Source organism: Pseudomonas gregormendelii (assembly GCF_017114825.1).
GTDB classification, from domain to species: Bacteria; Pseudomonadota; Gammaproteobacteria; order Pseudomonadales; family Pseudomonadaceae; genus Aquipseudomonas; species Aquipseudomonas gregormendelii.
This window is the reverse complement of the sequence record NZ_JADEVO010000036.1, coordinates 1-56,718: the sequence shown is the minus strand read 5'-3', so window position 1 is coordinate 56,718 and position 56,718 is coordinate 1. Positions and strand designations below refer to the sequence as shown.

Here is a 56,718-nt window from a genome sequence, read left to right as displayed (position 1 = left end):
CCGACGATTGCGGCCAATCTTGGCCAGGTCCAGGTCAATGTTGCCGCTCAGGTCCCCGGAAAACGAGACCATGGCATGAGGCCGCTCGCAGTACTCATCCAGGGTCAGCGCGCCTGGCCGTTTGTCTGCACGCAGCACTTTGCAGGGAATATCGCGCAGGGTCTTGCGCTTGGCGTTGGCCGGCAGATCAGTGGTGTAGCTCACCCCGACGGAGATCTCACCTGAAGCCAGCAGCGCCGGCATCAACAGGTAATTCGCCCGGCGTACCACCACGATGATGCCTGGCGCCTCCTCGCGAAGGCGCGTCAGCAGTGAAGGAAACAAGCCGAACTCGGCATCGTCTGACAGCCCGATGCGAAACACATCGCAGCTGCTCGCCGGATCGAACTCCTTGGCTCGGCTGACTGCGCCAGAGATGGTGTCCATCGCCGGTTGCAACTCCTTGAGAATCGCGAGTGCGCGGGCAGTGGGTTCCATGCTCCGGCCGTTGCGCAGCAACAACGGATCGTCAAACAGGTCACGCAACCGTCCCAGTGCGGCACTCACTGCCGGCTGTCCCATGAACAGTTTTTCAGCGACGCGAGTCAGGTTCTTTTCGAACATCAAGGCCTCGAAAATCACCAGCAGGTTCATATCGACTCGGCGCAGATCGTTACGGTTCATGGGTCACGATTCCCTGAAGGGTGAACTCTCGATTGTGGCTGATTTTTTTCCAGGCTGCCTGGTGTTAGCACGCAATTAACAACGATTAACTCGCCACGCAGAGCCTCCCGTCCAAGAATGCGGTGTACCAACCCGGATATTGCTTATGGCTCAATCTCAGCAAACTATCGCCTGCGCGCCCATCGTCGAACCGCGCAAGAAGAATACTGGCGGCCTGATCCCGTGGCGTGAAAGCCTGGCCAAGCAGTTGATCCTCGACCGTTTGAGCGAGACCGTCGAAGTCGCCGACCTGGCGCGTGCATGCGCCCTGTCGCGCAGCCATTTCTCCCGCGCGTTCAAGTGCAGCACCGGTCTATCACCCCAGGACTGGATTCGCCAGCAACGCCTCGCCCGCGCCAAGCAACTGATCCAGAGCACCGACATGACACTGACGCAAATCAGCCTGGAATGCGGCTTCTGCGACCAGGCGCATTTTTGCCATATCTTCACCCGCAGCGAGGGCATCAATCCGTTCGCGTGGCGATGCCGGATGGTGCGTTCCCTGACCAACCTCAAGCCTGGATCAATGCCGGTCTGTCAGGGTTGAGCCGCTCGTTGCGAGTCTCGGTCACGCCATAGAGTGTCCGAATCGAATCGCGATGGCGTCGAGTTAAACGCCGTTAATTCTGCACCGCAAAGCGCACTCGCCCGGCGTACCGTTGCGTTGACGCGCAAACCTCTGGAATATGCTCGCAAACTGCGTACCAGACGCACGCAAGCAGGAGTGAGCGCGTGACCCTTTCCCCCGAACTGGCCATCCATTTCGGCCCCTACCGGATCTACCCCGGCCAGCGCCTGGTGCTGGAGGGCGACCAGCCGTTGCGGCTGGGCCGACGCGCCCTGGATATCCTGTTGATCCTGCTGCAACACGCCGGCAACGTGGTCAGCAAGCAGGTGTTGATCGCCGGGGTGTGGCCCGACAGCGTGGTGGAAGACATCAACCTGCGGGTCCATATGGCTGCGTTGCGCAAAGCCCTGGGCGACGGCCAGACCGGGCAGCGCTACATCATCACGGTTGCGCAGCGTGGCTATAGCTTTGTCGCGCCCTATTCGATGCAGGCCTTCGAGCAACATCCGGCGCCTGCCGCAGTCGAACGCAGCCGCCACAACCTGCCCGTGCGGCGCACCCGCCTGATCGGTCGCCAAGCTCTGGTCGAGCGCCTGGTGACACAACTGTCGCGCCAGCGTTTTATCACCCTCGTCGGCCCCGGCGGCATCGGCAAGACCACCGTCGCCCTGCGCGTCGCCGAGCAATTGATCGGGCAATACCGCGATGGCATTCGCCTGCTGGACCTGGCGCCGATAAACGACCCTTCGATGATCACCACGCACCTGGCCACCCTGCTCGACCTGTCCGTGCACGACACCGAGCCAATGGGCAGCCTGGTGAACTTCCTGAGCGAGCGGCAGATGCTGTTGGTGATCGACAACTGCGAACACCTGGTCGACGCCGTTGCCCTGCTCTGCGAAAACATTCTGCGTGGTGCGCCCAACGTGCACATCCTGGCCACCAGCCGCGAGGGCCTGCGGGCCGAGGGCGAGTTCGTGCAGCGCCTGGAGTCGCTGGACTGCCCGCCGCCCTCCACGGTGCTGGACCGCGCCCAGGCGCTGAGCTTTTCCGCGCTGCAACTGTTCGTCGAACGGGCCATGGCCAGCCACGACAGTTTCGAGCTGCACGATGCGCAATTGCCGGTGCTGGTCGAAATTTGCCAACGACTCGACGGCATCCCGCTGGCTATTGAACTGGCAGCGGCGCAGGTTGGCCGCTTTGGCTTGAGCGGCCTGCTGACCCAGCTGCAGGGCAGTTTTCGCCTGCTGGCCCACGGCAGTGACCTGACCCTGGCCCGCCATCAGACCTTGCGCGCCACCCTGGACTGGAGCTTTGAACTGTTAAGCCCCTGCGAGCAGGTGTGCCTGCGCCGACTCGGCGTATTTCGCGGCGGCTTCACCATGGCCTCAGCCGCAGCGGTGATCGTGGGCGAACACATCGAGCCAGATGAAGTGTTTGCTTCGATCACCCAACTGGTGGCCAAGTCATTGCTCAACGTGGAAGTCGGCGACGAAGAGGTGTTCTACCGCCTGCTCGATCTCACCCGCGGCTATGCCCAGGAAAAACTCGAACAGGCCGGTGATCTGCTGGACACCCGTGCCCGGCACGGCGCACGGTGCCTGGCCCTGATGCAACAGGCCCGGACCGACTGGGAGTTGATTCCGACCAGCCGGTGGATCGAGCGCTATGCCCGCAGCGTGGCGGACATCCGCTGCGCCCTCGATTGGGGGTTGCATGCCACCGGCCGCCAGGCGCTGGCGATCAGCCTGGCGGCGGCTTCCACGCCGCTGTGGCAGGAGCTGTCACTGCTCAAGGAACACGGCGCCTACGTGCGCAAGGCGCTGGCATTGCTCGACGCAGATCCGCAGCCCTGCCCGCAACTGAAGATGAGCCTCAACCTTGCACTCGGCAGTTCCTGCTATCACACCCAGGGCGGCACTGCCGAGACCATCGAAGCGTTCGTCAGCGCCAGGAACCTGGCCAGGGCGAGCAATGACGTGGCCGGGGAATTGCGCGCGGTGTCGGGGTACATGGCGGTCAATCTCAGTTGTGGCAATTATCAAAGCGCGCTGGAACAGAGCCAGCAATTCGAGCGCCTCGGCCGCCACGGTGACCCGCTGCTGGACTTGAGCGCGCACCGCCTGCGGGTGCTCGCCCTGCACTTCGTGGGCAATCAGCGCATGGCCCGGGTCAACGCCGAAGAGGTGATCCAGCGCATGGCACAGAGCGGGCACCTCAACCGTTTCACTCATGGTTTTGGCGTGCAATACGATCAGAGCGTGGCGGCGCTGACGATTCTGGCGCGCATCCTCTGGGTCCAGGGTCAACCCGAAGAGGCGTGGCGCACGGCCCGGCAGGCGCTGGACGTGGCGCTGCAGATCAATCACGGCACGTCCATCTGCTACACCCTGGCGCTCGCCGGCTGCCTGATCGCGCATTACAACGGCGATACCTGCAGCGCCCGTGAACTGTTGCAACTGCTGCTGCAGCAAGCGCAGAAACACTCGGTGCTACTGTTCTACAACTGGGCGCGCGAGTATGCGCAGGTGATCGCCCCCGACACAGCACCGACTGGCGCGCCGACAGGTTCCGGGTTGATCCGGGAGATTATGCTCACGCTGGATGCCGCGCTGATCGATGAAGCACTGGTGCTGCGGGCGGAGACCGGGATGGCCGGTTGGTGTACGGCGGAAATCATGCGCGCCCGGGCCGGTGCCTTGCTGGTGGGCAATGATTCAGACGAAGCGGCGCACGAGGTCGAGGCGCTACTGATCAGGGCGCTGAATGTGGCGAGAAACCAGGGCGCCCTGGCCTGGGAACTGCGCAGCGCCACCGCCCTGGCGCAACTCTGGCAGCGTCTGGGACGACCGCTGCAGGCGCAGGAACTGCTCGCGCCCGTTTACGCGCGTTTCACCGAGGGCTTCGCCACACCGGACCTGCAAAAAGCGCGACGTCTACTCGACAACCTCCAGCACGCTTGACTCACGCCGGGCGCGGCGGATGTGATGGCCGTAGCGCACCTCGAACAAGCGCAGGCAACCGCTGTGCGCAAGCTTCTCCAGCGCATAGCTGCGAGTAGTGTGCAGCAAGCGATACCGCGCGCTGCCGTTGACCTGTTCCAGCGACAGCAGCGATTTGGCCACCAGCCCCTCCAGCAGCGTCAGCAATTGCGCGGGACGCAGCACCGCGCAGCTGATCACGCCGATGGCCGCCTCGAGGGTGAACGACATCTTGAACACGGCCAGGCGCTGCAGCACCGTCTGCTCGCGGTTGCTGAGCTTGTCGTAGCTCCAGTCCAGAGCCGCCTTGAGGGTCTGATGGCGCGGCACCGCAGTACGCCGGCCCTGGGTCAACAGCTGGAAGCAATTGTCGAGCTGGGCCTGCAATCCCACCAACGCCAAGGCATCGATTTGCGCCGCAGCGAGTTCAATGGCCAGGGGCAAACCATCCAGGCGGCGACAGATTTCACGCAAGGCCTTGAGGTCTTGTTCGCGCAGGGCAAAACCTTGCTGACGCGCCCGCGCCCGGCTGACAAACAACTGCACCGCCGAATAGCCCATCACCTGCTCGACGCTGTGCAGCGCGGACACCGGTGGAACGACCAGTGGTGCCACGCGCTGGACGGTTTCACCGGCGGCCTTCAGGGGTTCGCGACTGGTGACCAGGATCGATAACCGTGGTGCGCCCAGTAGCAGCGCCTCGACCAGGTGACGACAGCGTTCGAGCACGTGCTCGCAGTTATCCAGCACCAGCAGGGCATGCCGCGCCTTTAGCGCCTCGAGGGTCGAGCCAACTTCCAGACCAAGGCTTCGCAGCACATGATCGACCACTCGCGTCGGATCATCGAGGGTGGAAAAATCCACCCGCCACACGCCGTCCCGATAGTGCTGCAACAACAGCTCGGCCACCCGCAGCGCGACCGTGGTCTTGCCAATGCCGCCGGGGCCGACCAGCGTCAGCTGACGCCGGACCGGCAACTGCCGCACCAGGCTGCCGACCACCGAGTCCCGGCCGGTTACCGGGGTCAGCCGGGCGGGCAAGTTGTGCTGGGGTGGCAGGCAAGTTTCAAGGGCAACTAGCGTGCTCGCCGGCCCCTGCACCACTGGCGCGACAAAACAGTAGCCCTTCTGGGGAACATTGATGATGTAGCTCAGGCCGTTCTGCCCATCGCCCAGGGCCCGGCGCAAGGCGGCAATGTGCACCCGCAGGTTGATTTCCTCGACCACCGAAGTGGGCCACACCCGGGCGATCAACTGCTCTTTGCTCACCACTGTGCCCGCTTGCTCGACCAGTAGCTGCAGGAGGTCCAGGGCGCGACCGCCCATGCGCAGCGCCACCTCGCCGTCCAGGATCAGGCGTTGTTGCAGGTAGAAGGCATAGGGCCCGAAGTGCAGCACCGTATCGCTGTGCAAATCTCTGAGACTGTTCATGCCGTTTACATGCTGAAACCCGACCCTGCGGATTCCCGCATCTCCAGTGCAATTAGTTCTCATCTATCTTGGCAGGCATTGGTGACAGCACAACTGCGGCAATGGGAGTGTCACGGCCATCCGGGTGCGCGGGACGGACAATCAGCCTCAGCTGAACTGCTCGCGGTACTGAGTGGGGGTCAGGCCGAGCTTTTCACTGAACAGAAACCGCATGTGCCGCACGCTGCCGAAACCACTTTTGAAGGCGATGGTCTTGAGTGGCAAGTCACTGGTTTCCAACAGGTTTCTCGCGTGATCGATGCGCGCACGCTGAAGGAATTCCATGGGCGTCATGCCCACTTCCCGGGCGAACACCCTGGCGAAATGCCGCGGGCTCATGGCCGCCAGGCTGGCCATGCCATCAATGCTGAAAGGCTGGTCGAGGTGTTCCAGCACATGGTTCTGCACCCGGGTGATGGCCGTTTCCTGCGGCGCCACGGCGGCCATCAAAGGACTGAATTGTGCCTGCCCACCCTGGCGCTTCATCACCACCAGCAACACCTTGGCCACGTCCTGGGCGACTTTCTTGCCGTGGTCGGCGGCAACCACCGAAAGCGCCAGGTCGATACCGGCCGTCACGCCACCGGAGGTGATGAGATTGCGGTCCTGCACGTAGATCTGATCGGTCTCGACCGTCGCCTTGGGGAAGCCCTTGATCAGCCGCTCGGTGTAGTGCCAGTGGGTGGTCACCCGATAGCCGTCGAGCAGGCCCGCATGGCCAAGCACGAAGGCACCTGTACAGATCGAGCCGTACTGGCCGGCCCGGGCTGTCGCGGCCGGCAGCCAGGCGAGTAACGAGGGGTGCCTTTCGTTGTAGGCGCCGGGGCCGCCGGGGACCAGCAGCAGGTCATAGCTGTCAAAGGCCTGGTCGATGTGCAGATCGGCGCTGAGGCTGACGCCGTTGGACGCACGCAGCGGGCCGGGTTCGGTGCCGATGGTGGTGAGTACGTAGGCGTGCTCGGCTGCCAGATAACGATTGGCGATGGAAAACACCTCCATGGGGCCGGCCATGTCGAGCAGGAGGAAATCGGGGAACAGCACCATTGCCACGGTTTTCATGGGATCAATATCACTGGAGTCATGGAAAGACACACCTTCCCCTGTAGGAGCGAAGCTTGCTCGCGATAGCGGAGTGTGATTGTCGAATGCACTGGCCGGACACCGCTATCGCGAGCAAGCTTTGCTCCCACAGAGTTGGGTCTAGGATGGTAGGCATTATGACCAGGTTCAGCCTGGATGTCGGGCGGGAAAAGGTGATCATCTGCACATTACTGTCAACCTGGAAGCGACAGTATTTCAATTTTCACCTACTTATTGCATCGAGCAGTAACCATTAACCTTCTCCTCACTCGGACGAATCACCGTCCCTCCAGGAGAATTCATCATGCTGACCCTTCGCAAAGCCACTGATCGCGGCATGGCCAATCACGGTTGGTTGAAGTCGTTCCATACCTTTTCGTTTGCCAGCTACCGCAACCCGAAAGAGCAGGGATTTTCCGACCTGCTGGTGATCAACGATGACCGCGTGGCGGCCGGGAAAGGTTTCGGCCAGCACCCGCACCGCGACATGGAGATTTTCTCCTATGTGCTCGAAGGCGCACTGGAGCACAAGGACACTCTGGGCACCGGCTCGGTGATTCGTCCCGGGGACGTGCAATTGATGAGCGCGGGCAGTGGTGTTGCACACAGTGAGTACAACCACTCAAGTACCCGCCCGGTGCACTTTCTGCAAATCTGGATCGTGCCCGATGTCGCCGGGGCCAAACCACGCTACCAACAGGAGCACTTCAGTACCCAGAAAAAACGCGGGCGCCTGCAGCTGATCATTTCGCCGGACGGTAGCAACGGCTCGCTGAAGGTGCACCAGGATGCGCGGGTGTACGCGGCACTGATCGACGGCGAGGAAAGCGCCACCCTGGAGCTTGCAGCCAACCGCTATGCCTATGTGCATGTGGCGAGCGGCAGTGTCGAGCTTAATGGCCTGCGGTTGCAGGAAGGCGATGGGGTGCGGGTGCGTAATGAGCAGGTGTTGATGTTGAGCAATGGTGTAGATGCTGAGGTGCTGGTGTTTGATTTGCGGGCGCAGGAGTTGCCGGAGATGCCGTGACGGCAATAGGGTTAAAAGATCGCAGCCTCGTTTCTCTCGACAGCTCCTACAGTAAAACCGTGAAAAAAATGGTCTTATCCATTACATCCTTAAAAACAGGCCACTGCCATGCCCCTGCCACAGACCATGACCCTCATTGAAATCACCCAGCCTGGCGGCCCCGAAGTGTTGCAGCCGCGTCAGGAAGCGCTGCCTGTGGCGGCCTCCGGCGAAGTGCTGATCCGTGTTCACGCCGCCGGGGTCAACCGTCCCGATGTCATTCAACGCACGGGCAAGTACCCGATGAAGCCTGGCATGAGTCCGATTCCCGGCCTGGAAGTGGCGGGAGAAGTGGTCGCGATCGGCGCAGGGGTCAACGAGTTCATCGTCGGTGACAGGGTCTGCGCCCTGACCAATGGCGGCGGCTATGCCCAATATTGTGTGGCGCCGGCCAGCCAGACCCTGCCTATTCCCGACGGCATGGACTGGATTCACGCGGCCGCCGTTCCGGAAACGTTTTTCACGGTGTGGGCCAACCTGTTCGACATCGGCGGCGCCAGCAAGGGCCAGCGTGCGCTAATTCATGGCGGCACCAGCGGGATCGGTACCACCGCCCTCATGCTGTGTCGCGAGTTCGGGGTCAAGGCGTTCGCCACGGCGGGTAGCGAGGACAAATGCGCGGCGATACGCCAGCTGGGCGCCGAGGCGATCAACTATCGTGACCAGGACTTCGTCCAGGTCATTCAGGACAAGACTGCCGGCAAAGGCGTGAATGTGATTCTCGATATCATGGGCGGCTCGTACCTGAACCAGAACATCGCGGCACTGGGCATGGACGGTCGCCTGGTGATGCTGGGTTTCCTGGGAGGCGCCAAAGCCAACGAAGTCGACCTGATGGCGATCCTCGGCAAGCGCGCAACCATCACCGGCTCGCTGATGCGTTCGCGCACCGGCGAGGAAAAGGCCTCGATTGCCGAACAGTTGCGCGAGTACGTCTGGCCGGTAATGTCCGCCGGGCGGTGCGTGCCGATGATCGACAAGGTCTTCGCACTGGCCGACGCATCTCAGGCGCATGCACGGATGGAGGCTGGTGATCACATTGGCAAGATCGTGTTGCAGGTGGCTTGATATTCCAATAGCGCATCAATCCACGTTCCCCTGCAGCAGCAAGTTCGCTCCTGCAGGGATGTGTGGGCAGTTGACGGCTGTCGATATTTTTCCCGCCTGCGCCACGCATCTGTTAAAACCCGAACTTCAGTTTTTTTGATGGTAAACGACCGTTATGCGCTCTTCCCTCCTCCCCCTGCTGCGCCGCCGTTGGCTCTCGCTGATGTGCATGGCTGTGCTGATTGTCGGCTTGCCGGTGGGTTGCGGGGTGCTCCAGCACAAGGAGCGCGAGTTGCTGTTTCGCATCGAACCGGGGACCGCCGGTTGGTACCGGGGCCTGCCCAAGGACGTTCAGGAGTTTGACATCAAGCCCTCCGGTTTCAAGGCCGGGCAATCCCTGCATGCCTGGTGGTGGCCGGCGGCGCGCCGCGATGCGCCGTCAATCCTTTACCTGCACGGTGTGCGCTGGAACCTGACCGGCCAGGCGTTTCGCATCGAGCAATTGCGCGCCATGGGCTATTCGGTGCTGGCCATCGACTACCGCGGCTTTGGCCAGAGCAAGGGCGACCTGCCTTCTGAAGCCAGTGTCTACGAAGATGCACGTGCGGCCTGGGAGCGGTTTGCGGCGATGCAGCCCGACGCCAGCAAACGCCTGATCTACGGGCATTCCCTGGGTGGTGCGGTGGCCGTTGACCTGGCTGCCGACCTGGCTGCCCAGGCAAAAAAGAACCGCGCCCCGGTGCCCGTGCGTGGCCTGGTGATCGAGTCCACCTTCACGTCACTGGGGGATGCGGTCGCCCAGGTGGCCGATAACAATTTGCCGGTGAAGTGGTTGCCGGTGCGCTGGCTGCTGTCGCAGAAATTCGATTCAATCGACAAGATCGTCGACATCGACATGCCGTTGCTGGTGGTTCACGGCCTGGCCGACCCTTTCATGCCGTCGCGCTTCAGCCAGCAGCTGTTCAACGCCGCCAATGAACCCAAGCGCCTGCTGCTGATCCCCGGTGGCACGCATAACAACAGCATGAGCCTGGGCGGTGCGCAGTACCGCCAGGCGCTGGAAAGCCTGATGAAAACCACTCCAGGGCAGGTGGCCGGCCCTGCCGTCGGCCGGGCTGCACACGATTCCTGAGGCTCAGCGGTAACCCTGGGCCTGCAGCTGGAAGAGCTGCGCATAGCGTCCTTCGGCCGCCACCAGGCTGGTGTGATCGCCGCGTTCGAGTATCCGCCCCTGTTCGAGCACGATGATGTGGTCGGCATTGCGCACGCTTGAAAACCGGTGGGAAATCAGCAGGGTCATGCGCCCTTCGGTGTGTTCGCTGAAGTGCTGGAACACCGCTGCTTCCGCCGCAGGGTCGAGTGCCGAGGTCGGCTCGTCGAGGATCAGGATATCGGCGTCGCGGCGCATGTAGGCGCGGGACAAGGCGATTTTCTGCCACTGCCCGCCGGACAGTTCCTGCCCCCCGGCAAACCAGCGCCCCAGTTGCGTCGCATAACCGCGGTCCAGCTGTTCGATGAACGGCGCGGCCATGCCTTCAGTGGCGGCTGCCTGCCAACGCGGTTCATCGTTGAAGGCCCGGGTATCGCCCACCCCGATGTTTTCTCCCACGGTGAACTGGTAGCGGATGTAGTCCTGGAAAATGACCCCGATGCGCCGTCGCAGTGCCTGTTCTTCCCACGCTTGCAGATCGCTGCCGTCGAGCAGGATGCGCCCCTGGTCCGGGCGATACAGACGGGTCAGCAGCTTGATCAGCGTGGTCTTGCCTGAACCGTTTTCCCCTACCAGCGCGACGCTGTGGCCCGGCACCAGGTGCAGGTCGATGCCTTCCAGGGCCGCGCGACTCGCCCCGGGATAGCGAAAACCGACATTCTCGAAGCGCAAGCCATCGCCAGGCGCCTCGCCCTCGGTCAAATGACCACTGTCGGCCACCACCGGTTCGCCCAGGTATTCGTAAAGGCTCGACAGGTACAGGCCGTCCTCGTAAAGGCCACTGATGGCGCTGAGGCTGCTGCTCACCGCCGACTGCCCCTGCTTGAACAACACCAGGTACATGGTCATCTGGCCCAGGGTGATGCTGCCGTGAACGGTGTCGACCACCACCCAGGCGTAGGCCAGGTAAAACGCCGCGGTACCCAACAATCCAAGGACAAAACCCCAGCCATCCCGGCGCAGAGTCAGGCGCCGGTCCTCGGCGTAAAGACGGGCGAACGTGTCGCGATAGCGCTGCAACAACAGGGGCGCGAAGCCGAACAGCTTGACCTCCTTGATGTAAGCCTCGTGGGACAGCAGGGTCTCAATGTAATTCTGCTGGCGACTTTCCGGTGCGCGACGGGTGAATAACCGGAAAGCATCCCCGGAAAAATGCGCCTCGGCAAAAAACACCGGCAACGCCCCCACCACCAGCAGCGCCAGGGCCCACGGCGAGAAATGCACCAGCAGCACGCCGAAGCTGATCAGCATGATCAGATTCTGGATCAGCCCCAGCGACTTCATCACCAGCGCCAGCGGCCGGGTGGACGCCTCGCGTCGCACGCGCACCAGCTTGTCGTAGAACTCGGAGTTTTCGAATTGCACCAGGGACAGGGTCTGGGCTTTCTCCAGGATCATCGTGTTGACCTTCTGCCCCAACTGCACCCGCAACAGCGACTGCTGGACCGACAGCGCCCGCTGGGTCGCGGACAACAGGGCGAGCACACCCGCCTCGAACAACACGTAACGCACCACTGGCCACAAGGGTGCACTGCCCTGCTGGGCATGCAACTGCATGGCGAAGACCACCGCATCGACAATGCGCTGGCCCAGCCATGCGGCAAGCGCCGGCAGTATGCCGGCGATCAGGGTGGCGATCACCAGGCCGATAAACAGTGCGCGGGAGGTGCCCCAGACCAGAAGCAAGGCGCGTCGGGCCTGGTCGAGCAAGGAGGTGACGCGATTCAGGGCAACTGGCATGCGGTGCTGGACCCGGCGTAGTGATGGCGTGAGTGCGCCATGTTACTTCAGCCAGGGGTCGGGGCGGTCACTGCAACAGCCGCAGTTTTTACATTTTCACGCGGACAGACGTCCACGCCCACCAGACCCGCCCGCGGGACAAACTGCACCGCCTTGGTATCGGACTTCCACAACCGCACGAAGTACGTGCCGTCCGCTTCGGCAATGACCCGCAGCGGGCGACTGAAACCGGGCCTGTCGGGATCAGTGATCGACTCGAAGCCTTTGCTCTCGGCGCCGAAATTCAGCACCGTGCAATTGCGTGCGCCGGAGGCGGACACCTGGAAGGCGAAGCCGCCGAGCCTGGCGCCCGAGGCAGGGTAAAACCCCAGCACCATGACCAGCACCATCACCGCGCACGCCACCATGGCAAGCGGATTGTCGTGGCTGCGCATCTTCACCACGAACAGGGCGCCCAGCAGCTGGATGATCCACAGCACCAGCAACTCCACCAGCATCAGCGGCACCATCCACCACAGATTGCTCACATAGCGACCGGCGATGTCGATCGCCACGATGGTGACATTAAGAATCACGCCCATCTGCACGAAGGCCGACATCAGGCAGGCGAATCGGAAGTCCATCGACATGGGGCCGTCGACACCCAATGTCATCAACCAGTAGTAGGCGGCGATGGTCAGCACCGTGCCCACGACCGCCAGCAGGGTCCAGTACCAGGTGGCAGACACCTGGGAACCGATCACGCTCAGCAACGCGCAGAACGTCCCGAGTACCACCAGGCTGGCCGCCCAACGTCCCAGCATGCGCTTGTGGCGCTTGCGCTGTTGCGCGGTGGCCGGGCCGAGGGTGAGCTCGTCACTCAGGCGCCGCTGCGAATCATTGAATCGATGAAACAGCACGAAGATCGGCAGCAAAACAAACGCCACCAGAATCGAAATGATGAAGATCAGAATCGCCGACATCACCGGCAACGCCGTGATGACCGCCGACGAGGTGATGCTCAGCGGGATCTTTTCTTCCTGGATGTATTGGTACAGGTAGACCCCGGCCATCAGCAGAATGCCCACGGTCAGCGGCCAGGCGCGCTCGTTGAGCCACAGCAGGCACTGGCTCAACTGTTTGAAACGATCGGGGGTTGCAGTACGCGGGGGAATGTTTTCGATATCGGTCACGTCGACAGGCTCCAGTTCCATGGGGGCAGGTACAACGACTGTACAGGCCGAAACGCAGGAAAACATCGGAGCCGAGCTTAATCAGAAGCGTCCGTCAGATCTTTCGCCAATGCCCCCTGGAAACGCGCCCGGTACTTGCCCGGGCTCTCCCCGGTCCACTTCTTGAACGCCCGATGAAACGCGCTCGGCTCCTGGAAACCCAGGCGTTCGGCGATGTCGCCGATGCTTGCACGGCTTTCGCGCAACTGCTCGAACGCCACGCCCCGCCGTACTTCGTCCTTGATTTCCTGGTACGAACAGCCTTCGCGCTCCAGCTTGCGGCGAAAGGTGCTGGGGCTCAGGTGCTGTTCAAGGGCAAAAGCCTGCAAGGTCGGCCAGTCGCTGTATGGGCTGTTGCGCAGGCGCTGGTGCACTTGCGAGGCCAGGCCATGCTGATTGCGGAAGCGGATCACCAGCCACTGCGGCGCCGTGCGCAGGAATACCTTCAGTGAGGCCAGGTCCTGGACCACAGGCAGGCGCAAGTAATGGCTGGCGAACTCGATCTCGGTGCGCTCGGCCCCCAGTGTCAGGTTGGGACCCCAGAGCAGTCGGTCATCGCTGAGGGCTACCCGGGCATGGCGAAAGTCGGCACGGTCGATCGGAATGCGCCGGCCACCGAGCCAGCACAACAGGCTGATCATCAGCACCAGGAAGGTCTCCTCGCCAAATCGACTGACTTCAGGGTTCTTCGCCTGGGACTCCAGGCTAATGACCGCACGCTTGCCACGTACGATCAGCGTGCCGCGAAAGTCGCGCAGGAACAGGCCGAAGTTGGCCAGGCACTGGCGCATCGCCTTGTGCAGGTCGGGTTCCTGGATCAATGCCCGACAGATCAGGGCGAACGCACCCGGCGGCATGCCATGGGAGTCGAGCAGGAAAAACTCATCATCGAGCTCGCGGATCAGGATCAGCCATAGCGCGGCAAACGCGCTGGCAGGCACTCGCGCTGTGGGCTGCAGCACCAGCACCGGGTCGATGCCGGCCTGTAGCAGCAGCGCTTCGCGACGCAACGGATCGGCGCCCAGCTCCTGGACCATGGCTTGCACAAAGTAGGCGGCGACCGAATCCTTTTCCCGCATGTGAACGCTTCACTCCCCAGTATTCGAATGGCAAAAAACACCAGTTGCGTTGAACAGTTGCGGCATAGGACAACTGCCCTGCCCGCTCTAGACTCGGCGCCAATAGTACGCTTTTGGCCGCCTCGACGGCCAAGGTATCGCACGGTTTTGAGCGCAAGGACTGGAACATGGATCTGCAAAATATTGGCGTAATCGGCGCGGGCACCATGGGCAATGGCATCGCCCAGGTGTGTGCCCAGGCCGGTTTCGATGTGATCTTGCTCGACATCAGCGAGAGCGCGCTGCAAAAAGCGCTGGCGACGGTGGGCAAGAACCTCGATCGACAAGTGGCCAAGGAAACCCTGAGCGAAGCACAAAAGCTCGCGACCCTCGCCCGGATCCGCACCAGCACTGACTACAGCAGCCTGCAGGCCGTGCAGCTGGTGATCGAGGCGGCGACCGAAAATCTCGAACTGAAACTGCGGGTGCTGCAACAGATCGCCGCACAAGTGGGCAGCGAATGCGTGATCGCTTCCAACACGTCGTCGCTGTCCATCACTCAACTGGCCGCCAGTGTCAGTAAGCCTGAACGTTTCATCGGCCTGCACTTCTTCAACCCGGTGCCAGTGATGGGCTTGATCGAGGTGATCCGCGGCCTGCAAACCAGCGACGCGACCCACGCTCTCGCGCTCGAGATGGCGACTACCCTGGGCAAGACCGCGATCACTGCCGGCAACCGCCCGGGTTTTGTGGTGAACCGGATCCTGGTGCCCATGATCAACGAAGCGATCCTGGTGTTCCAGGAGGGCCTGGCCAGCGTCGAGGACATCGACGCCGGCATGCGCCTGGGCTGCAACCAACCGATCGGCCCTCTGGCATTGGCAGACCTGATCGGCCTGGACACGGTGCTGGCAATTCTCGAAGCCTTCTACGATGGATTTAACGACAGCAAATACCGCCCTGCTCCGCTGCTAAAGGAAATGGTCGCCGCCGGCTACCTGGGACGTAAAACGGGGCGTGGCTTCCATGCCTATGCCTGAGCGCTGTTCACGTTTTGCCGAATACCGGGACAAGGTGCTGGAGCTGTTTGCCAGCAAGGGTTTCGGCCAGGTCGGCATGCGTGAACTCGCCACCTGCCTGGGGCTCGCCCCGGGCTCGCTGTACCACCACTATCCGAGCAAGCAGCACTTGCTCCTCGATCTGATTGAGGAGTTCTACGAAGAGCTGCTGGCCACCCTGGGCCGCGTCGAACAGAAGGCTCCGGCCAAGCGCGAGCGCCTCAACAGCCTGATCCGCGCCCACCTGAATCTGCATGAGGACATGCCTTGGCATTTTCGCCTGGTAGAGCGCGACAGCGGTTGCCTTAACGATGAGCAGCAAGTGCGAGTGCAGCAGCTGCGCGAGCAGTACGAGCGCAAACTGCTGAAAATGCTTGGGGTGCGCTCGCGCTTCAGCGAACAGGGCATGCTCGCCGCCGGGCATGCCATCGCCTCGCTGCTCAACAGCGCCCCCACCTGGTTGACTCACCACCCGCTGGACGAAACCGAGCGCGACGAGCTACTGGAGAACATGGTCAGCGGCGCCATCGAAAGGCTGCTGGCACCGCGTCGCTCGAGTGAGGCGATAAGCCTGGCTCTATCCATAGATAAAACATCTAAAAAAACCTCGGCAATCGCCGCGATTTAGCGCTTTGCTACCCGGGTCAATCATCTTCAATGACCGGGAGCTGAATCATGAAAATCAATCCCTATCTCATCTTCAACGGCGACTGCAAAGCCGCCTTCACGTTCTACGCCCAGGCGTTAAAAGGCAGCATCGACGTCATGATGACCTTCGGTGAAAGCCCCGCCCGCGAACACGTCCCCGCCGACCTGCACAACCTGATCATTCACACCCGCCTGTCGATAGGTGACCAGGCCATCATGGGCTCGGACACCACCCCGGATCGACCCACGGATGACATGGCGGGCTGTTCGATATCGCTGAACGTCGACAGCATTGCCGAGGCCGAGCGGGTGTTCAGTGCATTGGCCGAAGATGGCAGCGTGCAAATGCCGCTGGAACCGACGTTCTGGGCGGCACGGTTTGGCATGTTGCAGGATCGGTTTGGAGTGGCGTGGATGGTGAACTGCGAGAAGGATCAGTGATTGGTCGATTGGCTGATTGCCAGCACCTTGTGGTAGCAAAGCTTGCTCGCGATGACAGACCCCTATTCAACAGTGATGTCGGCAGGCACACCGCCATCGCGAGCAAGCTCTGCTCCCAAAATTTCACCTCCAACAGAGGGGTAGATATTCGGGCCGTGGGAACCCGCATCAAAGCTTGGCGATCGAAACCTCAGTCGATTTAACGAACGCAATCACCTCACTGCCCACCCGCAACTCCAGGTCCCGCACCGAGCGGGTGGTAATGACCGAAGTGACAATCCCGGAAGCTGTCTGCACATCAATCTCGGAGACCACTTCGCCCTGGACGATTTCCTTGATGACACCCTTGAACTGGTTCCGCACGTTGATCGCTTTGATGGTCATGTTAAGGCTTCCTGTCTGAGTCTTGTTGGCTGGCACACATGTGCAGGCCCCCAAAGTGCACCGAGCGGAACAACATTAAAAGGAATATATAATTATCTATCTATTCCTTTTTGGAATAAAAAGATTCACTTGATCCGATAGTGAAAGGTATTACGCACTGCCGGTACCGACACCGCCTTGCCATCAATCATCCGCGGCTGATAACGAAACGTATCGGCAGCGGCCAGAGACGGTCGCATAAACATCGGGTGACAACCTTCAAGCACCTTCGGATTCTCGACCTTGCCCTGCGGGTTGACTGTGTACTCCACCGTGCAATCGCCCTCCAGGTTCTTATCCAGCGCGCGTTGCGGATAGTCGGGCGCTTGCTTGCTCAAGGGCAGGTACTGGCGAGTGTCGGCAGCGGCCTGGGCAGCCGCCTGTTGACGGCTTCGCTCGGCACTCAGGCGCGCCTGCTCGGCCTGCTGTGATTGCTGTTGCGCCAGGTGCTGCTGTTCGACTTCGCGAGCGCGGTTTTGCGACTCCAGGCGCTCACGGTTTTGTTCGGCTTGGAGCTCACGCTTTTTCTCTTCGACACGCTTGCGAGCCAAGGCCGCCTGCTGCAACTTCTGCACCTGGACCTGCGGGTCGACAGCCGGCTTGCTCGGCGCCAGCGTCGCGGCCACAGGCTCGGGCGGTTGCACCACGGCAGGCAGCGGCTCAGGCGCCGGTATGGGTGACGGTATCGGTGCCTGAAGCGCAGGTGCCTCGGGCGTCGGCGCCAGGATCACCAGTTGGGTACGCAAGACCGCCGGCTGCTCGGCAGGAGCCATCTCGGCCACCCAACCCCGCACCAGCAACCCCAGCACGATCACGTGCAACCCGACCGCAAGGCTCGCAGCCAGGCCATTGCGCCACAGCCCGCTGCGGTCGACCGGCGCAGCCGCCAGGTAAGGCCTGTGCAAGGTCATCGCCGTCATTGCGGAGCCTCGGTTACCAGTCCCAGGTTACTGACCCCGCCCTGTTGCAACGCCGCCATGGCTGCGACCACGCTGCCGTAGCCGGCGTCCTTGTCGGCGCGAATGTAGACCTGGGTGTCTCGCCGCTCAGCGACCACCTGCGCTACCTTGGCCTGCATGTCTGCAAGGCTCACCGCACTGTCGGTCTGGTTGCGGGTGTCGAGTTCGCCGCCAAGATTCCAGTAGTAACCGCCCTCGGCTTTCACCGACAGGGTGAGGATCTGCTGCCGACTGTCATTGGCCAGTGCTTCGCTGGCGACCTTGGGCAGGTCGATTTTCACCCCTTGGGTGAGCATGGGCGCGGTGACCATGAAAATCACCAGCAGCACCAGCATCACATCGATGTACGGCACCACGTTCATCTCGGCCTTGGGTCCGTGTTTGCGTTGCGGTCTGACCAACATCGTCACTCTCCTTTCAGGCGGCGGCGGCCAGGTTGATCGGCGCGCCATGCAGCTTGCGGTGCAGGCGCACTTGCAGCTCGTTGCCGAACGCGTAGTAGCGCGTCAGTAACGTCTGGCTACGCGAGGAAAAGCGGTTGTAGGCAATCACCGCAGGTATCGCCGCAAACAGGCCGATGGCCGTGGCAATCAGCGCTTCGGCAATGCCCGGGGCCACGGTGGACAACGTCGCCTGCTGCACCTGCGACAACCCGAGGAAGGAATTCATGATGCCCCACACGGTGCCGAACAGGCCGATGTAGGGGCTGACCGAACCGACCGTGGCGAGGAACTGCAGGCCTTTTTCCAGGCGCACTTCCTGCTCGCTGATGGCGACATAAAGCGCCCGCTCCACGCCCTCGAGGACCACGTCTGCAGCATTGCCCGAGTGTTGGTTGAGGTGGTTGAACTCCTGCAAGCCGGCCTGGAAAATGGGCTCGACGCCGGCTTCGCTGTCAGTGTTTTTCGCCGTTTCGCGATACAACGCCAACAGGTCCGGCGTGCCGCGAAAGCGCTGCACGAAATCGTTGAGCTGCCGCTCGCGGCGCTTGAGCACGCTGCTGCGCAGGATGATCAGGTACCAACTGAGCAGCGATGCCAGCAGCAGGATAAGCATGACCGCCTTGACCAACAGACTCGCGTCGCTGATCAGCCCCCAGATCGTCATGTGTTCGAGTGTGGCCTGCATGGTGAAACTCCTTGTGCGGGGCTCGCGGGCCGTCGATGCGCGACGGCCGTTGAGCTATTCGATGAAAGTCAGATGACAGGGTGATGACGGATCAGGGCAGCTTGAGCGTCCTGGTGACCTCGGCCCAGGGCACGAATTTAAAGTTCTGGGTTTGCTCGGGCATGCGTTTGCGCCCGTCCTGCACCACCAGCATGCCCTCGCTCCAGGCTCCGCCGAGGTTGACGGAAGTGACCTCCAGGCCATCGGTTTCCGAGGCGCCGTCGATACCGAGGGCAGTATTCAGACCGACACGAAAGGCGCCACGGGCAGCGAATGGCGGTTGGGCATCAAGCACCAGGTAGCTGTCGTTGCCTTGGCTGGAGATCACCAGATAGTCATTGCCGGCGCTTTGATACAGCGCCAGGCCTTCCACATCGGCGTGCAATTGCGGGCCAACCTTGATCACGCTGCTGAGCGTTGCCGGTTGATCCGCCCGGGCATCCACCGCCCAGACGCCCACATCCTCCTCGCCGAGAAACAGCCGTTGACGCTGATCATCGGCAACGCAGCCCTCGGGCTGACTGGCGACCTTGAACTGGCGCACCAGCTCACCCTGGACCGTGCCGTTCGGCGCGCTCAAGCGGTATTGCAGGAAGGTCCCGTCCTTGCCGTTGGCGAATGCAAAGAGTTCCCCGCTGGCTGGCTGGAACAGGCAGATGCCGTAGATTTCCTTGAGGGGCGTGGCGATCTCGCCGGCCTCGCGCAGCTCGCCGCTCTGGCGATCGATACTGAACAGGCTGAGGCTGTTGTGATCGCGATTGCTCGCCACGGCCAGGTCGACCGTTTGCTGACCGAGCTTGAAGTTGGGCCGCACATCGACATTGTTCAGACGCCCGACCGGCAGTTCCTGAAGCAACTTGCCCTGCAGGTCGTACGCCAGCAAACCCTGCTTTTTGTTGGTGCCCAGCACCCGACTCAAGCCCGCCTGCTGCGGATGAATCCAGATCGCCGGATCATCGGCGGCGTCCCCCTGCCGTCCTACCGGTTCGGTCTGCGCCTGCGCCGGCACAACCGGCAGCTCCGCGGGCCGTGCGACCGGTGTGGCTTGCCAATCGAGCTGGCCCTGATACAGACGGCCATCGTCATCGTCGCGCAACAACACTTCAAGCCCCTTGGCCGTCGCGCGCACGTCGAGGTTTTCCGGCTCCTTCACCCCAGGCAATGCAAGGCTGGCCTTGGCCACCCAGCGCTCGCCCTGCTGCTGATACAGGTGCAATTGCGCGGCCTTCGGGTCAAGTGCAACCACACCAGCGGGGATCAGGGCCATGGCGCCAGCGCTGTGTTTGATCTCGCCGAAAGGCTCGCGCAGGGCAACGGGGCTGCGTGTCACTTCGGCCTCGGGATGTGCCGGGTAAGCCCACCAGCCGACGTTCTCCTCGTTGACGACCAACTGATGGGCGCCATCGTCGACCCGACAGTCCGTTGCCGAAGGCGGCAACGGCAGACCGCGTACCCGTTCCGCCTGCGCATCAAGACGGGCACCGTTGCCAACCAGCCACTGTTCACCCTTGCCCTCCTCGCCCACCAGGAACAGGAACAGGTTACTGGCCTCGTCGCGGTACAGGCATAGGCCGTTCACCGGGTAGTCACGCGTCGGCAGATATACCGGCTGACCCCAGCTGCGCTGGTCAGCATCAAGGCTGACCAGCATCGCTTGCTGCCGCGCATTGTCGAGGCTCGCCACCAGCACGCGGGAGCCCAGGGCGCGGCTGTCCAGGCTGGCGAATGATCCCTGCAGGCGCGCCAGTTCCGCGCCTTTGGGGTCGAGTAACAGCAAGCCATCTCGCTGACTGACGGCCAGGCGGTCAGCGCCGGTCGGCAGGAAAGCCACGGCGTCGACCTTGAGGTTCGGCGCCCAGGGCGTGAGTGTCAGGTTCGCCGGGCCAGCCATGGCCTGGGTGACGCTCAGGCTGATCAGGGCGGCGAGCAGGCAACGGGAGGGTGATAAAAAAATGCTCATGAACAGGCAAGTTCCTTGTGGTGCGTACAACCTGATGGCAGCGGCGGCCATCCCGGGCTTAGAAGTGGGTGAAGGTCAGGCCGAGCTTGAAGGTCGGGCCGTACTCTTCGTACTGGCCGTTGTAGGCGCGCTGCCCGGTGTAGACGAAGTACGACTCGTCCGTGAGGTTCTGCGCCTCGAAGCTCACTTGCAGGTCCTTGGTCAGCGAATAGCGCGCGCTGAAATCGACGAAGGTCTGGGCGTCGACGTGCAGGTCGTGGGCCTTGTCGTTGATGGACGCCAGTTCGTAGAGGTAATCGGACTTGTAGTTGGCAGACAGGCGCACGCTCAGCTTGTCGTCCTCCCAGCCAACCATCAGGTTGCCGACGGTGTCCGACTGGCTGGGCAGGTCGATGCTGCGCTTGCTGTTAGTGCCGGTGGCGGCATCAAAGCCCTTGATCTCGGCGTCGGAGCGGCTGAAGGTGGTGTTGGCACCGATCAGCAGGCCGTTCCATGGCGCAGGCAGCCAATCGAATTTCTGCGAGTAGGCCAATTCCAGGCCATAGAGTTTGGCGCTGTCGCCATTGGCGAACGTGTGCGCCTCGGCGAAATCGACCCACGCACCGGTACCGGCAAGGTCGGTGTTGTAGACGAAGTTCTGGATGTCCTTGTAGAACACGAACGCCGAGACGGTACCGGCGCGGCCCATGAAGTGCTCGATGCCCAGGTCGAGGTTGCTCGACTCCAAGGGCTTGAGGTCCGGGTTGCCGAAGGTAGCCTCGTCATCGTCGATGACAAACCCCGGGGCCAGCTGGCCGAAGGTCGGGCGTACAACAGACTTGGTCCAGGCCGCGCGGACCTGAGTGTTCTTGTCCAGCTGATAACGCGCATGCAGCCCCGGCAGCCAGTGGTGATAACGACGCCTGGTGTCGGTCGCCTGAAACTCACCATCGGTGGCGCCGGTGCCCTTGGCTTCGAACTCGGTGCCTTCGTAGCGCATGCCGGCGATGAAACGCCAGTCGTCGATGTCGATGGTATTCATCAGGTAGCCGGCGTTGATGTCTTCGCTGATTTTGAAGTCGTTGACCCGCGACTCGGTCTCGTCGTAGAAATCGTCGCGATCAAGGCCGCCGATCAGGTTCTTGATCGCACTGGGGCTGATGCCCGGCCCGAACTGGCCCAGGCGGTAGTCCACGGTGCCTTTCTGGAACTGCGCCAGGTTGAGCTGCTGGTCGTTGAAACCCAGCTCATCGAAGTCTTCATAGACCCAGGCGTCGAGATCATTGTCCTTGTTGCGGCGACTGACCTTGCCGCCGAACTTGACCTGCGAGGCGTAGCCCTTGAAGTCATAATCCCGGGCCAGGTCCAGGCGCAGATTCTTTTCGGTATCGGTGGTGCGCTGCTTCTCCCAATCAACCTTGTCGAGGCTGAAATTGCCCGGGTCGTAGAAGCCCTGGCCGATGATCGGACGTGGCTTTTCGTTGTCGTAGAACCCACTGTCGGCAAAATCATCGGTGCCATCGAAGGCAGCGTTGGCAATGTGCCCCGGGCTGTCTTCGCTGGAACGGCTGTAGCCGGCCTGCCCGCTCAGGGTCCAGAGGCCGAACAGGCGCTCGCCGCCGAGCACGTAGGACTGGATTTCCTGGGTCTCTTCGCGCTGCTTGAGCTTGCGTGAGCCCTCGGCATCGCCGGTCTCTGCGGCGGCCAACGGGTCGGCAAATTCGAACGCCGTGGAGTTGCGCGTCTCGCTGTCCTTGTAGCGGCTGTAGAGCGTGCGCAGGTAATAGCTGCTGAGGTCGTCAGGCTTGTAATCGAAGTTGAGTCCACCGCCTGCCCGTTCTCGACTGATGTCGTAGTCCCGCTGCTCGAACTCCTGCAGCCGGGCGCCTTGCTCGAAGTCCCAGGCGCCGCCGGTTTCGACGTTGTCCGAACCGAAATCGCGCTTCTGCCAGCTCAATGCTGCGGCGACGCCGAAGTTGTCGATGCCGTCACCGAGGCTGAACCGGTTACTGGCGGCGCCGGAAAATTTCGGGCTGGTCTGGTGGGTGTTCTTGTCGTAGCTCGCTTCAGTGCTGCCGGTATAGAACAGCCCCTTGTGATCGAAGGCCGAGAGGCTTTGCACATCGAACGTGCCGCCCAGGGAGTTGGCGTCCATGTCCGGGGTCAGGGTCTTGATCACCGACAGCGACTGCACCAGCTCGGAGGGCAACACGTCCAGGGCTACGGCGCGACGCTCACTTTCCGGCGAGGGCACCAGCGTGCCGTTGATGGTCACGCTGTTGAGGTCGGGGCCCAGGCCGCGCACGCTGACAAAGCGGCCTTCGCCCTGGTCGCGCTCGACGCTGACCCCGGGCAGGCGCTGCACCGCTTCAGCGACGTTTTCGTCGGGCAGCTGAGCCATGCCGTCGGCGTGCACCACGCTCTTGATGCTGTCGGCGCTGCGCTGTTCCTTGAGCGCCTGGTCGATGCTCGCGGCCTGCCCCACGACCTGCACGTGCTCGGTGGTGGTCGCCGATTCGGCGGCACTCAGCCGTTCGCTGGCGATCGCCATGGCCAGAGCGGTAAGCGTGAAACCGACAAACCCGGCTGTGCTGCTGCGCTTGTACATGAATGTCCCCCCCAAGAGTCCGTTGACGCCGGGCAAGTGGCCCGGCAACTGGGAGGGCAAGCTAGGGTTGCGTGATGACGGTTCTGTGACAGGGGGTGGCAGGGAAGGCTTCAAAACGCGCTTTTGCGCGAATCGGCGGGCGCAAATGAGCTGAAATGACCTGCCGCGCCTGACGCAACTTCTGTGGCAACACAAACTGCCTCGCCACAGGGACGCTTGATCAGATAAAAATGTGGCGGCATCACTGAGCTGATTCGACCCCCCGCCCCCGTCACCCGCCTGTCACAAACATCTGCTGTGCTGACGCGCACTGTCACTCGCCAAAGGATCGCGGCCATGTTCTCTGTGCTCAAACCCCATCGCTGGAAACTCGTCCTGCTCCTGGTGGCGGCCAATCTCGGGTTGCTCCTGCACCTGGCCTGCGGCGAACTGAAAAGCGTCAGCGAGTGGGTGTGGCTGGACATCATCGGCGAAGGCGGCTCGGCGCTACTGGCGCTGGTCTGGCTGGGGCTGGTGCTCAAGAGTCGCCCCGCTGGCCGCGTGACCAACTACCTGGCCCTGGGCCTGAGCTGCATCTTTTTCTCCTGGTGGATCGACAGCCTCGACGAGTTCATTCGCCTGCCCGACAGCATTACCTGGGATCACTGGCTGGAATCCGGGCCGATGCCGGTCGGGATGATTCTGCTGACCATCGGCATCTATCACTGGCATCGCGAGCAGCTGGCGATCAGCGCGCAAATGGAGAAGCGCGAGAAGCTGTTCCGCGAACACCGTCTGTTCGACAAGCTGACGCCACTGGGGGGTGCCGATTATCTCAAGCGCCAATTGACTGCCAGCCTGGCGCAGAGTCTTGCCCAGGAGCAGCCGCTGTCGCTGATTGCCGTGGACCTGGACAACTTCACCGCGATCAATCAGGCGTTCGGGCATGCCGAAGGCGATGCGGTGTTGCAAGCCATCAGCCATTTATTGCTGCTCAACCTGCGCCGCCAGGACCTGCTGTGCCGGTTGGCTGGCGACCGTTTCGTGGTGGTGTTGCCCAACACTGGGGAAAGCCAGGCGCGGCTGTTAGCCCTGGAACTGCAGCAGGCGGTGCATGGCCTGGCCCACAAAACCCGTCAGCATGGCGAGCGCTTGCAATTGTCCGCCAGCACCGCCGTGGTGATGGCCATGGATGAGGCACCTGACGTTTTGCTAAAACGCCTGAACCTGGCACTGGCGCGCGCCAAGCAGCCCCTGGCAAAAACAGCCTGAGGCGCGGCGATGACCCTTAAAAATACCTGGTACGAAAGCGACAGCCGTTTCATTCCCGGGCATTACCAGCCGGCAACCCTGATCGACCTGGCGCTGTCCCGGGACATCGACAGCCATCGCCTGCTGCGCGGTACCGGGCTGTTCCACGACGACATCCTGGCCGGACAGACGCGCCTGAGCCCGCAGCAATTCCTGGCCCTGATCGACAACAGCCGGCGCCTGCTCGATGCCGACGACAGCAGCTTTCTGTTCGGCCAGCGCCTGCTGCCCGGGCACTACGGCCCTGCCAGCCACGCCCTGCGCCATGCACAAAATCTGCACCAGGCACTCGATACCCTGGTGCAGCAACAGGCGTTGCTCAGCCCGCTGGCCGCACCACGCCTGGTAATGGACGACAAGCACGCCTATTTCTACTGGCTGGACAGCTGCGGCGCCGCCGAGCAGTGGCGCTTCCTGCTAGAGGCGAGCATGACGTCGATCGTCGCCATGAGCCGCTCCCAGAGTGGCCAGCGCCTGCCGTGGGAGTGCAGTTTCAGCCACGCCGAGCCGCGTTACGTCGAGCAGTATTGGGTGCACCTGGGCGAAGACACGCAGTTCAAACGTCCCCTGGACCTGATGCGCATCCCCCGCGAGGACCTCGTCCGGCCCTGGCCCAACTGCTCGGCAACGGTCGGCCAGGTCGCCCGGCAGGAAGCCCAGGGGCAAATCGATCAGCTGGGTTTCACTGCAAGTTTTGTCGACTGCGTCTACCGCTACCTGCAGGCCCACGTGCGCGAGGCCCCAAGTCTTGAACAGGCCGCGCACGCCTTTGCCGTGAGCCCCGCGACACTCAAACGCAAACTGCAAAAACACCACACCGGGTTCCAGCAACAGGTGGATCTGGTGCGCAAGCACGTGGCGCTGTACCTGTATCAAATCAAAGGCTTCAGCAACGAAGAAGTGGCCGAGTACCTGAGTTTCAACGATGCGGCAAATTTCCGGCGTTCTTTCAAGCGCTGGACCGGTAGCACGCCTAAGTTGATTCGTCAGTTGTTCGGTTCCGGCATGGGCTAGCCGCGTCCGCCATGACCATCGTGAGATAGACAAAGGCATTGATCAAGATGCCGACGAAATGGATAAAGCCGATAAGCACGCTGACGAAGAAATAGATAACGAAGCTACCCACCTCGACAAAGAGCGGCACAAGGGCGACAAACACCTGGAAAAGGAATTCAAGAAAGATCTTTAGACTGCCGAAGTGCAGGCCCGCCCTATTGACCGGGCCTGCAGTTGGTTACTTGGCGGCCAACCGGGTACCGCGCGGCGTTTCAAGTTTAGCCTGTAATAACAGCCATTCGCGCTGAATGATCGAATACGGAATAAACACACTGATGCGCTCGGCGCCTTTCACTCCGGGATGGGCACTGACATCGTGTAACGTCGTGGAATAAAAGCCCATGTTGATCCCGACAATGTTGCCATCGTTGCCGATGACCGGCCCACCGGACATGCCCTTGACCAACGGTGCATCGTGGATGGCGTACAGATCGCCGCTGTTCTCATCGGTATTGATAAATGGCGCCTGATACACCTTGCCCTTGCCGGTCGCGGTGGCCATGTAGGGGCTGGAGCCCACGGCGGTGATGGCCTCGCCTACCCGTGGCGCACGCCAGGCGGGATAGCGGCCGTTGGCTTTGTGACGGATGAACACCAAGTCGCAGCCGGTACTGCAGCTGTATTGCACATTGGGGATCAGCGGAGTGTGACGCGTCGTCACGGCGTACTCCTCGTTCCATTGCACAGCCGAAGCCATATACATATAGGGAAGAGGAAAGCCTGAAAAAACGGTGAAGTATGAGTCGTTGGCGGGCCCCGAAAAATCGGGTTTCACCATGCCGTTGCATCCTGCGAGTACAGCTCCTATTAAAAAGCAGGCCATGATCTTGATCATGATGAGTCACCGACTTAATAGGGAGGACGAGACTGTTTTTTGTCGTCAATTTTTATTTTTTTAGTTGTAGTGATCCTTGCCGAAGGCTCTGCACCGGTACTTTGTTATTTATGGCCGATGTTCTTTAAACGTGAGCAAATGAATTGTGCTAATTCCAATTGCTTTTGGTTACATACACTAAGACTGATTATTGGCGCCTAAATAACGCCATATAAATATCACTTCCACGGTTTTTTCTATGACGCCGTTTTACAAAATTCACAGGGTGTTTCACAATCTGGCCTAAGCTCAAAATTGTCACGGAGACGCGAGCGCGAGTACCGATCATCCGGTCGATGATCCTCTCCTGATTTCCCGGCCCCGACTGGCTCAAGGATTGCAATGGACGCCGATAGCTGCCCCAGAACAACGGATTTCTGACGCGACGGCAATTTATCAACGAACAAGGACGCCAGCACTACGCTTGGTCAGTCACCGGGAGACGTATCGTGTCAACTCTCAATGAAATCGCAGCGAACCACGCGAAAATGGCTAAGGCAAAGGAAGCGGAGATCATCGCCCCGGGGGAGCGAGAGGCTCAGGTGGTGGGCGGGTTTGAAGTCACCACCCTTGAGGTGCAGCACATGCCGCTGCACCTGATTGCGGGCGCGCAGGATAACCAGGCCGGTCAAGCTGCCGGTTACGGAATGTGACGGATATCCGCCGCTTCTACTGAATCGACAACCCCGCGTCCACCACGAAGTTTTGTCCCGTGCAGCCGCGGCTGTCATCAGACGCCAGAAACAGCGCCATGCGTGCGCAATCGCTGGCGTCGAGGCGGAACTTGAGCATTTGCTGGTCGATGAAATTCTGACTGGCCAATTCCAGTCCCGCCGGATCGCTGGCCCACATGGCATCCTGGCGGGCAGTGCGAATCGCACCCGGCACCAGACTGTTGACACGAATGCCACTGTCACCCAGTTCCCGCGCCAGGGTGCGGGTCATACCATTGATTGCAGCCTTGGCAGTGGTATAGCAGACCATGCCGGGACGGCCCCTCATCCACGAAATCGAGCCCATGTTGATGATCACCCCGCTTGCGCGCCGGGTCATTCCCGGGGCGACCGCCTGGGCGGCGAAAAAAGCGTGGCGCAGGTTGGTTTGCATACGTTCATCCCAGTAGTCGACGTCGACGTCCTGCATGGGATGGCGATCGTCGCGGGCAGCGTTATTGATCAACACATCCACCGCCCCCCATTGCGCTTCGACTGCCGCGATGGCGGCCTGCAACGCCGGGATATCGCGCACGTTGCAGGGCAGGAACTTCACCCGGTCCTGGCCCAGCGCAGCAGCGAGTGCCTGGCCACCAGCCTGGTCCAGATCCAGGAAAGCGACGCGGGCGCCCTGCTCGTGAAACGCTTCGACAAATGCCGCGCCAATGCCTGAGGCGCCGCCACTGATCAGGATGACTTTGCCGGTCAGGGACGGGTAACGCGTTTGGGTATGCTGGCTCATGATTCAATCCTTGCAAAAATAGGGAAACTCAACCGGCAAACAAAGGCTCGGGGCAACCGGCCACATCGACCTCTACCGAAAACAGGCAACCTGACAGCGGCCAGGTCGCCAGCTCCTCGGCACTGCGGTTTTCCCGGGAACTGGTGATGTACAGCGTGCGCAGGTCCGGGCCGCCAAAAGCAACCATGGTCGGCCATCGCGTGGGGACACGAATTTCGTCGAGTTGGGTGCCATCCGGTGCCAATCGCAGGATGCGGCCGCCGTCGAACTGCGCACTCCAGTAGCACCCTTCACTGTCGAACGCGGCGCCGTCCGGACGCCCACCCGGGCCGCGCTCGAAGGTGCGAACAGTCTGCCGGGGCCCCGGCTGGCCCTGGCCATCAAGGGGGTAGCGATACAGCACATGATTGGGTGTGTCGCTGTGGTACATCCAGGCCCGATCAGGACTGAACGCCAGGCCATTGGACACCATGACGTCGTGCGCCATGACTTGCACATTCATGTGCTCATCAACGCGCATCAGGACGGCGCCATTGCGGTCCCGGGGTTGCCAGATCGTCCCGGCCCAGAAACGTCCCCAAGGATCGACTCGACCATCGTTGAAACGACTGTCTGTGGGCCCGCAGGGATTGTCGGCAAGCTTGCGGCCCAGTGTTCCGTCCTCGCCCAGCAAGTAGATGCCAGTGCGCAGGGCGACGATGAAGCCGCCTTGACGACGCAGGCCGAAACAGCCCAGGTGCTCGCCCAGCGTCAGGCTGGTCACTCCCCCGGTTTGCGGGTCCAGCCGATGCAATTGGCCGGCGAGAATATCGGCCCAATACAGCACCTGCTCCCGGACCGACCACACCGGGCATTCGCCCAGTTCACTGACTTGATCGACCACGCATTTGACGGTGTAACTCATACGATTGCTCCTGATCCATCGAACCTGATGCTCATGCGCAGGGTACGCGTCATGTCCTGCCCGGGGCCCAATAAAACGATGCCGTGGGCCTGGGGCGCAGGCAGGTTGATGGCGTTGTTCAAGTGACTGACCGGTTCGACCGCAATGAAATCCTGAGGTGCCGGTGGCGTAAAAACCACCAGGTGATCCAGCCCTTCCTGCGCGGTGATCTCGACGCCGACCCCAGCGTGCGGCCAATACACTAAAGCCTGGCGATGCCAGCCTTCGAAACAGTTGTCCAGGCCGACGTTATCGAGCGCCCGACGCCGGGCAAAGTCCCACGGTGGCGGCACCGGCAGGCGCTCCTGGGGCAACGAGTCGCTACCGTTGAGCCATACCGCCGATGCGGCAAATGACAGCTCGACCCCCTGGTGTCGGGGGAAATACGGATGCCAACCCAAACCGGCCGGCATTGGCTGCTGACTGGCATTACGCAACGTCATCGACAGGGAAACCCCCTGCTCATCAAGGCGGACATATTGATCGACCTCAAACGCAAATGGCCAATCCTCGCCGCCCTCCCCGGCAGGATCATGGGACAGACGCAGGTGGCATTCATGGCTCGTGCAATCAACCACCTGCCACTCACGCTGCCATCCCACGCCATGCAGCGGATGAGCATGCTCGCCGAAATTGCGTGGTAATTGATATTCGTGCCCGCCACACTGGAAGCGCCCTTCTGCGATGCGGTTCGAATAGGGCACCAGCGGATAGCACGCTGAGCGGCGAACGTTGGGGGTGCAATCCCACGGCCGCAACAGCGCAAAATCCCGGTGCCGCAGACCGGCCAGGGAACCGCCCAGTTGTGGCAGTACGTCGAGCTGCAGATCGCCGCTGTGCAGACCAAGAATGTTCATGGGTGGCGCCTTGTTCCAACTGTTCATCAATGCTCAGAATCCCCAACGGATACCTGCTGTCATGGCCCACGGGTCGTACCCCTTGGGCACGCTCGGGTAGCTTTCACTCAACAGCGCAAACCCCTGCCCGGAGTCGGCATTATTCTCGATGTGAGACACGTAGGTGTAGAGCTGGGTATTGGTATTAAGCGAATACAGGTAGCCCGCGTGAGTGGCCCAGGCCCGTGCGCCCTCGGCTTCGATACGGTGCGAGACGCCAAGCGTGATGTCACCGGGGCCGAAAGTGATGCGTGCGTTGACCATCTGCGCAGAGGCGAACCAGCGTACGTCGGTATCGCGTTCGGAGTAGACGTAGTTCGCGCCCCACAGCACTCCACCGAGCCGCACGGTGCCGGAGAGCACGTGGGTGTTTTGCCGGTACAACTCACCGGTCGTCAGCGAGGGAGCCGAATCGTGCTGGTTGAAGCCGTAGCCCAGCCTTGTATCACCATCGCGATAGCGCAGGTTGAAGCCGCTGGTGCGGTTCTGATCCGGACCGTTTTCAATACTGGAGTTACCGTAGGAATACCCCAGTTCGCTGGAAAACCCATGGACCTCCGGGGTTCGGTAGCGCACGGTGGTGTCATAAAAGCCGCCGGTGCCACTTTTGCCCAAGGTCGTGGTGTGTTCCAGGCTCATGATCGAGGCCATGTTGGACAGGCCATACATCGCCACGTCCGAATCAAGGAACACCCAGTAGATCGGCATGTACAGGCTGCCCATGTCGACCGAACCGAATGGCCCGGTCACCCCTGCACCATAACCACGGTTGGTGGAGATCCTGCCCTCGTTGTAGCCGGTGCGCCAGATGTTGCGCAGCACCAGGCCGCGCTCACCGAACGCCCGAATGCCATAGCCGCTGTTGCCCAGTGCGTAGTCGATCTTCAGGCCAATTCGGGACGCCTGCAGGTTGCCGTCCGAGACCATGGTATGGCCCGGGTGATCGTCGGTGAACTTGCCGCCCTGCAGCGACAGATCAAGAATCCCGTAAGGGTTGATGCTCAGGTTTCCGGCCTTGAAGACCAAAGGTGAGGCCGCATTGGCAGAATTTCCCAGGAGGGAGCAGGTCATGGCAAAAGCAGCAAAAACGTAATTTTTATTATTCAAGTTCGCTTACTCGGGTACAGGTATTGGCGATCTCAAGGCGCAGGGAGGCCCGACGCCTCCCGTGAAGGAGGCGCACAAGGCGCTGCGTACCGAGAAAGGATTCAACTCACAGAGCGAGGTCCGCCAGGGTTTCGAAGGTCGCCTGCCAGCGACTGCCGACGCGGATGAACACCGGAGGCTGACCCAGCGGCGCTGCAACCGTTACGCGCTGGCCGCCGGCATATCGCTCGCCACTCCACAGGTGCTGCCATTGATCGCCACGAGGCAGATAGGCCGTCCACTCGCGCTGACCTTCGGCGTGCACGGGCGCTACAAGCAGGTCTTTGCCGTACAGGTACTGATCCTGGATCGAATAGGTCTCGGGATCCTGCTCGTAGTGCAGGAACAGCGGACGCTGCAGCGGCAACCCGCTGGCCTCGGCTTCATCCACCAGGCTTTGCAGGTACGGACGCAGGCCGACATACAGTCGGGTCATGCGAGCGAAATGCGCGTAGGTGTCGGCGTCCTGCCAGAACTGCAGGTTCTGGTCCGGGCGATTGCCTTCATGGGTACGCATCACCGGAGTGAACGCCGCCATCTCGGCCCAGCGCTGGAACAGTTCGCCGGTGCGGCAATTGTCGTAGAGGCTGGTGTAGCCGCCGATATCACTGTGGTGATAGGCATTGCCGAGCAAACCCGAGGACAGCGCACCACAGATGACCGTCTGCAATCCGTCATGGCGGCTGAAGTCTACTGACTGGTCCCCCGCCCACAGCAATGGGCAATGACGTTGCACGCCGCTGTAGCCGGCCCGCATGAAGAACAGCGCATCGCCGGTCTTGCCCGCGTTGGCAATGGCCCGTGCGTTGACCTCGGCCCAGCGCACCGGCCAGGCGTTGTGCTCGAGCATCGGGTCGGCATCGCCGGCCAGTTTCAGGTCGATGGGCAGGTACTCGCCGAAGTCGGCCATCCAGCCGGACAAGCCCTTGTCGAGCATCTCGCGCCGCAGGATTCGCTCTTCAAACCACTGCGCCGCTGCCGGCAAGGTGAAGTCGACCACGCCACACAGGAACTCGCCGAAGTCCACCAGATAGGTGCCGCCTTCGACTCGCGTGGCCAGGTAACCGGCTTCCTGCGCTTCCTGAAACAACGGACCGTCGTTGCACAGGTACGGGTTCACGTAGCCCATGAACCGGATGTCCTGTGCTTCAAGGCTGGCCACCCAGGCGGCGTGATCGGGGTAGCGCGTGCTGTTCCACTGCCAGTCCCAGAACAGGCGTTTGCCAAAGGAGGTGATGCGCAGGCCTTCCCAGTCCTCGCACCACAAGGCGCTCACCGCGACGCCCTGGTCGAGCGCATCGTCGAGACGCGCCTGGGCATGTTCGCGGCCGTTCTTCAAGCCCAGGATCGCCCCTTTCATGACCCATTCCGGCAGGCGCGGCTGGCGACCGAAATGGCTCGATACCTGGCTGACCAGTTGCACGAAGTCATCGGCCAGGAGGAATTCGAACGCCTTGGGCACCGCCCAGAACTGCAGTTCATGGAATTGCTGGTGGCGGAAATCGAAATCGGCGTAGGCCGTGGTCACCGCATGCAGGCAGTAGCGCTGGGAGGAAATGTAGGTCGGCTGCGGATAGTTGGTGTGGTAGTAGTCGCCGCCGGCATTGGCTTCGTTGTCCGCTTGCAGGGTCAGCCAGGTCGACTTGTCCCGGCCGACTCCGGGCTCCGAGGTCCAGAGCGGAAAATTGCGCCCGCGCAGGTCGAAATACGACATCTGCTCGCCGCAACCCCAGACATGCTCATCCGCTGCTGCCGGTACCCGCAACCACAGGCGGTTGATGCCCGCGTCAACATTCTGTGGCACCAGGCGCAACACGTTGTCCTGCACTTGCAGGCTCAGGCTGAGCAGCACCGGGCCGTCGACCCAGGCGCGCAAATCCAGGCGCGCTGCGGCCTGGTCAAGCCAGGCGTGACGCAAGGCCAGCCGTTCCTGGACATAGTCACGGATGGAGAAGTTGCCGCGCTGCATGCTGATGTCCGCCTCGCCCTGGCCGACGAAGATCGCCGGGTTGCGCTCGCTGTGACAGAACAACACGCGGCCATCGACCACCAGGCGGATGTCACCCTCGGTCTGGACGAAAGCGGCAGTGGCGAGTGAAGTTGAAGACGTCATCAGGATTGCACCTCGCAGGTTGGCAGGGAGGATTTGGCATCAGGTTCGCGCTGGCGCCAGCGACGGCGAACCACGCTGATGGCCGCCAGCGCCGCGACCCACACCGTCGCCAACAACGGTACGAACCAACTGCTCGGCCCGGCCGCACTGGCCACTCCCAGCGGAGAAAAAGTCAGGTAGATCGAGACCAGTGCGGCCAGCAGCACGATGCTGAAGCTGCCCGCATGGCGCCATGGCGTCAGGTCCATGATCCGGCTCGAGGTCTGCACCACGTAAGGCTCGGCCCGGGCGTAGCGGTTGCGCAAAGCGATCAGGATCAGCATCTCGATGGCGAACATGATCCCCATCACATGGATAAAACTGACGCCCAGGCGCACATCGATTTTCAGGCCCAGCACGAAGACCGCGTAGCACAAGGCGTGCAGGCCCAGCACCAGCTTGGCCGGGAACGCGCCGCCGCGGGCATTGAAGAACCCGAACAGCATGATGGCAATGATCGGCATGTTGAAAAACCCGGTGAAGCGGCGCAGCACCGCGTAGATGCCTTCCGGCGCATACATCAGCATCGGCGCCACGACCAGCGACACCAGGGCAGCGAGGATGCTCACGCGCTTGCCGAAGCGCACCAGTGCCTGATCATCGGCCAGGGGTCGCAACGGCTTGTAGAAATCGTAGGTGAGCAAGGTCGCCGTGCCGTTGATGATCGCGTTGAAGTGACTCATCACAGTGCCGAAGATCACGGCCACAAAGAACCCCTTCATCCACCAGGGCATCAACACTGACACCAGCGCCGGATAGGCCATGTCGGAGTTCGACAGCGGCTGATCGCGGAACAGGTGCCAGGCGATGACACCCGGCATCAGCATGGCCAATGGCACGAGCAGTTTCAGGCAACCGGACAACAGCACGCCCTTCTGCCCTTCAGCGAGGTTTTTCGCCGCCATGCTCTTCTGCACGATCGCCTGGTTGGTGCACCAGTAAAACAGGTTGGCAACAATCATCCCGGTGAAAATCGCACCAAACGGCACCTTGTCCTGCGGGCCGCCGATGGCATTCAGCTTCTCGGGCGAGTCCTGCATGATCGTCTGCGCGCCGGACAGTACATCGCCCTGGCCGAGGGTCCACAGGCCAATGATCGGGATCAGGATGACCACTACCAACAGGCCGATGCCGTTGATGGTGTCCGACACCGCTACCGCGCGCAGGCCGCCCAGTACCGCGTACGCCGCGCCAATCACCCCGGTGCTGACGATCAGCAGCGAGATGGTGGCCGGATAGGACCAGCCGAGAATGCCTTGCAGGTCGAAAATCTGGTTGAAGGTGATTGCCCCCAGGTACAGCGACGCGGGGTTCAAGACCAGCGTGTAGGTGGCCACCATCAGCGCGCTGACCACGCGACGGGTGGTGACGTCGTAGCGCTTTTCAATGAACTCCGGCAGCGTCGAAAAGCCCCCACGCATGTAGCGCGGCAAAAAGAACAACGCCAGGGCGATGGTCGAGACGGCCGCAGTGGCCTCCCACGCCATGGAGCTCAGGTTGTGGGCATAGGAGTCACCGTTGAGGCCGATCAACTGGTCGATGGACAGGTTGGTGAGCATCATCGAGCCGGCGATAAACCAACCGTTGAGCCCACCGCTGGCCATGAAGTAGCCGTGGGCACCGACATCCTTGGCCTTGCGCGTGAAGGACCAGGAAATGGCGGCCACCAGGCCGGTAAAGAACAGCATGCTAAGGAAGGTGAACAGGGACGTATTCATTTTTTATAGTTGTTCTCCAACACGGGTTGGGTAGACGCTCGGATAAAATCGCAGCGCTGCTAAATGGTACGCGCCGAGCATAAACCAAGCAAAATCGTAGCGCTACGATTTTTCCTTCGTTTTACGCGCATTTTTGTTCGCATTCGAATTTTGCCGAGCTGGCATGCTCGTGATTGACTTGAAAGCGCCCTGCTTTCATTCTCTTGGACTTTTGCACCCGAGGAAACAGATGAGCGACTTACCGGCAACCATCGCCAACGGCAATCCGGGCCGTCGCAAAGGCAATCGCGTAACCATGGACGAAGTCGCCGAGCGGGCTAACGTCTCGCCCAGTACCGTTTCACTGTTCCTGCGCGATCCTGACGCTGTCTCCAGCAAGCGTGCCGAGCGTATCCGCGAAGCCATCGCCGAGACCGGCTACACCATCAATCGCCTGGCGGGCGCCCTGGCCGCTTCCCACAGCCGCACCGTAGCGGTCATAGTGCCTTCGATGATCAACGCGTTTTTCTCGGAGACCCTGCAAGCCATGCAGGACGTGTTCGAAGCGCGGGGCTATCAGCTGCTGATCAGCAACAGCAACTACGACCCCGACCGAGAACTGGAGCTGCTGCGAGCACATTTATCCTGGTCCCCTGCGGCATTGGTGCTCACCGGTAACCAGCATCAAGCCGCCCGGTCGCTACTCGAAGCCACCGGCATCCCGGTGGCGCAAATGTGGGAACTGGGTGACGAGCCGTTTCATCTGCAGGTCGGGTTCTTCCACGAGGATGTCGGCGCGGCGCTCGCCGAGCACCTGTACCAATCCGGCGTGCGCCGCTTCACCTATGTCGGCTCGCGCATGCACCTTGACCATCGCGCACAAAAACGTGCCGAGGGCTTTCGTGCCTGGCTGGAAAAAAAGGGTTGCACGGCGACGATCATCGCCCTGGAGGAGAGTACTTCCGAGGTGGTGTTGACCCAGGTGTTCGACCAGCTGGCCAAGACTGCAGATCAGCCGCAGGGCTTGTGCTGCTCCAACGATGTGCTGGCGATTGGCGCGCTGTTCGAAGCCCGTCGTCGCGGCATCGATGTGCCCGGCCAGCTGGCGATTGCCGGTTTCGGCGACCTGCCCCTGAGCAAGCTCAGCGCGCCGCGCCTGACCACCGTGCGCCCGTACCCGCTGGAGATCGGTCGTACGGTCGCCACTCGCCTGCTGCAGTGGATCGAAACCGGCACCCTGCCCGCCGAGCCGGAAACCGTGGACCTGGGGTTCGAACTGATCGTGCGCGAGAGCACCTGCGCAGTGCCAGATTGATGCAGGCGGCACACAGCCGCCCGCATCGCTTGCAGCCTGGCGCTGTCAGCGATTGACGCCACCCAGGCACACGTATTTGATTTCCAGGTAGTCCTCGATGCCGTAGCGCGATCCTTCGCGGCCCAGGCCGGACTGTTTGACCCCACCGAACGGCGCCATCTCATTGGCGATGGCCGCCGTGTTGACGCCGACCATGCCGTACTCCAGCTCTTCACTGACGCGCATCACCCGCCCGATGTCGCGGGTGTAGAAGTAGCTGGCCAAGCCAAACTCGGTGTCGTTGGCCCGCTCGATGACCTCTTCTTCGGTGCTGAAGCGGAACAACGGCGCCAACGGCCCAAATGTCTCTTCCTGGGCGACCTTCATGGCAGCGGTAACACCGGTCAGTACGGTGGGTTCGAAGAAGCTGCCACCCAACGCCGCACGCTGCCCGCCGGTGACCAACCGGGCGCCTTTTTCCAAGGCATCGCCGATGTGCTCTTCGACCTTGCGCACGGCCGCCTCGTCGATCATTGGTCCTTGGGTGACGCCTTGCTCCATGCCATTGCCCAATACCAGTTTTTGCGCGGCGGCGGCGAGCTTTTCGGCGAATTGATCGTAGACGCTGTCCTGTACGTAGATTCGGTTGGCGCACACGCAGGTCTGCCCGGCATTACGGAACTTGGACAGCATTGCGCCCTCGACGGCCTCGTCCAGATCGGCATCATCGAACACAATGAACGGCGCATTGCCACCCAACTCCATGGAGACTTTCTTCACCGTGTCGGCGCATTGCCCGATCAACAGGCGACCCACCGGAGTCGAACCGGTAAAGCTGAATTTGCGCACCAGTGGATGCCGCGTCAGCACGCCGCCAATCTGAGTCGCGCTACCGGTCACGACGCTGAATACCCCGGCCGGTATACCCGCACGCTCCGCCAGCGCCGCGAGCGCCAGGGCCGACAACGGCGTCTGGCTGGCCGGGCGCAGAACCATGGCACAACCGGCGGCCAGCGCCGGCGCGACCTTGCGAGTGATCATCGCGTGGGGGAAATTCCACGGCGTGATGGCCGCCGTCACGCCGATAGGTTCCTTGGTGACCAGAATGCGCTTGTCCGCCGACGGCTGCGGGACGGTGTCGCCGTAGACCCGCTTGGCTTCCTCGGCGAACCACTGCACGAACGAAGTGCCGTTGGCCAGTTCGCCGCGGGCTTCGGCCAATGGCTTGCCCTGCTCGGCAGTGAGGATCAGCGCGAGGTCATCGAGGTTGTCCTGCATCAGGCTGTACCAGGCCTGCAGCAACTCGGAGCGCTCCTTGGCGGTCTTGCGCTTCCACTGCTTGAATGCCTTGTGTGCAGCAATCACGGCCCGCTCGGCTTCGGCCTCACCCATTTGCGGCACCCTGGCGATCAACTCGCCAGTGGCCGGGTTGGTGACATCGAAAGTCGCACCGCTGTCGGCACCGACCCATTGCCCGTCGATATAAGCCAACTGTTTGAACAGCGAAGAATCCTTGAGGTTGAGCATGAGGTTCGAACTCCTGTGCAGATCGGAAAAAGTCGGATCAATGAATAGGTGGCTCGGGTACGACTTCCCCCGCTTGCAGGAAATCGAAGTCGCAGCCTTCGTTGGCCTGGGTCACGTGCTGCTGATACAGCGCCGCGAAAGAGCGGCCGTACTGGCGATGAACCGGCACGTGCGCAGCACGCCGGCGAGCCAGCTCTTCGTCGCTGACGCGCATGTTCAGGGTGCCGGCGTCGATATCCAGGTCGATAATGTCGCCGCTGCGCACCAGGCACAGCGGCCCACCCACGGCCGCTTCCGGCGCGACGTGCAGCACACAGCTGCCGTAGTGAGTGCCGCTCATGCGTGAGTCGGAAATGCGCAGCATGTCGCGCACCCCGGCTTCCAGCAGCTTTTTCGGGATTGGCAGATTGCCCCACTCGGGCATGCCTGGCGCGCCGACGGGCCCGGCATTGCGCAGCACCAGCACGGTGTCTGCGGTGATTTGCAGCCCCGGGTCGTCGATCATTCGGCTCAGGGTTTCATGGTCGTCGAACACCAGCGCCGGCCCGGAATGCTTGCGCAATGCAGGGCTGGCGGCAGAAGACTTCATCACCGCGCCATCGGGGCACAGGTTGCCGCGCAGCAGCGCCAGCGTGGCGCCTTGGTCAAGGCCCACCACCGGGTTATCGAGGCTGCGGATAATATCGTTGTCGTAGCACTTGGCATCGGCCAGCAACGCGTCCCACGTTTGCCCGGTGGCCCCGGCGCAATCGAGCGCCAGGAACGGCGTGATCTCGCGCATCAGTGCCCGCAGGCCGCCGGCGAAGTGGTAGTCCTCCATCAGTGCATTGCCGGACGGGAACAGATTCAGCAGCACGGGGATTTTGGCCGCAGTCTCGGCTAATTGCTCCAGCGTCAGGTCGATCCCGGCACGACGGGCGATGGCAATCAGGTGAATGGCCGCATTGGTCGAGCCACCCATGGCCATGTAAACCGCCACGCCATTGGCGAAGTGCGCAGGGGTCAGCCAGGTGGAAGGCCGACGGTCGCGCCAGATCAAATCGACAATGGTCTCGCCACACTGCGAAGCCATGCGCGGATGCCCCGCATCAGCCGCCGGAATGCTCGACGCGCCCGGCAGGGTGAAGCCGATGGCATCGGCGATGCTGGTCATGGTCGACGCGGTGCCCACGGTGTTGCAGGTGCCGATCGAGCGGGTCATGGCGCCTTCCAGTTCTTCCCAGGCCACCGTATCGATCAGCCCCAGGCGCCGCTCATCCCAGAACTTCTTCGTATGGGTACCCGCGCCGGTCTTCACTCCACGCCATTGGCCGTTTGACATCGGCCCGGCAGGGCAATAGAGAATCGGCAGGTCCATGCTCAGGGCACCCATCAACAAGCCGGGCGTGGACTTGTCACAGCCGCCGAGCAACACCGCACCATCGATGGGCAGGGAGCGCAGCAGCTCTTCGGTTTCCATGGCCAACAGGTTGCGATACAACATGGTGGTCGGCTTGACCATCACCTCGCCCACCGACTGCACCGGCAGTTCCACCGGAAATCCGCCTGCTGCCCAAACGCCGCGCTTGACCGCTTCGGCACGTTCGCGCAGGTGCGAATGACAGGGTGACAACTCGCTCCAGGTGTTGAGGATGGCGACCACCGGCTTGCCCATGAACTCCTCGCGTCGCAACCCGATCTGCTGCATGCGCTGGCGATGGGCAAAGGCGCGGATGGTGTCCGGAGCGAACCAGCGCTGGCTGCGTAGCTCTTCCAGTTTTTTGTGTTTATCTGACATGAAATGGCTTCCGCTTGACTCTAAAAGGCCGTCTCCCAAATGGGTCTCGACGGTGTCGGTGATTGTTTAAAAGTGGATGGACAGCAACGGCCGCATGAGCAGGCTCACCCCTGCCAGCAGCAACAGGACGAAGACGCCGATGCGCAGCGTTCGTGCCTTGATCGCGGGTGGCCGGCGGCGCATGTACCAGGTCAGGGCGAACACCACGGGCGCCGCTTCCAGAGCCAGGTAACCCGCACTCACCTCAAGACGCCCGGCGTAAGACTGCAGGCCCAATCGCAACAAGGCGTTCAGCGCAAACACCACGATCAGGGTGTCGCGCACCACCTGCGCCGCCAGTGGCTGGCGATACAGTTGATAGACCAGGGGCGGACCGGCGCTGGAGAACAACCCGCCCATGACCCCGGACAACCCGGCGAACCCGCTGAAACTGAGCCATCCGGAAAGTCGCTCGAGGTGGCGCGACTGAACCACCAGCAGGAAGCTGCACAGCACGATGGTCAACCCCAGCACCAACTGCAGCAGATCCCGCTCATGCGCCCCCAACAAGCCCAGCAATTCAACCCCTGCAACCACGCCGAGCAGGCTGCACCCGAGGATTAGCGCCAGCAGCTTCGGCGCCAGGGCCGGGCGACGGCGCAGCAACACAAAGGCGTTGATCAACGTCAGGATCGAGCTGACATTGGCGACGGTTTCTACCGGCGCCAGCTGCAACAATCCGGTCAGCCCCAACAGCAACAGGCCGAAGGCAAAACCCGTGGTGTTCTGCGCAAACGTGGCCAGCGCCACACAGAGCAGAAACCCCACATGTGACCAGACGCTCATCATTTACAGGCTGTCTCGAACAGGCCAGGGGGCCGACAGGTCGGGGAATTTGCAACTGCCATGAGTACTCCTGAGGGCCAGACTGCGAGTGATTTTCACCGGTTCCTGAAGCCGCCCGGCTTGAGGTCAATCAATACGGCGTGGTGACCGCAACGGGCGCCTGATGAGCCTTCAGGACCGTGAGGAACTCGTTGGCCTTCTTCATCATCATCGCCAGGTCGGAAGCCACTGCGGCGAAGGCATACCCCTGCTCCAGATAACTTTGAACCAGTTCAGGCGTGCCGCCGACTATCCCCATCGGCATGCCGATACGGCTGGCGCGCACGATCGCATCGCTGATCATTGCCTGAACCTCTGGATGCCCCGGATTACCGATGTGACCGCATGCTGCGGACAGATCGCCCGGGCCAAGGAACAGCGCATCGACCCCGGCAATCGCGGCAATTTCTTCAAGGTTCGCCAGCGCGGTTGGCGTTTCGATCTGCAGGATGCAAGTCACTGCGTCGTTGGCTTCCTTGCCGTAGTTGGCCCAGGTGCCATAGCGGCTGGCACGGTGCACGGCGGCAAAACCGCGGTTGCCCAACGGGGGATACTTCACCGCGTTGACGGCCGCCTGCGCCTGCTCGGCGTTCTCCACGAACGGCACCATGACGTTGAACGAACCCAGGTCCAGTGCTCGCTTGAGCAGCACCGGGTCATTGGCAGCAACCCGCACAATCGGCTGGGCGCCCCCGCAGTGGATGGCCTGGAGGATTTGCCACAGATCGCGAAATTCGATGGGCACGTGTTCCATGTCGACCAATAGCCAGTCAAAACCGGCGTAACCCAGGGCTTCGGCGGTGCTTGCAGACCCGGACATCAGCCAGGTGCCAATGGGAGCGCTGGGGCCGTTCAAGCGGCTGGCAAAGGTCTGGGTTGAGTGTACGTCGGACATGGCGTGCCTCCGGTTTCAGATGGGGTGGCGGCGCTACTGGCGGTGCTTGAAAGCAAAATCGCAGCGCTGCAAATTAGGACTGAAAGCATATTCCAGAAATAATCGCAGCGCTACGATTTTTACTTGTGGTTGTTGATTGAGTCCTTGGGTAGGGGATCGAGGGATAAAAAAATGGAATTGTCTGGTTGACCATTCGGTCAAGAATTACGTAACGCAGTACTTTCTGACCAGGAGCCAGCGATGACAATTGAAGCAGAGACACTCGTACAAATGACCGCCGCGCTGCAGCAGCGCGGGATAGTTCTGGTATCGGATGTGAGGTTTACCCGGGCGGCTTACCGGATGAATCATGTGTGGACGTGTACTGTTGAGTAGGCTGCTTCAGGAATTGCGCATAGGTGATTCCGCTGATGAAACAAATGCCCGGTACAGCGACTGACCTTTGTAGGAGCGAGCTGGCTCGCGAAAACCGTCAACGATAACGCGCGAAGCCTGTGTGTACGCGGCGTCTATACGTTTTTCGCGAGCAAGCTCGCTCCTACAACAGCATTACGACACTGGCTTGGGCGTTTTGGGTGGACTGCCCATCAAGGGTTGGGGTGCTCGCTGGATACCGAATTGGCGGCATCCACGTCGGTCATTTCTTCGTCGACAGACGCCTCATCGTCAGCTGGAAGCGGGACCTCGATTCCACTTCTTATAGGATCATGGCCTGTCTCGTTGTCAGTGCCGCCCGACACGCCCTTCTGGGAAATATTGCCTGGGGCATTCTCGTCGATTTCCATGTTGGCTCTCCGTTCGCAATGCGCGGGAATTCCGCGCTTGTATATGAGAGAGAGCACATCGTTGCAAGTGCCCGGTTATGGACGAACGGGGCTGTGTGGTGGTCTTCTAGTGTGGGCTTATACATATGCGGTGACCGGCACTGAAGCCCAGATCACCAAACTGAATGCCACGCTGGAAAAAATCTTCAATAACCTGCCGCAAGACTGACCCGGCGGGTCAATCCGGCACCGGTGTCGGCAACGGCTCGCCGGCAAAATGCGCAGCGAGGTTGGCCAAGGTCAGGTCCGACATCGCCCGCCGCGTATCCCAGGTGGCACTGGCCATGTGCGGCGCCAGCAGCACGTTGTCCAGATCCAGCAACCGCGCATGCGGCCGCGGTTCATCCTCGAATACGTCCAGCCCTGCCCCCAACAGCCGCCCCTCAGCCAACGCCTGTGCCAGCGCCGCCTCATCGACCACACTGCCGCGCCCCACGTTAATCAGGATGCCCTGGCTGCCCAACGCATCGAGCACGCCGGCATCGACCATGTGATGAGTCGAGTCCCCACCGCCCACTGCAACCAGCAGGAAATCCACCGCCGCCGCCAGTTCGGTGACCGAAGCGTAATACGGGTAGTCCACTCCGAGCGGACGCCGGCCGTGGTAGCTGATCTGCATGTCGAACGCCGCCGCGCGCTGCGCAATCGCCTTGCCGATGCGCCCCAGCCCAACGATTCCCAGACGCTTGCCACTGACCTTGCGAGTGAACGGAAAAGGCCCCTGTTGCCAGCGCCCTTCGCGCACAAAACGGTCCGCCCGTGCAATGCGCCGCGCCGTGCCAAGCAGCAAGGTCATGGCAAAATCGGCGACGTCGTCGGTCAGCACATCCGGCGTATGCGTGACCGCAATGCCACGGGCCCGGGCCGCTTCGACGTCGATGCCGTCATAACCAACGCCAAACACCACGATCACTTGCAGATCCGGCAGGCGCTCGATCAAACCGGCGCTCACCCTCGACTCGCCATTGGCGATCAGCGCGCGAATACCACGCAGCGTTCGCGCCTCCAGTTCCTCGCCGCTCTCACTGCCCTCAAGCACGTCATAGTCGGCATACAGCCGCTCGCTGAGCATGTCTGGCAGACGCGCAACTTTAAGCACGGTTGATTTCATCGATGCCTCCCGGAACAGAAACGGTAGTGACCTTGCGGCTGCGTTTGCCGCCGCCCAAATAGAGCCCTAACAGCCCCCCCGCCAGCAGCGCGGCGGCCACCAGCAACAAGGCATAGTCATAGCTATGGGTGGCGTCCTTGATCCAGCCCATCACCGGCGGCAAGCCCAGGCCGGCAATGTTGGCAATGGAGTTGATCAAGGCAATCGATACGGCAGCCGCCGGCCCGGACAGGTATTCGGTGGTGGTCGCCCAGAACACCGGCGTCGCCGCCCAGTTCAGCCCCACCGCCACCACCAGCAGCACGTACGCCAGCCACTGGTTGCCGGTAAACACTGCCAGGGCCAGCAGCACTCCGGCCGCCAACAATGGCCCACCCAAATGCCAGCCCCGCTCGCCGGTGCGATCGGAGTGACGGCCGTTCAGGTACATGAACACGCACGCCAGGAAGAATGGCATCGCCGATAGCAGGCTGACCACGAACGAGCCCTGCTTCGATACCGACTGCACAATCAGTGGCAGGAACAGCGTGACGCCGATGGTGCCAAACGCCTGCAGCAACCAGAACAGGCTGAGCAACCACACCTGGCGACTGCGAAAAGCCACATGCCAGGCGTCCTTGTGCGAGATCACCGTCGTTGCCTGCTCGGCCTGCATGGTGCGGCTGAGCCAGTCCTTCTGCGCGCTGTCGAGCCAGTGGGTAGAGGCCGGCGTTTCGGGCATGTAGCGCAACACCACGTAGCCCAGCACAATCGCCGGAATGCCTTCGAGCAGGAACAACCAGCGCCAGCCATTAACGCCGAACAGGCCATCCAGATTCAGCAAGGCACCCGACATCGGCAGACCGATCACCGACGCCAGCGCAGCGCCAATGTAGAACCACGACATGGCCCTGGCTCGGTCGCTGCGCGGGAACCACTGGGAGAGGTAGTAGATGATCCCGGGCGTGAAACCCGCTTCGGCGGCCCCCAGCAGCAGACGCATCACGTACAGCTGGTTGGCGCTCTGGATCAGGCTCATGCCCGCGGCAATGATGCCCCAGGTGATCATGATCCGCGCAATCCAGCGCCGCGCACCGACCTTGGTCAGGATCAGGCTGCTCGGCACTTCGAACAGGATGTAGGTCAGGAAGAACAACCCCACGCCGATGCCATACATGCGCAGGCTGAGGCCGAGGTCGGCATTCATCGTCAACGCCGCCACCGAAATGTTCGACTTGTCGATGTAGGCCACCATGTAAAGCAACATGAGGAACGGAATCAGCTTTAGGTTGAGCGTCTTCATGGTGCTGGCGTGCAGACGGCTGTCCAGCGAAGGACCAGTCATGGGGGAATTCCTCTTATTGTCTTTATTCTCGGTGGCCGGACGGCGTCGGGTCACTGGGTTGTGACTGACCTTAAACCAGCCGAGAACTTAGTTCAATATGTGAATTATAAGCCCATTATGTGGGATTTAAGCTGAAACGAATAAGCCTGCGCATCTGGTGCAATGCTGTTCAATAACGGGAACATCGACCCACTGCAGGAGCGAGCTTGCTCGCGAGAAACGCCAACGATAACGCGTGAAGCCAGAGTAAACGCGGCGCCTATAAGTTCTTCGCGAGCAAGCTCGCTCCTACAACGGCATTGGAGCCTACGGGCTTTTTGCGGGGGGATTTCGCCTACGCCTGGAGTGAAGAAGTCCATCTATTGAGATGCCCTCTCCCGTCGGGCAAACTACGCCGTCCCCATTGGCCGATAACAGGAGTTTACGGATGCCATTTCCATTGACGGAATACAATGCTTTGCTGGCCCTCAAGGGCGTGGGGCCGGCCGTTATCGGTCGACTTGAGCAGATGGGCATTGACTCACTGGCGGTGCTCAGCGAGGCGAGTGTTACTGACATCCTGGCTCATGCGTCGGCGGCCACGGGGTCGACTTGCTGGAAAAATAGCCCCCAAGCTCGTGCAGCTATTATGGCGGCCATTGAGCTTGCGAAAGGCGCGCAGTTGAGCAAGTCTGGCACGTAAGGCAGATCGCCTATTTCAATGGGTAAATCGTCTCGGGCAGGAGGAAATCTACCTCGTAGATACCCCGTGCCGCGTGAACGGTCACAGGGTGTGTGACCGGTCTTAAGTCACTCAGCTCCCATGCCAGCCAGCCTTCCTCGAAATAACTTGCACAGGCCGCTTGCATGTCAGCCTGGACGAATGGACGTACAGCTTTTACTCGCACAATCGCGACGGCTGTACCGTCAGGGTCTTCGTCACCCTCCTCATGAAGAAACCGTCCGTTTTCGACAATCAGGAGATCCTCGGAGGGGGCTAAATCTGGATACCAACGACGGACCTCGAGGGTTTTCTCTCCAGAAGCGATCCGGCCCGGGACCAATGCCCACACGGCCTGACACCGAGGGCAACGGGGGCGGCTCGCAAGCATTTGGCGCCGATCCGCGCCCAGACGGTACCCGGCGCCGTACGGCGGGCATTGCAATTCAACCTCGTGCAATCTTGTCATTTGCCAAGGCTTAGGGCAGGGTCGATACCACTGACATCTCTGCCACAGGAGTCACCCATGTCAAAGCTCTATCCCAGTATCGATCCCGAGGGGCTGGTCGAGTACTCGGTGGTCTACACCGACCGCTCGCTCAACCACATGTCGCAGTCCTTCCAGGGGGTGATGAAGAACATTTCCAGCACCCTGAAACAGGTCTACAACGCCGAGGCCGTTGCAGTGGTGCCGGGCAGCGGTACATTTGGCATGGAGGCGGTGGCGCGGCAGTTTGCCGGCGGCCAGCAATGCCTGGTAATCCGCAACGGCTGGTTCAGTTATCGCTGGAGCCAGATCCTGGAGATGGGCAACATCCCGGCGGCGACCACGGTACTCAAAGCTCGACCGGTCGAGACGGGTCGCCAGGCCGCCTATGCTCCGCCCCCGCTGGACGAGGTGCTGGCAGCCATTCAGGCGCACAAGCCACAGGTGGTCTTCGCCCCCCACGTTGAAACCTCATCGGGGATTATCCTGCCCGATGACTATATGCGCGCCGTCGGCGACGCCGTGCATGCGGTGGGTGGCCTGTTCGTGCTGGACTGCATCGCCTCGGGCGCGCTGTGGGTCGATATGCACAAATGCGCCATCGACCTGCTGATCAGCGCACCGCAGAAAGGCTGGAGCGCCTCCCCGTGCTGCGCCCTGGTGATGTTCAGTCCCCTGGCCCTGGCGCGCATCGAACAGACGCAGAGCAGCAGTTTTGCCTGCGACCTGAAAAAATGGCTGCAGATCATGCAGGCCTACGAACAGGGCGGGCATGCCTACCATGCCACCATGCCCAGCGACGCCCTCGCGCGCTTCAACGAAGTGATGAAAGAGACGCAAGCCTACGGCTTCGACAAGGTCCGCGACGAACAACAAGCGCTGGGCGACCGGGTGCGCGCCATGTTGACCGCCAAGGGGATCAAGAGCGTGGCCGCCGCCGGCTTCCAGGCCCCTGGCGTGGTGGTGAGCTACACCGACGATGCCGACATCAAGAGCGGCAAGAAATTTGTCGCCCAAGGCCTGCAGATCGCTGCCGGAGTACCGTTGCAGTGCGACGAGCCAGCCGACTTCCAGACCTTTCGCATCGGTCTATTCGGGCTCGAAAAGCTGCACAATATCGAGCGCACGGTCAGCACCCTGGAACAGGCGCTGGATGAGGTGATGCGTAGCTGATCCATTCACCGGCGCCGGGCTCGTGGAGGATGACAAATCTTCTGCGGGCCTACACCTGATGCCTCAGCGCACTGATGATGAAAGCATGCAGGCCATTCACCGCTTTCGACCCACGCGAAGCCCGGCTGCGCAGAATCGACACCTCCATCGGTTCAATGCTGCCCAAGCCGTGCTCGCTGCCCAAGACCTGAAGCGATGGCTGCACGGTGCACTGGGTAATCGCGGCAATCGCAAGCCCGCCCTCCACTGCCGCCACCTGGCCCGCGAGACTCGAACTGTTGTAGACCACCTTGAATTGGCGGCCCCGTTGGGTCAGTGAATTCACGGCATAAAGCCGAGCCAGGCTTGCGCTTTCGTACACGGCGATCGGCACCGGGTCGCGTCTCCAGAGTTCAAACTGGGGTGAGCCCACCCAAACCATCGGCTCCTTGAAGAGAAACGTCCCGCTTTGCGCCGAGTCCCTGGACACTAGCGCCAGATCCAGATCACCGCTTCGAACCCGCGGAATTAGTGCAGTCGACTGCTCACAGGTCAGCTCTATTTCCACCCCGGCATAGCGCGGCGAAAAACGCTTCAGGAGCGGCGTGAGATACCTGGCGGCGTAGTCCTCCGCGACGCCAAGGCGAATCCGCCCAGACAACTCCTCACCGTGAAAAGCCGCCTGGGTCTCGGCATGCAATGCGAGCATGCGCCGGGCGTAGCTCAACAGCGTCTGACCATCGTCGGTCAGTTGCAGGTGCCTTGGGCCACGACTCAACAACTGCCGTCCAAGCGCGGCCTCCAGCTTCTTCATCTGCATGCTGACAGCGGACTGCGACCGGTTCACCTCATGGGCCGCGCCCGACAGCGAACCGGCATCCACCACCGCCACGAAACACTTGAGCCAATCGATCTGCAAATCACTCGCGGGCATGGCGAATCCTCTATTCGTTAATCGAATGGCTAAGACCTGAATTATGCGCTTTTCATGACAATGCTTCACCCGCAAGATCCTGACCAAATCAACGCTTTGTGGATATGCCCATGCCATTCGACACCTGGTTGCTGTACCTCATTACCTGCTTCGGCATCGCCGTCGTGCCAGGGCCGAATGCGTTACTGGTCCTTACCCATGGCGCGCTTCACGGCAGCCGCAGAACACTGTTCACCATCACCGGCGGCGTACTCGGCTTTGCAGTGGTGCTTGCGCTTTGTGCTTTGGGCCTGGGTGCACTGATCCAGGCATCGGCGACCTGGTTCACCGTATTGAAGGTGGTGGGCGGGCTCTATCTGATCTGGCTGGGCTGGGGGCTGTGGCGGTCTGCGCCGGTCAGTCTTGAGCCGACCGGTGCTACAAGCTTTCGACGCTGGTCGCTGTTCCGCCAAGGACTGGTGTCGGCGCTTTCAAATCCCAAGGCACTGCTGCTGTTTACTGCGTTTATTCCGCCGTTCCTGGATCCGTACAGGAGCATCATTGCGCAAACGGCAGCGATTGCCCTGACGTATGCGGTGGTAGAGTTTGTGGTTGAGTATATGGTGGCAAGTGCAGCGCACCGGGTGCGGCCTTGGCTGGCTCGGACCGGGCGGCGGTTCAATAAGGTATGTGGTGGGTTTTTTGTGGTGTTTGGGTTGGCGTTGCCGATTCATTCGTGAGGGTGTCAGCCGATTTTGCGTATCCTTAAGATGTATGCTGAAAACTGCCGAATCTCAGGCGTTGTCCTTCAAGCGCTTAAGAGGTTTTGAACATGTCAAAGAAGCAAGAAGCGGATGCGGCGGTAGCGACTGCGGCCGATATTGAACGATCGATCCAAGCGTTGAACAGAGTGGTTGAGCGGCTTTGGGGAGATGGTCGAGAGGCGGAGGCCAAGGCGCTGCTTGATGCGTTGGATGCACTTAATCGGGCGTTGGATCGGATCAGGATTGGTGAAAGTCGCAGGGTCAAAACTATTCACTGAAGGTGAATGCCCATGCTAAGCCCGGTTCAGCGCCGGGCTTGCTCTTGCTGCTATTGCCCGGCAGCCCGCACGGTTCCAGTCGTGGCAACTACCTCCCGGAATATCGTATGGCAGCGAGTCAGGCGTCCTGCAGAATCAGGTCGGCGCCCTTTTCCGCCACCATCAGTACGGCGGCGTGGGTATTACCGCTGGTCACGTTGGGGAAAATCGACGCATCGACAATGCGTAAACCCTCAAGACCGTGGACTTTGAGCCGTTTGTCGACCACTGATTTCTGTTCATCGGCACCCATCGCGCACGAACCGCACAGGTGATAAATCGAGCCGCTGTTCTCGCGAAAGTACTGCAACATCTGCTCGTCGCTTTCGACCACTGGCCCGGGCAATACCTCGGCGACGGTGATGCCCTTGAGCGCCGGCGCCTGCATGATCTTGCGCATCAGCCGACTGCCCTGGATCACCTCGTCGATATCCTTTTGCGTGCTGAGGTAATTGGGGTCGATCAGTGCCGCGTCCCGAGGGTTCTTTGACTTGATTTCAATGTACCCGCGGCTGGTCGGCCGGCACGGGTTGAAGCACAGTAGGAAGCCTGAGTACGGCTCTGGCTTGAGGCTGGCCTTGTTGTTTTTCGGGATTTGATAAGACAGCGGGTTGAAGTACAACTGCAAGTTTGGATTGGCCTGCGCCTCATTGCCACGGAAGAAGCCGCCAGCCTGATTGACACTCATCGCCAGCGCGCCCTTGCGGGTCAGCAAATACTTGAGTCCGAGCTTGAACTGACCGAACAGAGAACTGAGCTGATCATTCAGCGTCGGGATGTTGGCCTTGTAGTAATAGCTGGCGCACAGGTGATCTTGCAGGTTCTGCCCCACCGCCGGCAGGTGTTTGACCAGCGGGATTTGATGCTTGGCCAGCAACGCCTGATCGGCCACACCAGACAGTTGCAGAATTTTCGGCGTATCGACGGCACCGGCGCAGAGAATCACTTCCTTCTTCGCCGTAAAGGTGCGGACCACGCCACGTTGGGTCACGGAAATACCCGTGGCCCGCTCGCCCTCGAACAACACCCGATCCACCAGAGCGTAATGCTCCACCTTCAGATTTGGCCGGCTCAATGCCGGGTGCAAATGCGCAAAACTGCTGGAACTGCGCTGGCCGTTTTTGGTGTTTACGTCGTAGATGCCCGAACCTTCGAATTTCGGCCCGTTGAAGTCGTCGCTGTGCGGGTAGCCCAGTTCGTTGCACCCTTTAAGGAACACATCGCAGATCGGATGGGTCTGGCCCTTCATCGGGGTGATGCTGATCGGGCCGCTGCCACCATGGTATTCGCTATCGCCCAGCGGATGATTTTCCAGCTTGCGGAAGTACGGCAGCACGTCCTTGAACCCCCAGCCGTCGTTGCCGTTGGCCGCCCAATCGTCGAAGTCATGGGCCTGACCACGGACGTAGACCATTGCATTGATCGAGCCCGAACCACCCTGCACTTTGCCGCGCGGGGCATAGATTTCGCGGTTGTTCAGCTGCTTTTGCGGCTGGCTGTAGTACATCCAGTTGAAGGTCGGGTTGTAATACATTTTGGCGAAGCCAACGGGGATCTTGAACCATAGGGAACTGTCCTTGCCGCCCGCTTCCAGCAGCAGCACCGTGTATTTCCCCGAGGCCGAGAGTCGGTTGGCGAGGATGCAGCCGGCGGCGCCGGCGCCAGCGATGATGTAGTCGTATGTCATGCACGGTTACCGCGTAAGTCGTTATCCAAAAAAACGCCAATCCCCTGTGGCAGCGAGCTTGCTCGCGATGGCGTCCGGTCAGTCAACATCTGTACCGAATGTGACGCCCTCATCGCGAGCAAGCTCGCTCCAACATGGACTGTGCTTGCTGACAGATCGTCCATTAGCCTCTGGCCGGCGATGTGTCTTTGACGTCTGCCGGAGTCGGTGCCATTTGCAGGTGCAAACGCTCGCCGGTGTACGGCGAATGCATGCGCACCACGTCCATGTTCAATTCCACTCCAAGGCCCGGCTCGGTGGACGGGATGATGTAGCCGTCCTCCCATTGCAGCGGCTTGGTCAGAACTTCGGAATGGAACCCGCCCCAGGTCATGATGCTCTCCTGGATCAGGAAGTTCGGCGTGCAGGTCGCCAACTGGAAACTCGCCGCTGCGCCAATCGGCCCGTTGTAGAGGTGTGGCGCGATTTGCGCGTAATAGGCCTCGGCCATACTGGCGATCTTCTTGGCTTCCAGCAGACCACCGCAACGGGCGACGTTCATTTGCAGAATTGACGCCCCGCCGGCCTGCAACAGCTTGAAGAATTCGTACTTGGTGGTCAGCCGCTCGCCCGTGGCAATCGGAATGCTGGTTTTGGCCGCGACTTGCGCCATGGCCTCTTCCTGACCCGGCGGCACCGGTTCCTCAAACCACAGCGGATCGTATTTCTCCAGGCGCTTGGCCAGGCGAATCGCCGAGGACGGCACCATTTGCCCGTGGGTGCCAAACAGCAGGTCGCACTTGTCGCCCACCGCTTCGCGGATCTTGCGGCAGAAGGTTTCGCAGCGTTCCAGCACTTCCAGGGAGATCTGGTGCCCGGAGTACGCGGTGTAGGGTCCGGCCGGGTCGAACTTCAAGGCGGTGAAGCCTTTGTTCATATTCTCGATCGCGCATTCGGCGGCCAGGTCCGGGTCGTCGTAGTCGTACTCGCCCTTACTGTTGACCGGGTAAAGGTAAGTGTAGGAACGCAGGCGTTCGTTGACCTTGCCGCCCAACAACTCATACACCGGTTTGTTCGCCGCTTTGCCAATGATGTCCCAGCAGGCCATCTCCAGGCCGCTGACCACGCCCATCATGGTCAGGTCAGGACGCTGAGTGAAACCGCTGGAATACGCTTGGCGGAAAAAGCGCTCGATGTGGTGCGGGTCGTGGTTGAGCAGGTAGCGTTCGAACACATCTTCGATGATCGGCAGCATGGCTTTAGGGCCGAAGGTAGCGGCGTAGATCTCGCCCACGCCTTCGATGCCGCAATCGGTCTTGAGCTTGACGAACAGCCAGTACATGCCGCCGATGTGCGGTGGTGGAACGGCAACAATATGGGTTTCAAGGGCGACGATTTTCATCTCAGGCACCTGCTTATTTCAAAGAAATTAATTCAAAGAAGTCTTGATAGAAGATTGACGGTTGATACGAGCGCGCAAGGTCAGGGCCGCGAGGGTCCCGAGCAGGCCGACGAAGGCGATGTAACCGAAATACAACTGGTAACCAACGGCTCCGGGGAAGTGCTCGGTGAGGTAGCCGTTGATCAGCGGAATAAAGGCGTCTGGCAGGTAACCGACCACCGAGACGATGCCGATGGCCAGGCCGGTGATGCGCAGCGGAATGTTGCAGGTATCGAGGATCGCCCAGTACAAACCGCGAATCGCGTAAGTCATCAGGCCAATGAAGATCACCGTACCGATTAGCAGGCCCATGCTGTTAAGCGCCGGGAACACGATCAGGCCGACCATCGCCAGCGTCGCGCAGAACAGCGCCACGATAAGCACCGAGATGTTCGAGAACTTGTCACCGAGCCAGCCGCCGCCGATGCCGCCAATCGGACGCATCCACAATTTGATGGTCGTGATGGTACCGGCCATGACCGCGGTCATGCCGCCGCCCTGCAAGTAATCGGAGAAGCTGTAGGTGGCCCAGAAAATGTGATATCCGCAGAACACGATGGCGGTGACCAGCCACAGTTCAGGAATTTTCACCAAGGTCGTCAGGTCGCTGAGCAGGTTGTACTTGCCCTTCTCCACTGGCGCGGTGTCTTCCATCGACTTCGGGTCCTTGATCAGCACCAGCACGCAGCCGATGGCGATACAGGTCAAGGCGTACAGGTAGACGACGTGTTTGAAGCCTTCGGCCGCCGACTCGCCACGGGTTTCGGTGGCGAAGGCGAACAGGCCCAAGGCAACGGTCGCCAGCAAGGCTTCCACCAAACCACGACCGCCATCGAGGATGCCGAAGAACCGGCCCTGCTCGGTGTGATGGGCAATCATCTTCACCCGCTTGAGCACCGAGGCCCAGAAGGTCAGACCGGTGGTCAGGCCCCAGCAGCCGAAGATGATCATCAGACCGCTCATCGACGGCGCCGTTGAATACCAAAGCCCCAATATGCCGGTAGCCACCAGCGAAAAGAAAATCAGAAAACGCGGCGCGATACGGTCTGCCAGCCAGCCGCTCGGCAAGTAGCTGAGCAGGAAGATTGTCCCCAACATCGAATATAGATAACCCAACTCGCTGTGGTTGATCTGGAACACTTCGAGCATGGTGGTCTGGTAGACCTGACGCAGGTACAGGATCGGATAGATCGCACCTGCCGCCAGCACCAATAGCATCAACTGGAAATAGCGACTTCCCTTGTCACTGTGGCTTTTTGAACCCGCGTTCGAACCCTGAACAGCGGCAACTGTGGTTGCAGGCTTGGACATCTGTGAGACCTCGGGCAGCCCGGTGGTCCGGGTGCCCCAAATAATTGTTTTTATAGGTGTGGCGTGAGGCGTGTTTCGGGTGGATCAATACTTCATCACCACCAGACGAGTCTGAGTGAATTCGAGCATGCCGTGCTTGCCGTCATCGCCGCCCAGACCGGAACGTTTCCAGCCGGCGTGGAAGCCCTGGTAAGGGTCAGCCGGGGTACGATTGACGTACAACTCGCCGGCCTCGATGGCGTTGGCGACTTTCATGGTGGTGCGGTAGTCCTCGGTATACAGCACCGACGACAGGCCGAACTGGTGATCGTTGGCCATGGCCAGCGCTTCGTCGATGTCGCGGTACTTGAGCACCGGCAGCACCGGACCGAAGACTTCTTCCTGGATGATTTCCATGTCCTGACGGCAGTTGCTGAGCAGGGTCGGCGGGTAGAAATGACCGTTGCCCTGCGGGATAAATCCACCGGTTTCCAGTACAGCACCGTCGGCGATGGCGCGCTCGACCATGGCGTGGATATTCTGTTGCGAACTGGCGTTGACCAATGGGCCCATGAGGCTCGCATCAGTGGCGCGGTCGCCGAACTTCACGGCACTGATCTTGGCTTTGAGCAAGGCGAGGAATTGTTCGTAGACACTTTCCTGAACGTAGACCCGTTCGACCGCTGTGCACAACTGGCCGCAGTGGGTGATCTTGGAAGCCACGACGGCACTGGCGGCGGCTTCAAGGTCAGCATCGGCTTCGATGATTGCCGGGGTCTTGCCGCCCAGTTCCAGCGATGGTTTGGCAATATTGGCCTTGCAGTAATCGAGCACGATGCGCCCGGCGTTGACGCTGCCGGTCAGGGTGATCAAGCCGACGGCTTTGTGAGTGCACACCGCAGCGGCGGTGGCGTGGTCCATGGTCAAGATGTTAACCACGCCCGCGGGCAGACCGGATTGCTGCACAGCCTTGGCAATTTCAAACGCCGAGGTCGGGGTGTTGTTGCTCGGACGCACCACCACGGTGTTGCCGGCAATCAGCGCCGGGGCGATTTTGCGCAGCAAGGTGTAGACCGGGTAGTTGAACGGGATCAGGCAGGCGACCACACCGATTGGTTCACGGTGCAGAAAGAGGTTTTCGTTGGGGGAGTCACTGGGGATGATCTCGCCTTCGATACGACGCGCCCACTCCGCGTGGTAACGGGTGATCTGCGCGGCGTAACGGGCTTCGTTACTGGCGTCGCTGACGCTCTTGCCGGATTCGGCGGCCAGGGCTTTACCGATGTTATCGGCACAGGCGTCCAGGGCGTCGGCGAACGAGCGCAGATGTTCGGCACGTTCGATGCTCGTGAGCTTGCCCCAAAGCTTTTGCGCCGCAGCAGCGGCTTCGACAGCGGCGGTGGCTTCAGCGGTGGTAGCCGCCGAAACCTGACCGACCAAGGCTTCGGTCGCCGGGTTGTAGACTGCAATCAGCGCATCGCTTGCAGGCTCAATGAAGTGACCGTTTACAAAATTTCGCTCAAGTCGCATGTGCATCGCCCATCGTTGTTTTTATCCAGTCCCCGCAGTCTTGGCATCCTGGACGGGTTGAACAAACGATTTATTGAGCGGGAGAACATTCGAAAAAGGCATGTTATACCGAAAATACTCTATTCCCTGTAGGAGCTGCCGAAGGCTGCGATCTTTTGATCTTGTTTTTAACGAAGCCAAGTCAAGAGATCGCAGCCTTCGGCAGCGCCTACAGGGGGGGGGGATTTGCGGTGTTTCAGGTGGCAGCGGTGGAGGGCTCGAGCTGCCGTTGCGCCAACCAGATCTCTTCCTGCAACCACTGGCTGAACACCTGCAATTGCGGCATCAAGGTCTGTTCCGGCCGGGTCACCAGCCAGTAGGATTGATGCCCTTCCACGTGCACGTTCAGCACCTGAGTCAACTGCCCGCTGGCCAGCTCCGGCGCAACCATGTGCCAGTCGGCAATGGTAATGCCCAAGCCATCAGTGGCGGCGCGAATGGCCAGGTCCAGCAGGTCGAATTCATAACCGCCCTGGGTGTCGACCCCACTGATTTTCGCCGCATCCAGCCAGTGTTTCCAGGTCAGGTAGCGCTGATCTTCCCGAGCCAGTACATGCAGCAACGTCAGGCGATTGAGGTCGATGCCCCGCTCACTCAACTCCCGAGCGTACAACGATGGCGCACACACGGCGATGTGCCGTTCCTGGATCAGCAATGAGCTGTCCAGACCATCCCATTCACCATCGCCAAAACGGATCGCGCAGTCCAGAGTGCTGGTCTCCGCCAGGCTGTCTTGCAGGCGCGTGGTGATGCTCAACTCCAGCTCCGGGTGCTTTTCCCGCAACCGTCCGAGTCGCGGCATCAGCCAGCGACTGGTGAAAGTCGGCGGCGCATTGATGTGCAGGCGATTGGCGTGGGATTTCTGCTGGATGCTGCGCACCGTCAGCTCTATCTTGTCGAATGACTGGTGCAGCGCCCGCAGCAACACTCGGCCGGCACTGGTCAATTCGAGGTGATGATGCCGGCGCTCCAACAGGTTTTCACCGAGCTGTTCTTCGAGCTGGCGCACTTGGCGGCTGACCGCACTCTGGGTGACATTCAGCAACTCCGCCGCCCGGGTAAAGCTGCCGGTGCTGCCGGCCACTTCGAAGGCTTTGAGCGCATTGAGCGCGGGCATTTTGCGTTTCATAAAGAGTACTCGCGCAGAGGCTGACGAGTGCCAAGCATCCCACGGCTTGTGGGAAATTTCCCGAGTAACATGCATTTTTGTGTTGTGTAGGACGATTTCCGTGACCTGGCACCAACCCTGTGGCAAGGGTCTTGCCCCGGTTAGGCAGCGAAGCGGCGCGAAAACCTGCAACCTCAACGAATCAGGCACAACACCATCGACTGGCTGGCGGGTGCTTCGCAACCGATTGGTTGCAAGCGACCTCGCCACAGGTAATCGGCAATATTCAGATTGCGTCGGTTTTAGCTCAGCACCTGTCGCTCACGCATAAATAGCATGCGTATTTCGCCTCACACTCATGACTATTAAGCACTGGCTGCATTGCTTATATAAACGCTAGTCTGACTTCCATTAAACTCCTTAATAAGCCAACGCACTTACATAGGGCGAAACCTGCAACTTCGCCCTGTTGCAATTAACCTGTTCGAGCCAAACACATGCCAATCACTGCAAATTCACCCACAAGAAGTATTGGCGTATTGGCCCTGATCTTCACCGCGTGTAACGCCACTACCCACGGCTTCAGTATTTTTCTGTATTCGGCGTTATTACCCGAAATCCGTCAGGTATTCGAACTGAGCTACAGCCAGGCCGCGTTCATTGCGGCGCTGTTGCAGTTGTTCGTATCCGCTCCGTGAACCCCACATTCCAAGCGGATAGCTGACGGCTGATGCTGTGCTCCCGATTTTCTTCAGGAGCCCATCACCATGATGCGTCCCAATGCCAGCGTTGAAAAAGTGTACCTCTACC

49 protein-coding genes and 1 pseudogene (1 of these 50 only partly in view) are annotated in these 56,718 nt (G+C 61.1%); 17 read left to right on the top strand and 33 right to left on the bottom strand.

Annotated features, from left to right (window positions below; genetic code table 11):
* Window positions 1-663, bottom strand: the 5' portion of a protein-coding gene (locus tag IMW75_RS21645; protein WP_205893716.1) for a LysR substrate-binding domain-containing protein. It extends 258 nt beyond the left edge of the window; 663 of the gene's 921 nt are visible here — the first part of the coding sequence; it begins with the start codon at window positions 661-663; its stop codon lies off the left edge, out of view.
* Between the two features lie 145 nt (window positions 664-808).
* Here IMW75_RS21645 and IMW75_RS21640 point away from each other — a divergent pair, with 145 nt between their 5' ends.
* Window positions 809-1,249, top strand: coding sequence for a helix-turn-helix domain-containing protein (locus IMW75_RS21640; RefSeq protein WP_205893715.1), 441 nt, complete (start codon window positions 809-811; stop codon window positions 1,247-1,249).
* Between the two features lie 185 nt (window positions 1,250-1,434).
* A complete protein-coding gene (locus IMW75_RS21635) occupies window positions 1,435-4,233 on the top strand; it encodes a winged helix-turn-helix domain-containing protein (RefSeq protein ID WP_205893714.1) in 2,799 nt (932 codons plus the stop codon).
* On the opposite strand, the gene IMW75_RS21630 is transcribed toward IMW75_RS21635, so the two are convergent.
* Together IMW75_RS21630 and IMW75_RS21625 are read right to left on the bottom strand one after the other, a co-directional pair.
* A complete protein-coding gene (locus tag IMW75_RS21630) occupies window positions 4,207-5,682 on the bottom strand; it encodes an ATP-binding protein (protein ID WP_205893713.1) in 1,476 nt (491 codons plus the stop codon). The genes IMW75_RS21635 and IMW75_RS21630 overlap by 27 nt on opposite strands.
* A 147-nt stretch (window positions 5,683-5,829) precedes the next feature.
* Window positions 5,830-6,780 carry a GlxA family transcriptional regulator gene (locus IMW75_RS21625; RefSeq protein WP_205893712.1) on the bottom strand — a complete coding sequence of 317 codons (951 nt, stop codon included), beginning with the start codon at window positions 6,778-6,780 and terminating at the stop codon, window positions 5,830-5,832.
* A 325-nt stretch (window positions 6,781-7,105) separates the two neighbouring features.
* On the opposite strand from IMW75_RS21625, the gene IMW75_RS21620 reads away from it, so the two are divergent.
* From IMW75_RS21620 to IMW75_RS21610, 3 genes are all read left to right on the top strand, one after another.
* On the top strand, window positions 7,106-7,828 hold the full coding sequence (locus IMW75_RS21620) for a pirin family protein (RefSeq protein ID WP_045061265.1): 723 nt from the start codon (window positions 7,106-7,108) through the stop codon (window positions 7,826-7,828).
* A gap of 108 nt (window positions 7,829-7,936) precedes the next feature.
* Window positions 7,937-8,935, top strand: coding sequence for an NAD(P)H-quinone oxidoreductase (locus IMW75_RS21615; RefSeq protein WP_205893711.1), 999 nt, complete (start codon window positions 7,937-7,939; stop codon window positions 8,933-8,935).
* A 154-nt stretch (window positions 8,936-9,089) separates the two neighbouring features.
* Entirely contained in the window at window positions 9,090-10,046 is a 957-nt protein-coding gene (locus IMW75_RS21610; protein ID WP_205893710.1) for an alpha/beta hydrolase, read from the top strand.
* A 3-nt stretch (window positions 10,047-10,049) separates the two neighbouring features.
* Here IMW75_RS21610 and IMW75_RS21605 read toward each other — a convergent pair whose 3' ends face one another.
* The 3 genes from IMW75_RS21605 to IMW75_RS21595 all read right to left on the bottom strand — a co-directional run bounded on the left by IMW75_RS21605 (window position 10,050) and on the right by IMW75_RS21595 (window position 14,154).
* On the bottom strand, window positions 10,050-11,864 hold the full coding sequence (locus IMW75_RS21605; protein WP_045061262.1) for an ABC transporter ATP-binding protein: 1,815 nt from the start codon (window positions 11,862-11,864) through the stop codon (window positions 10,050-10,052).
* Window positions 11,865-11,911: 47 nt separating this feature from the next.
* Window positions 11,912-13,036 carry a hypothetical protein gene (locus tag IMW75_RS21600; protein WP_205893709.1) on the bottom strand — a complete coding sequence of 375 codons (1,125 nt, stop codon included), beginning with the start codon at window positions 13,034-13,036 and terminating at the stop codon, window positions 11,912-11,914.
* Window positions 13,037-13,113: 77 nt separating this feature from the next.
* Window positions 13,114-14,154, bottom strand: a complete 1,041-nt coding sequence (locus IMW75_RS21595) for an AraC family transcriptional regulator (RefSeq protein WP_205893708.1) — start codon at window positions 14,152-14,154, stop codon at window positions 13,114-13,116.
* 167 nt (window positions 14,155-14,321) lie between these two features.
* Between IMW75_RS21595 and IMW75_RS21590 the strand changes: the two genes are divergently transcribed.
* From IMW75_RS21590 to IMW75_RS21580, 3 genes are read left to right on the top strand one after another with little or no spacing between them, the layout of a single operon-like run.
* Window positions 14,322-15,173: a 3-hydroxybutyryl-CoA dehydrogenase gene (locus tag IMW75_RS21590; protein ID WP_045061260.1), complete on the top strand. Its 852-nt coding sequence runs from the start codon at window positions 14,322-14,324 to the stop codon at window positions 15,171-15,173.
* Entirely contained in the window at window positions 15,160-15,819 is a 660-nt protein-coding gene (locus IMW75_RS21585; RefSeq protein WP_045061259.1) for a TetR/AcrR family transcriptional regulator, read from the top strand. The genes IMW75_RS21590 and IMW75_RS21585 overlap by 14 nt, the downstream gene beginning before the upstream one ends.
* Window positions 15,820-15,866: 47 nt before the next feature.
* Window positions 15,867-16,280 carry a VOC family protein gene (locus IMW75_RS21580; RefSeq protein WP_045061258.1) on the top strand — a complete coding sequence of 138 codons (414 nt, stop codon included), beginning with the start codon at window positions 15,867-15,869 and terminating at the stop codon, window positions 16,278-16,280.
* A 168-nt stretch (window positions 16,281-16,448) separates the two neighbouring features.
* Here the strand turns inward: IMW75_RS21580 and IMW75_RS21575 are convergent, their stop codons facing one another.
* The 6 genes from IMW75_RS21575 to IMW75_RS21550 all read right to left on the bottom strand — a co-directional run bounded on the left by IMW75_RS21575 (window position 16,449) and on the right by IMW75_RS21550 (window position 23,376).
* Complete coding sequence (locus tag IMW75_RS21575) at window positions 16,449-16,664, bottom strand: TOBE domain-containing protein (protein WP_045061257.1); 216 nt, start codon at window positions 16,662-16,664, stop codon at window positions 16,449-16,451.
* Between the two features lie 125 nt (window positions 16,665-16,789).
* On the bottom strand, window positions 16,790-17,623 hold the full coding sequence (locus IMW75_RS21570; RefSeq protein ID WP_205893707.1) for an energy transducer TonB: 834 nt from the start codon (window positions 17,621-17,623) through the stop codon (window positions 16,790-16,792).
* A complete protein-coding gene (gene tolR / locus IMW75_RS21565) occupies window positions 17,620-18,066 on the bottom strand; it encodes a protein TolR (protein WP_122838425.1) in 447 nt (148 codons plus the stop codon). Before tolR ends, IMW75_RS21570 begins: the two co-directional genes overlap by 4 nt.
* A gap of 13 nt (window positions 18,067-18,079) precedes the next feature.
* Window positions 18,080-18,790: a protein TolQ gene (gene tolQ / locus IMW75_RS21560; protein ID WP_045060500.1), complete on the bottom strand. Its 711-nt coding sequence runs from the start codon at window positions 18,788-18,790 to the stop codon at window positions 18,080-18,082.
* A 91-nt stretch (window positions 18,791-18,881) separates the two neighbouring features.
* A complete protein-coding gene (locus IMW75_RS21555; RefSeq protein ID WP_205893706.1) occupies window positions 18,882-20,789 on the bottom strand; it encodes a phytase in 1,908 nt (635 codons plus the stop codon).
* Window positions 20,790-20,847: 58 nt separating this feature from the next.
* Window positions 20,848-23,376 carry a TonB-dependent receptor gene (locus IMW75_RS21550; RefSeq protein WP_205893705.1) on the bottom strand — a complete coding sequence of 843 codons (2,529 nt, stop codon included), beginning with the start codon at window positions 23,374-23,376 and terminating at the stop codon, window positions 20,848-20,850.
* Window positions 23,377-23,712: 336 nt separating this feature from the next.
* On the opposite strand from IMW75_RS21550, the gene IMW75_RS21545 reads away from it, so the two are divergent.
* Together IMW75_RS21545 and IMW75_RS21540 are read left to right on the top strand one after the other, a co-directional pair.
* Entirely contained in the window at window positions 23,713-24,627 is a 915-nt protein-coding gene (locus IMW75_RS21545; protein WP_205893704.1) for a GGDEF domain-containing protein, read from the top strand.
* 9 nt (window positions 24,628-24,636) lie between these two features.
* A complete protein-coding gene (locus IMW75_RS21540) occupies window positions 24,637-25,680 on the top strand; it encodes an AraC family transcriptional regulator (protein WP_205893703.1) in 1,044 nt (347 codons plus the stop codon).
* A 220-nt stretch (window positions 25,681-25,900) separates the two neighbouring features.
* On the opposite strand, the gene IMW75_RS21535 is transcribed toward IMW75_RS21540, so the two are convergent.
* Entirely contained in the window at window positions 25,901-26,500 is a 600-nt protein-coding gene (locus IMW75_RS21535; RefSeq protein ID WP_045060495.1) for a trypsin-like peptidase domain-containing protein, read from the bottom strand.
* Window positions 26,501-27,045: 545 nt separating this feature from the next.
* On the opposite strand from IMW75_RS21535, the gene IMW75_RS21530 reads away from it, so the two are divergent.
* A complete protein-coding gene (locus IMW75_RS21530) occupies window positions 27,046-27,249 on the top strand; it encodes a hypothetical protein (protein WP_205893702.1) in 204 nt (67 codons plus the stop codon).
* Window positions 27,250-27,265: 16 nt separating this feature from the next.
* Here the strand turns inward: IMW75_RS21530 and IMW75_RS21525 are convergent, their stop codons facing one another.
* From IMW75_RS21525 to IMW75_RS21500, 6 genes are all read right to left on the bottom strand, one after another.
* Window positions 27,266-28,051 (bottom strand): sulfoquinovose 1-dehydrogenase, encoded by a 786-nt coding sequence (locus IMW75_RS21525; RefSeq protein ID WP_205893701.1) that lies wholly within the window; start codon window positions 28,049-28,051, stop codon window positions 27,266-27,268.
* Between the two features lie 28 nt (window positions 28,052-28,079).
* Window positions 28,080-28,955 carry a 6-deoxy-6-sulfogluconolactonase gene (locus IMW75_RS21520; protein ID WP_045060492.1) on the bottom strand — a complete coding sequence of 292 codons (876 nt, stop codon included), beginning with the start codon at window positions 28,953-28,955 and terminating at the stop codon, window positions 28,080-28,082.
* On the bottom strand, window positions 28,952-29,851 hold the full coding sequence (locus IMW75_RS21515) for an aldose 1-epimerase (protein ID WP_205893700.1): 900 nt from the start codon (window positions 29,849-29,851) through the stop codon (window positions 28,952-28,954). The genes IMW75_RS21520 and IMW75_RS21515 overlap by 4 nt, the downstream gene beginning before the upstream one ends.
* Window positions 29,852-29,884: 33 nt before the next feature.
* The gene (locus tag IMW75_RS21510) at window positions 29,885-30,961 is read right to left on the bottom strand and encodes a porin (RefSeq protein ID WP_045060490.1); all 1,077 of its coding nucleotides are present in this window, start codon (window positions 30,959-30,961) and stop codon (window positions 29,885-29,887) included.
* A 142-nt stretch (window positions 30,962-31,103) separates the two neighbouring features.
* Entirely contained in the window at window positions 31,104-33,149 is a 2,046-nt protein-coding gene (locus IMW75_RS21505) for an alpha-glucosidase (RefSeq protein WP_205893699.1), read from the bottom strand.
* Entirely contained in the window at window positions 33,149-34,906 is a 1,758-nt protein-coding gene (locus IMW75_RS21500; RefSeq protein WP_205893698.1) for a solute:sodium symporter family transporter, read from the bottom strand. The genes IMW75_RS21505 and IMW75_RS21500 overlap by 1 nt, the downstream gene beginning before the upstream one ends.
* 229 nt (window positions 34,907-35,135) lie before the next feature.
* Here IMW75_RS21500 and IMW75_RS21495 point away from each other — a divergent pair, with 229 nt between their 5' ends.
* The gene (locus IMW75_RS21495; RefSeq protein WP_045060487.1) at window positions 35,136-36,200 is read left to right on the top strand and encodes a LacI family DNA-binding transcriptional regulator; all 1,065 of its coding nucleotides are present in this window, start codon (window positions 35,136-35,138) and stop codon (window positions 36,198-36,200) included.
* 45 nt (window positions 36,201-36,245) lie between these two features.
* Here the strand turns inward: IMW75_RS21495 and IMW75_RS21490 are convergent, their stop codons facing one another.
* The 7 genes from IMW75_RS21490 to IMW75_RS21460 form a co-directional block, all read right to left on the bottom strand.
* A complete protein-coding gene (locus IMW75_RS21490; RefSeq protein ID WP_205893697.1) occupies window positions 36,246-37,706 on the bottom strand; it encodes a 3-sulfolactaldehyde dehydrogenase in 1,461 nt (486 codons plus the stop codon).
* A 37-nt stretch (window positions 37,707-37,743) separates the two neighbouring features.
* A complete protein-coding gene (locus IMW75_RS21485; protein ID WP_045060485.1) occupies window positions 37,744-39,483 on the bottom strand; it encodes a 6-deoxy-6-sulfo-D-gluconate dehydratase in 1,740 nt (579 codons plus the stop codon).
* Window positions 39,484-39,549: 66 nt separating this feature from the next.
* Complete coding sequence (locus IMW75_RS21480; RefSeq protein ID WP_205893696.1) at window positions 39,550-40,308, bottom strand: TSUP family transporter; 759 nt, start codon at window positions 40,306-40,308, stop codon at window positions 39,550-39,552.
* Between the two features lie 130 nt (window positions 40,309-40,438).
* On the bottom strand, window positions 40,439-41,242 hold the full coding sequence (locus IMW75_RS21475) for an HpcH/HpaI aldolase family protein (protein ID WP_045060484.1): 804 nt from the start codon (window positions 41,240-41,242) through the stop codon (window positions 40,439-40,441).
* A gap of 587 nt (window positions 41,243-41,829) precedes the next feature.
* A complete protein-coding gene (locus IMW75_RS21470) occupies window positions 41,830-42,027 on the bottom strand; it encodes a hypothetical protein (protein WP_205893695.1) in 198 nt (65 codons plus the stop codon).
* A gap of 217 nt (window positions 42,028-42,244) precedes the next feature.
* On the bottom strand, window positions 42,245-43,177 hold the full coding sequence (locus tag IMW75_RS21465; protein ID WP_205893694.1) for a 2-hydroxyacid dehydrogenase: 933 nt from the start codon (window positions 43,175-43,177) through the stop codon (window positions 42,245-42,247).
* Window positions 43,158-44,501 (bottom strand): MFS transporter, encoded by a 1,344-nt coding sequence (locus tag IMW75_RS21460; RefSeq protein ID WP_045060481.1) that lies wholly within the window; start codon window positions 44,499-44,501, stop codon window positions 43,158-43,160. Before IMW75_RS21460 ends, IMW75_RS21465 begins: the two co-directional genes overlap by 20 nt.
* Window positions 44,502-44,928: 427 nt before the next feature.
* On the opposite strand from IMW75_RS21460, the gene IMW75_RS21455 reads away from it, so the two are divergent.
* Window positions 44,929-45,183, top strand: a complete 255-nt coding sequence (locus tag IMW75_RS21455) for a helix-hairpin-helix domain-containing protein (RefSeq protein ID WP_205893693.1) — start codon at window positions 44,929-44,931, stop codon at window positions 45,181-45,183.
* A gap of 10 nt (window positions 45,184-45,193) precedes the next feature.
* Here the strand turns inward: IMW75_RS21455 and IMW75_RS21450 are convergent, their stop codons facing one another.
* Window positions 45,194-45,592 (bottom strand): ASCH domain-containing protein, encoded by a 399-nt coding sequence (locus IMW75_RS21450; protein ID WP_205893692.1) that lies wholly within the window; start codon window positions 45,590-45,592, stop codon window positions 45,194-45,196.
* A gap of 135 nt (window positions 45,593-45,727) precedes the next feature.
* Here IMW75_RS21450 and IMW75_RS21445 point away from each other — a divergent pair, with 135 nt between their 5' ends.
* Window positions 45,728-46,861 (top strand): pyridoxal-phosphate-dependent aminotransferase family protein, encoded by a 1,134-nt coding sequence (locus IMW75_RS21445; protein ID WP_205893691.1) that lies wholly within the window; start codon window positions 45,728-45,730, stop codon window positions 46,859-46,861.
* Between the two features lie 49 nt (window positions 46,862-46,910).
* Here IMW75_RS21445 and IMW75_RS21440 read toward each other — a convergent pair whose 3' ends face one another.
* The gene (locus tag IMW75_RS21440) at window positions 46,911-47,774 is read right to left on the bottom strand and encodes a LysR family transcriptional regulator (RefSeq protein ID WP_205893690.1); all 864 of its coding nucleotides are present in this window, start codon (window positions 47,772-47,774) and stop codon (window positions 46,911-46,913) included.
* 110 nt (window positions 47,775-47,884) lie between these two features.
* Between IMW75_RS21440 and IMW75_RS21435 the strand changes: the two genes are divergently transcribed.
* Both IMW75_RS21435 and IMW75_RS21430 read left to right on the top strand, forming a co-directional pair.
* Window positions 47,885-48,493: a LysE family translocator gene (locus tag IMW75_RS21435; protein WP_205893689.1), complete on the top strand. Its 609-nt coding sequence runs from the start codon at window positions 47,885-47,887 to the stop codon at window positions 48,491-48,493.
* 92 nt (window positions 48,494-48,585) lie between these two features.
* Window positions 48,586-48,795: a hypothetical protein gene (locus tag IMW75_RS21430; RefSeq protein WP_205893688.1), complete on the top strand. Its 210-nt coding sequence runs from the start codon at window positions 48,586-48,588 to the stop codon at window positions 48,793-48,795.
* A gap of 118 nt (window positions 48,796-48,913) precedes the next feature.
* Here IMW75_RS21430 and IMW75_RS21425 read toward each other — a convergent pair whose 3' ends face one another.
* The 5 genes from IMW75_RS21425 to IMW75_RS21405 all read right to left on the bottom strand — a co-directional run bounded on the left by IMW75_RS21425 (window position 48,914) and on the right by IMW75_RS21405 (window position 55,929).
* Window positions 48,914-50,521 carry a GMC family oxidoreductase gene (locus IMW75_RS21425; RefSeq protein ID WP_205893687.1) on the bottom strand — a complete coding sequence of 536 codons (1,608 nt, stop codon included), beginning with the start codon at window positions 50,519-50,521 and terminating at the stop codon, window positions 48,914-48,916.
* Between the two features lie 163 nt (window positions 50,522-50,684).
* A complete protein-coding gene (locus IMW75_RS21420; protein ID WP_205893686.1) occupies window positions 50,685-51,902 on the bottom strand; it encodes a mandelate racemase/muconate lactonizing enzyme family protein in 1,218 nt (405 codons plus the stop codon).
* A gap of 27 nt (window positions 51,903-51,929) precedes the next feature.
* Window positions 51,930-53,252, bottom strand: coding sequence for an MFS transporter (locus IMW75_RS21415; RefSeq protein ID WP_205893685.1), 1,323 nt, complete (start codon window positions 53,250-53,252; stop codon window positions 51,930-51,932).
* A gap of 84 nt (window positions 53,253-53,336) precedes the next feature.
* Window positions 53,337-54,761 carry an aldehyde dehydrogenase gene (gene aldA, locus IMW75_RS21410; protein WP_205893722.1) on the bottom strand — a complete coding sequence of 475 codons (1,425 nt, stop codon included), beginning with the start codon at window positions 54,759-54,761 and terminating at the stop codon, window positions 53,337-53,339.
* Between the two features lie 235 nt (window positions 54,762-54,996).
* A complete protein-coding gene (locus tag IMW75_RS21405; RefSeq protein WP_122838350.1) occupies window positions 54,997-55,929 on the bottom strand; it encodes a LysR substrate-binding domain-containing protein in 933 nt (310 codons plus the stop codon).
* Between the two features lie 476 nt (window positions 55,930-56,405).
* On the opposite strand from IMW75_RS21405, the pseudogene IMW75_RS21400 reads away from it, so the two are divergent.
* Window positions 56,406-56,591: pseudogene (locus IMW75_RS21400) on the top strand (MFS transporter); the annotation flags it as partial.
* Window positions 56,592-56,718 lie beyond the last annotated feature (127 nt).

What these genes read in the sequence shown, in the direction of transcription:
- IMW75_RS21490 (WP_205893697.1), bottom strand. Translation starts at nt 37,706, where the DNA reads ATGCTCAACCTCAAGGATTCTTCGCTGTTCAAACAGTTGGCTTATATC.
- IMW75_RS21465 (WP_205893694.1), bottom strand. Translation starts at nt 43,177, where the DNA reads ATGAAATCAACCGTGCTTAAAGTTGCGCGTCTGCCAGACATGCTCAGC.
- IMW75_RS21505 (WP_205893699.1), bottom strand. Translation starts at nt 33,149, where the DNA reads ATGACGTCTTCAACTTCACTCGCCACTGCCGCTTTCGTCCAGACCGAG.
- IMW75_RS21610 (WP_205893710.1), top strand. Translation starts at nt 9,090, where the DNA reads ATGCGCTCTTCCCTCCTCCCCCTGCTGCGCCGCCGTTGGCTCTCGCTG.
- IMW75_RS21570 (WP_205893707.1), bottom strand. Translation starts at nt 17,623, where the DNA reads ATGACGGCGATGACCTTGCACAGGCCTTACCTGGCGGCTGCGCCGGTC.
- IMW75_RS21620 (WP_045061265.1), top strand. Translation starts at nt 7,106, where the DNA reads ATGCTGACCCTTCGCAAAGCCACTGATCGCGGCATGGCCAATCACGGT.
- IMW75_RS21435 (WP_205893689.1), top strand. Translation starts at nt 47,885, where the DNA reads ATGCCATTCGACACCTGGTTGCTGTACCTCATTACCTGCTTCGGCATC.
- IMW75_RS21470 (WP_205893695.1), bottom strand. Translation starts at nt 42,027, where the DNA reads ATGGAAATCGACGAGAATGCCCCAGGCAATATTTCCCAGAAGGGCGTG.
- IMW75_RS21500 (WP_205893698.1), bottom strand. Translation starts at nt 34,906, where the DNA reads ATGAATACGTCCCTGTTCACCTTCCTTAGCATGCTGTTCTTTACCGGC.
- IMW75_RS21575 (WP_045061257.1), bottom strand. Translation starts at nt 16,664, where the DNA reads ATGACCATCAAAGCGATCAACGTGCGGAACCAGTTCAAGGGTGTCATC.
- IMW75_RS21630 (WP_205893713.1), bottom strand. Translation starts at nt 5,682, where the DNA reads ATGAACAGTCTCAGAGATTTGCACAGCGATACGGTGCTGCACTTCGGG.
- IMW75_RS21450 (WP_205893692.1), bottom strand. Translation starts at nt 45,592, where the DNA reads ATGCTTGCGAGCCGCCCCCGTTGCCCTCGGTGTCAGGCCGTGTGGGCA.
- IMW75_RS21640 (WP_205893715.1), top strand. Translation starts at nt 809, where the DNA reads ATGGCTCAATCTCAGCAAACTATCGCCTGCGCGCCCATCGTCGAACCG.
- IMW75_RS21540 (WP_205893703.1), top strand. Translation starts at nt 24,637, where the DNA reads ATGACCCTTAAAAATACCTGGTACGAAAGCGACAGCCGTTTCATTCCC.
- IMW75_RS21415 (WP_205893685.1), bottom strand. Translation starts at nt 53,252, where the DNA reads ATGTCCAAGCCTGCAACCACAGTTGCCGCTGTTCAGGGTTCGAACGCG.
- IMW75_RS21625 (WP_205893712.1), bottom strand. Translation starts at nt 6,780, where the DNA reads ATGAAAACCGTGGCAATGGTGCTGTTCCCCGATTTCCTCCTGCTCGAC.
- IMW75_RS21440 (WP_205893690.1), bottom strand. Translation starts at nt 47,774, where the DNA reads ATGCCCGCGAGTGATTTGCAGATCGATTGGCTCAAGTGTTTCGTGGCG.
- IMW75_RS21535 (WP_045060495.1), bottom strand. Translation starts at nt 26,500, where the DNA reads ATGGTGAAACCCGATTTTTCGGGGCCCGCCAACGACTCATACTTCACC.
- IMW75_RS21595 (WP_205893708.1), bottom strand. Translation starts at nt 14,154, where the DNA reads ATGCGGGAAAAGGATTCGGTCGCCGCCTACTTTGTGCAAGCCATGGTC.
- IMW75_RS21525 (WP_205893701.1), bottom strand. Translation starts at nt 28,051, where the DNA reads ATGAGCCAGCATACCCAAACGCGTTACCCGTCCCTGACCGGCAAAGTC.
- aldA (WP_205893722.1), bottom strand. Translation starts at nt 54,761, where the DNA reads ATGCGACTTGAGCGAAATTTTGTAAACGGTCACTTCATTGAGCCTGCA.
- IMW75_RS21475 (WP_045060484.1), bottom strand. Translation starts at nt 41,242, where the DNA reads ATGTCCGACGTACACTCAACCCAGACCTTTGCCAGCCGCTTGAACGGC.
- IMW75_RS21430 (WP_205893688.1), top strand. Translation starts at nt 48,586, where the DNA reads ATGTCAAAGAAGCAAGAAGCGGATGCGGCGGTAGCGACTGCGGCCGAT.
- tolQ (WP_045060500.1), bottom strand. Translation starts at nt 18,790, where the DNA reads ATGCAGGCCACACTCGAACACATGACGATCTGGGGGCTGATCAGCGAC.
- IMW75_RS21520 (WP_045060492.1), bottom strand. Translation starts at nt 28,955, where the DNA reads ATGAGTTACACCGTCAAATGCGTGGTCGATCAAGTCAGTGAACTGGGC.
- IMW75_RS21510 (WP_045060490.1), bottom strand. Translation starts at nt 30,961, where the DNA reads ATGACCTGCTCCCTCCTGGGAAATTCTGCCAATGCGGCCTCACCTTTG.
- IMW75_RS21545 (WP_205893704.1), top strand. Translation starts at nt 23,713, where the DNA reads ATGTTCTCTGTGCTCAAACCCCATCGCTGGAAACTCGTCCTGCTCCTG.
- IMW75_RS21495 (WP_045060487.1), top strand. Translation starts at nt 35,136, where the DNA reads ATGAGCGACTTACCGGCAACCATCGCCAACGGCAATCCGGGCCGTCGC.
- IMW75_RS21485 (WP_045060485.1), bottom strand. Translation starts at nt 39,483, where the DNA reads ATGTCAGATAAACACAAAAAACTGGAAGAGCTACGCAGCCAGCGCTGG.
- IMW75_RS21425 (WP_205893687.1), bottom strand. Translation starts at nt 50,521, where the DNA reads ATGACATACGACTACATCATCGCTGGCGCCGGCGCCGCCGGCTGCATC.
- IMW75_RS21550 (WP_205893705.1), bottom strand. Translation starts at nt 23,376, where the DNA reads ATGTACAAGCGCAGCAGCACAGCCGGGTTTGTCGGTTTCACGCTTACC.
- IMW75_RS21420 (WP_205893686.1), bottom strand. Translation starts at nt 51,902, where the DNA reads ATGAAAATCGTCGCCCTTGAAACCCATATTGTTGCCGTTCCACCACCG.
- IMW75_RS21585 (WP_045061259.1), top strand. Translation starts at nt 15,160, where the DNA reads ATGCCTATGCCTGAGCGCTGTTCACGTTTTGCCGAATACCGGGACAAG.
- IMW75_RS21480 (WP_205893696.1), bottom strand. Translation starts at nt 40,308, where the DNA reads ATGAGCGTCTGGTCACATGTGGGGTTTCTGCTCTGTGTGGCGCTGGCC.
- IMW75_RS21615 (WP_205893711.1), top strand. Translation starts at nt 7,937, where the DNA reads ATGCCCCTGCCACAGACCATGACCCTCATTGAAATCACCCAGCCTGGC.
- IMW75_RS21455 (WP_205893693.1), top strand. Translation starts at nt 44,929, where the DNA reads ATGCCATTTCCATTGACGGAATACAATGCTTTGCTGGCCCTCAAGGGC.
- IMW75_RS21605 (WP_045061262.1), bottom strand. Translation starts at nt 11,864, where the DNA reads ATGCCAGTTGCCCTGAATCGCGTCACCTCCTTGCTCGACCAGGCCCGA.
- IMW75_RS21515 (WP_205893700.1), bottom strand. Translation starts at nt 29,851, where the DNA reads ATGAACATTCTTGGTCTGCACAGCGGCGATCTGCAGCTCGACGTACTG.
- IMW75_RS21445 (WP_205893691.1), top strand. Translation starts at nt 45,728, where the DNA reads ATGTCAAAGCTCTATCCCAGTATCGATCCCGAGGGGCTGGTCGAGTAC.
- IMW75_RS21590 (WP_045061260.1), top strand. Translation starts at nt 14,322, where the DNA reads ATGGATCTGCAAAATATTGGCGTAATCGGCGCGGGCACCATGGGCAAT.
- tolR (WP_122838425.1), bottom strand. Translation starts at nt 18,066, where the DNA reads ATGTTGGTCAGACCGCAACGCAAACACGGACCCAAGGCCGAGATGAAC.
- IMW75_RS21555 (WP_205893706.1), bottom strand. Translation starts at nt 20,789, where the DNA reads ATGAGCATTTTTTTATCACCCTCCCGTTGCCTGCTCGCCGCCCTGATC.
- IMW75_RS21460 (WP_045060481.1), bottom strand. Translation starts at nt 44,501, where the DNA reads ATGACTGGTCCTTCGCTGGACAGCCGTCTGCACGCCAGCACCATGAAG.
- IMW75_RS21580 (WP_045061258.1), top strand. Translation starts at nt 15,867, where the DNA reads ATGAAAATCAATCCCTATCTCATCTTCAACGGCGACTGCAAAGCCGCC.
- IMW75_RS21405 (WP_122838350.1), bottom strand. Translation starts at nt 55,929, where the DNA reads ATGAAACGCAAAATGCCCGCGCTCAATGCGCTCAAAGCCTTCGAAGTG.